At 70.9% G+C, this 56,922-nt stretch carries 50 protein-coding genes and 1 pseudogene (1 of these 51 running past the window's edge); 25 read left to right on the plus strand and 26 right to left on the minus strand.

From position 1 onward, the window contains the following. Positions 1-359, minus strand: a pseudogene (locus BGO91_RS04240) (hypothetical protein); the annotation flags it as partial. A 293-nt stretch (positions 360-652) separates the two neighbouring features. On the opposite strand from BGO91_RS04240, the gene BGO91_RS04245 reads away from it, so the two are divergent. From BGO91_RS04245 to BGO91_RS04280, 8 genes are all read left to right on the plus strand, one after another. Continuing rightward, positions 653-1,237, plus strand: coding sequence for an acyltransferase (locus BGO91_RS04245; protein WP_290471629.1), 585 nt, complete (start codon positions 653-655; stop codon positions 1,235-1,237). Further along, positions 1,234-2,328, plus strand: a complete 1,095-nt coding sequence (locus BGO91_RS04250; RefSeq protein WP_290471630.1) for a DegT/DnrJ/EryC1/StrS aminotransferase family protein — start codon at positions 1,234-1,236, stop codon at positions 2,326-2,328. The genes BGO91_RS04245 and BGO91_RS04250 overlap by 4 nt, the downstream gene beginning before the upstream one ends. Continuing rightward, on the plus strand, positions 2,328-3,344 hold the full coding sequence (locus BGO91_RS04255) for a Gfo/Idh/MocA family oxidoreductase (protein ID WP_290471631.1): 1,017 nt from the start codon (positions 2,328-2,330) through the stop codon (positions 3,342-3,344). Before BGO91_RS04250 ends, BGO91_RS04255 begins: the two co-directional genes overlap by 1 nt. Then, positions 3,341-4,918: a DUF2142 domain-containing protein gene (locus BGO91_RS04260; protein WP_290471632.1), complete on the plus strand. Its 1,578-nt coding sequence runs from the start codon at positions 3,341-3,343 to the stop codon at positions 4,916-4,918. The genes BGO91_RS04255 and BGO91_RS04260 overlap by 4 nt, the downstream gene beginning before the upstream one ends. Positions 4,919-4,997: 79 nt before the next feature. Further along, complete coding sequence (locus tag BGO91_RS04265) at positions 4,998-5,894, plus strand: glycosyltransferase (RefSeq protein WP_290471633.1); 897 nt, start codon at positions 4,998-5,000, stop codon at positions 5,892-5,894. Between the two features lie 37 nt (positions 5,895-5,931). Then, complete coding sequence (locus BGO91_RS04270) at positions 5,932-6,666, plus strand: glycosyltransferase family 2 protein (RefSeq protein WP_290471634.1); 735 nt, start codon at positions 5,932-5,934, stop codon at positions 6,664-6,666. Continuing rightward, positions 6,666-7,043: a DUF2304 family protein gene (locus BGO91_RS04275; protein WP_290471635.1), complete on the plus strand. Its 378-nt coding sequence runs from the start codon at positions 6,666-6,668 to the stop codon at positions 7,041-7,043. The genes BGO91_RS04270 and BGO91_RS04275 overlap by 1 nt, the downstream gene beginning before the upstream one ends. A 5-nt stretch (positions 7,044-7,048) precedes the next feature. Next, entirely contained in the window at positions 7,049-8,623 is a 1,575-nt protein-coding gene (locus BGO91_RS04280) for a DUF2142 domain-containing protein (RefSeq protein ID WP_290471688.1), read from the plus strand. Here BGO91_RS04280 and BGO91_RS04285 read toward each other — a convergent pair. From BGO91_RS04285 to BGO91_RS04300, 4 genes are all read right to left on the minus strand, one after another. Then, positions 8,595-9,578 (minus strand): glycosyltransferase, encoded by a 984-nt coding sequence (locus BGO91_RS04285; protein ID WP_290471636.1) that lies wholly within the window; start codon positions 9,576-9,578, stop codon positions 8,595-8,597. The two genes, BGO91_RS04280 and BGO91_RS04285, sit on opposite strands and share 29 nt — an antisense overlap. 1 nt (position 9,579) lies before the next feature. After that, positions 9,580-12,057, minus strand: a complete 2,478-nt coding sequence (locus tag BGO91_RS04290; RefSeq protein WP_290471637.1) for a glycosyltransferase — start codon at positions 12,055-12,057, stop codon at positions 9,580-9,582. A gap of 46 nt (positions 12,058-12,103) precedes the next feature. Next, the gene (locus BGO91_RS04295) at positions 12,104-13,594 is read right to left on the minus strand and encodes a DUF2142 domain-containing protein (RefSeq protein WP_290471638.1); all 1,491 of its coding nucleotides are present in this window, start codon (positions 13,592-13,594) and stop codon (positions 12,104-12,106) included. Positions 13,595-13,666: 72 nt separating this feature from the next. After that, complete coding sequence (locus BGO91_RS04300; protein WP_290471639.1) at positions 13,667-16,612, minus strand: glycosyltransferase; 2,946 nt, start codon at positions 16,610-16,612, stop codon at positions 13,667-13,669. 75 nt (positions 16,613-16,687) lie between these two features. Here BGO91_RS04300 and BGO91_RS04305 point away from each other — a divergent pair, with 75 nt between their 5' ends. The 6 genes from BGO91_RS04305 to BGO91_RS04330 all read left to right on the plus strand — a co-directional run bounded on the left by BGO91_RS04305 (position 16,688) and on the right by BGO91_RS04330 (position 23,129). After that, positions 16,688-17,752 carry a glycosyltransferase family 2 protein gene (locus BGO91_RS04305; protein ID WP_290471640.1) on the plus strand — a complete coding sequence of 355 codons (1,065 nt, stop codon included), beginning with the start codon at positions 16,688-16,690 and terminating at the stop codon, positions 17,750-17,752. A gap of 145 nt (positions 17,753-17,897) precedes the next feature. After that, positions 17,898-19,274: a glycosyltransferase gene (locus tag BGO91_RS04310; protein ID WP_290471641.1), complete on the plus strand. Its 1,377-nt coding sequence runs from the start codon at positions 17,898-17,900 to the stop codon at positions 19,272-19,274. A gap of 34 nt (positions 19,275-19,308) precedes the next feature. Then, positions 19,309-20,208 carry an ABC transporter permease gene (locus tag BGO91_RS04315; RefSeq protein ID WP_290471642.1) on the plus strand — a complete coding sequence of 300 codons (900 nt, stop codon included), beginning with the start codon at positions 19,309-19,311 and terminating at the stop codon, positions 20,206-20,208. Position 20,209: 1 nt separating this feature from the next. Continuing rightward, positions 20,210-21,469, plus strand: coding sequence for an ABC transporter ATP-binding protein (locus BGO91_RS04320; protein WP_290471643.1), 1,260 nt, complete (start codon positions 20,210-20,212; stop codon positions 21,467-21,469). A gap of 23 nt (positions 21,470-21,492) precedes the next feature. Continuing rightward, entirely contained in the window at positions 21,493-22,332 is an 840-nt protein-coding gene (locus tag BGO91_RS04325; protein WP_290471644.1) for a glycosyltransferase family 2 protein, read from the plus strand. After that, complete coding sequence (locus tag BGO91_RS04330; protein WP_290471645.1) at positions 22,329-23,129, plus strand: hypothetical protein; 801 nt, start codon at positions 22,329-22,331, stop codon at positions 23,127-23,129. Before BGO91_RS04325 ends, BGO91_RS04330 begins: the two co-directional genes overlap by 4 nt. A 19-nt stretch (positions 23,130-23,148) precedes the next feature. Here the strand turns inward: BGO91_RS04330 and BGO91_RS04335 are convergent, their stop codons facing one another. The 4 genes from BGO91_RS04335 to BGO91_RS04350 all read right to left on the minus strand — a co-directional run bounded on the left by BGO91_RS04335 (position 23,149) and on the right by BGO91_RS04350 (position 28,738). Further along, positions 23,149-25,236, minus strand: coding sequence for a cell wall-binding repeat-containing protein (locus tag BGO91_RS04335; RefSeq protein WP_290471646.1), 2,088 nt, complete (start codon positions 25,234-25,236; stop codon positions 23,149-23,151). Positions 25,237-25,386: 150 nt separating this feature from the next. Then, the gene (rfbA, locus tag BGO91_RS04340; RefSeq protein ID WP_290471647.1) at positions 25,387-26,253 is read right to left on the minus strand and encodes a glucose-1-phosphate thymidylyltransferase RfbA; all 867 of its coding nucleotides are present in this window, start codon (positions 26,251-26,253) and stop codon (positions 25,387-25,389) included. A 13-nt stretch (positions 26,254-26,266) separates the two neighbouring features. Further along, positions 26,267-26,875 carry a dTDP-4-dehydrorhamnose 3,5-epimerase gene (gene rfbC / locus BGO91_RS04345; RefSeq protein WP_290471648.1) on the minus strand — a complete coding sequence of 203 codons (609 nt, stop codon included), beginning with the start codon at positions 26,873-26,875 and terminating at the stop codon, positions 26,267-26,269. Between the two features lie 9 nt (positions 26,876-26,884). After that, positions 26,885-28,738: a cell wall-binding repeat-containing protein gene (locus BGO91_RS04350; RefSeq protein WP_290471649.1), complete on the minus strand. Its 1,854-nt coding sequence runs from the start codon at positions 28,736-28,738 to the stop codon at positions 26,885-26,887. Positions 28,739-28,874: 136 nt separating this feature from the next. Here BGO91_RS04350 and rfbB point away from each other — a divergent pair, with 136 nt between their 5' ends. Genes rfbB through BGO91_RS04365 form a run of 3 tightly spaced genes read left to right on the plus strand, consistent with a single transcriptional unit; the run spans position 28,875 to position 31,877 of the window. Next, positions 28,875-29,864, plus strand: a complete 990-nt coding sequence (gene rfbB, locus BGO91_RS04355; RefSeq protein WP_290471650.1) for a dTDP-glucose 4,6-dehydratase — start codon at positions 28,875-28,877, stop codon at positions 29,862-29,864. Positions 29,865-29,875: 11 nt separating this feature from the next. After that, positions 29,876-30,754, plus strand: a complete 879-nt coding sequence (gene rfbD / locus BGO91_RS04360) for a dTDP-4-dehydrorhamnose reductase (RefSeq protein ID WP_290471651.1) — start codon at positions 29,876-29,878, stop codon at positions 30,752-30,754. Next, a complete protein-coding gene (locus BGO91_RS04365; RefSeq protein ID WP_290471652.1) occupies positions 30,726-31,877 on the plus strand; it encodes a glycosyltransferase family 1 protein in 1,152 nt (383 codons plus the stop codon). Before rfbD ends, BGO91_RS04365 begins: the two co-directional genes overlap by 29 nt. Positions 31,878-31,890: 13 nt before the next feature. On the opposite strand, the gene BGO91_RS04370 is transcribed toward BGO91_RS04365, so the two are convergent. From BGO91_RS04370 to BGO91_RS04385, 4 genes are all read right to left on the minus strand, one after another. Then, the gene (locus BGO91_RS04370) at positions 31,891-33,126 is read right to left on the minus strand and encodes an acyltransferase (RefSeq protein ID WP_290471653.1); all 1,236 of its coding nucleotides are present in this window, start codon (positions 33,124-33,126) and stop codon (positions 31,891-31,893) included. A gap of 94 nt (positions 33,127-33,220) precedes the next feature. Then, positions 33,221-34,579 (minus strand): LCP family protein, encoded by a 1,359-nt coding sequence (locus BGO91_RS04375; RefSeq protein ID WP_290471654.1) that lies wholly within the window; start codon positions 34,577-34,579, stop codon positions 33,221-33,223. Next, positions 34,576-35,079, minus strand: coding sequence for a 5-(carboxyamino)imidazole ribonucleotide mutase (gene purE, locus BGO91_RS04380; protein ID WP_021762654.1), 504 nt, complete (start codon positions 35,077-35,079; stop codon positions 34,576-34,578). Before purE ends, BGO91_RS04375 begins: the two co-directional genes overlap by 4 nt. 68 nt (positions 35,080-35,147) lie before the next feature. Next, a complete protein-coding gene (locus BGO91_RS04385; RefSeq protein WP_290471655.1) occupies positions 35,148-36,317 on the minus strand; it encodes a 5-(carboxyamino)imidazole ribonucleotide synthase in 1,170 nt (389 codons plus the stop codon). Between the two features lie 87 nt (positions 36,318-36,404). Between BGO91_RS04385 and BGO91_RS04390 the strand changes: the two genes are divergently transcribed. Further along, complete coding sequence (locus tag BGO91_RS04390) at positions 36,405-36,962, plus strand: GtrA family protein (protein WP_290471656.1); 558 nt, start codon at positions 36,405-36,407, stop codon at positions 36,960-36,962. On the opposite strand, the gene BGO91_RS04395 is transcribed toward BGO91_RS04390, so the two are convergent. Both BGO91_RS04395 and BGO91_RS04400 read right to left on the minus strand, forming a co-directional pair. Continuing rightward, positions 36,924-37,472 (minus strand): PH domain-containing protein, encoded by a 549-nt coding sequence (locus BGO91_RS04395; RefSeq protein WP_290471657.1) that lies wholly within the window; start codon positions 37,470-37,472, stop codon positions 36,924-36,926. The genes BGO91_RS04390 and BGO91_RS04395 overlap by 39 nt on opposite strands. A gap of 8 nt (positions 37,473-37,480) precedes the next feature. After that, on the minus strand, positions 37,481-38,260 hold the full coding sequence (locus BGO91_RS04400; protein WP_290471658.1) for a biotin--[acetyl-CoA-carboxylase] ligase: 780 nt from the start codon (positions 38,258-38,260) through the stop codon (positions 37,481-37,483). 76 nt (positions 38,261-38,336) lie between these two features. Here BGO91_RS04400 and BGO91_RS04405 point away from each other — a divergent pair, with 76 nt between their 5' ends. Both BGO91_RS04405 and BGO91_RS04410 read left to right on the plus strand, forming a co-directional pair. Further along, positions 38,337-39,950, plus strand: coding sequence for an acyl-CoA carboxylase subunit beta (locus tag BGO91_RS04405; protein ID WP_290471659.1), 1,614 nt, complete (start codon positions 38,337-38,339; stop codon positions 39,948-39,950). Continuing rightward, complete coding sequence (locus tag BGO91_RS04410; protein ID WP_290471660.1) at positions 39,947-40,174, plus strand: acyl-CoA carboxylase subunit epsilon; 228 nt, start codon at positions 39,947-39,949, stop codon at positions 40,172-40,174. The genes BGO91_RS04405 and BGO91_RS04410 overlap by 4 nt, the downstream gene beginning before the upstream one ends. A 384-nt stretch (positions 40,175-40,558) precedes the next feature. Here BGO91_RS04410 and BGO91_RS04415 read toward each other — a convergent pair whose 3' ends face one another. Genes BGO91_RS04415 through BGO91_RS04430 form a run of 4 tightly spaced genes read right to left on the minus strand, consistent with a single transcriptional unit; the run spans position 40,559 to position 44,817 of the window. After that, positions 40,559-41,581, minus strand: a complete 1,023-nt coding sequence (locus tag BGO91_RS04415; protein ID WP_290471661.1) for a hypothetical protein — start codon at positions 41,579-41,581, stop codon at positions 40,559-40,561. Further along, complete coding sequence (locus tag BGO91_RS04420) at positions 41,578-42,840, minus strand: ATP-binding protein (protein WP_290471662.1); 1,263 nt, start codon at positions 42,838-42,840, stop codon at positions 41,578-41,580. Before BGO91_RS04420 ends, BGO91_RS04415 begins: the two co-directional genes overlap by 4 nt. Next, positions 42,827-43,486, minus strand: coding sequence for a response regulator transcription factor (locus tag BGO91_RS04425; RefSeq protein ID WP_039922616.1), 660 nt, complete (start codon positions 43,484-43,486; stop codon positions 42,827-42,829). Before BGO91_RS04425 ends, BGO91_RS04420 begins: the two co-directional genes overlap by 14 nt. Before the next feature lie 38 nt (positions 43,487-43,524). Then, positions 43,525-44,817, minus strand: a complete 1,293-nt coding sequence (locus tag BGO91_RS04430; protein WP_290471663.1) for a class I SAM-dependent RNA methyltransferase — start codon at positions 44,815-44,817, stop codon at positions 43,525-43,527. A 28-nt stretch (positions 44,818-44,845) separates the two neighbouring features. On the opposite strand from BGO91_RS04430, the gene BGO91_RS04435 reads away from it, so the two are divergent. After that, positions 44,846-45,481, plus strand: a complete 636-nt coding sequence (locus tag BGO91_RS04435) for a nucleoside triphosphate pyrophosphatase (protein ID WP_290471664.1) — start codon at positions 44,846-44,848, stop codon at positions 45,479-45,481. Between the two features lie 79 nt (positions 45,482-45,560). Next, positions 45,561-47,327, plus strand: a complete 1,767-nt coding sequence (locus BGO91_RS04440) for a biotin carboxylase N-terminal domain-containing protein (RefSeq protein WP_290471665.1) — start codon at positions 45,561-45,563, stop codon at positions 47,325-47,327. Positions 47,328-47,365: 38 nt separating this feature from the next. Here the strand turns inward: BGO91_RS04440 and BGO91_RS04445 are convergent, their stop codons facing one another. From BGO91_RS04445 to BGO91_RS04455, 3 genes are all read right to left on the minus strand, one after another. After that, positions 47,366-48,244, minus strand: coding sequence for a type IV toxin-antitoxin system AbiEi family antitoxin domain-containing protein (locus tag BGO91_RS04445; RefSeq protein ID WP_290471666.1), 879 nt, complete (start codon positions 48,242-48,244; stop codon positions 47,366-47,368). A 224-nt stretch (positions 48,245-48,468) separates the two neighbouring features. Then, entirely contained in the window at positions 48,469-50,136 is a 1,668-nt protein-coding gene (locus BGO91_RS04450; protein WP_290471667.1) for a cation:proton antiporter, read from the minus strand. 15 nt (positions 50,137-50,151) lie between these two features. Continuing rightward, positions 50,152-51,588, minus strand: a complete 1,437-nt coding sequence (locus tag BGO91_RS04455; protein WP_290471668.1) for an NAD(P)H-quinone dehydrogenase — start codon at positions 51,586-51,588, stop codon at positions 50,152-50,154. 84 nt (positions 51,589-51,672) lie between these two features. Between BGO91_RS04455 and BGO91_RS04460 the strand changes: the two genes are divergently transcribed. Together BGO91_RS04460 and BGO91_RS04465 are read left to right on the plus strand one after the other, a co-directional pair. Next, positions 51,673-52,506 (plus strand): purine-nucleoside phosphorylase, encoded by an 834-nt coding sequence (locus BGO91_RS04460; protein ID WP_290471669.1) that lies wholly within the window; start codon positions 51,673-51,675, stop codon positions 52,504-52,506. After that, positions 52,503-54,209, plus strand: a complete 1,707-nt coding sequence (locus BGO91_RS04465) for a phospho-sugar mutase (protein WP_290471670.1) — start codon at positions 52,503-52,505, stop codon at positions 54,207-54,209. Before BGO91_RS04460 ends, BGO91_RS04465 begins: the two co-directional genes overlap by 4 nt. On the opposite strand, the gene BGO91_RS04470 is transcribed toward BGO91_RS04465, so the two are convergent. Then, a complete protein-coding gene (locus tag BGO91_RS04470) occupies positions 54,199-55,398 on the minus strand; it encodes an MFS transporter (protein WP_290471671.1) in 1,200 nt (399 codons plus the stop codon). The genes BGO91_RS04465 and BGO91_RS04470 overlap by 11 nt on opposite strands. A gap of 51 nt (positions 55,399-55,449) precedes the next feature. Between BGO91_RS04470 and BGO91_RS04475 the strand changes: the two genes are divergently transcribed. Next, on the plus strand, positions 55,450-55,752 hold the full coding sequence (locus tag BGO91_RS04475) for a helix-turn-helix transcriptional regulator (RefSeq protein WP_290471672.1): 303 nt from the start codon (positions 55,450-55,452) through the stop codon (positions 55,750-55,752). 27 nt (positions 55,753-55,779) lie between these two features. Here BGO91_RS04475 and BGO91_RS04480 read toward each other — a convergent pair whose 3' ends face one another. The 3 genes in view from BGO91_RS04480 to BGO91_RS04490 are tightly spaced (at most 24 nt apart) and all read right to left on the minus strand, a layout consistent with a single transcriptional unit that may run on beyond the window. Beyond that, complete coding sequence (locus tag BGO91_RS04480) at positions 55,780-56,052, minus strand: PTS sugar transporter subunit IIB (protein ID WP_290471673.1); 273 nt, start codon at positions 56,050-56,052, stop codon at positions 55,780-55,782. Next, complete coding sequence (locus BGO91_RS04485) at positions 56,049-56,507, minus strand: PTS sugar transporter subunit IIA (RefSeq protein ID WP_290471674.1); 459 nt, start codon at positions 56,505-56,507, stop codon at positions 56,049-56,051. The genes BGO91_RS04480 and BGO91_RS04485 overlap by 4 nt, the downstream gene beginning before the upstream one ends. A gap of 24 nt (positions 56,508-56,531) precedes the next feature. After that, positions 56,532-56,922, minus strand: the 3' portion of a protein-coding gene (locus tag BGO91_RS04490; RefSeq protein ID WP_290471675.1) for an adenosine deaminase. 728 nt of this gene lie beyond the right edge of the window; the window shows 391 of its 1,119 coding nt (coding positions 729-1,119); its start codon lies beyond the right edge, outside the window; the stop codon is at positions 56,532-56,534.

The following is a 56,922-nucleotide window of genomic DNA, read 5'->3' on the forward strand; positions in this document are numbered from 1 at the left end:
CCGAGGCGCTTGGCGATGAACGCGCCGACGACGCTGGTCATCGTGTCGCCGTGGACGACGATGACGGTGTTGGCCGGCAGGGACGCCTTGAGCCGCTTCCGGTTGCGGCGCAGCCAGCCGGCGACGCTCATCCCCCAGGTCACGACGTCCTTGGTGCCGCGCAGCGGCCGGCCGCGGGCCCCGGTGGCGATGACGATGTCGGGCTCGCCGAGTCCGAGCTGGCCCATGACCTTCACCAGCGCGTCCGTGTGCTGCATGGTGACCCACTGCTGCGTGGCGATGCCGCGATCGCGGAGGCGACGGATCACGGGGGCGATCTTGATCGCTTCCGCCGTCGTTCCGTAGATGAAGACAATCATGTGTGCTGCTCTGGAGCCTTATCGGTCGATTCACGGGCGTGGCCGCCCCGGCGGGATCCGACCAGCCCGACCGGCAGCGGTGAGGACGGCCGGTTGCGGGTTGGCGACTGCGTCCGACGCAAGGCCGTGACCTATTCAACCATGAGCGGGCTGTGTGTTCCCCCGCACCCGCCGGTGAGGTTCGGAGTCATCGGGAATGATACCGTCGGTCGGGACTGTTCTCAGGGGGCCCGTGGTCCGTCCGTCTCGGCCGGCTCCGCCCCCGCCCTCATTCGCATCCGGGAGGAGTGGCCGTGTTCGTTGCGGACGACGCCGACGTATCGGCACAGGCCACCGTCGGCGACGGCACCAAAGTGTGGAACCTGGCGCAGGTCCGCGAGCACGCCACCGTCGGACGGGACTGCATCATCGGCCGCGGCGCCTACATCGGAGCCGGCGCGATCGTCGGCGACGGCTGCAAGATCCAGAACCACGCGCTCGTCTACGAGCCCGCGGTGCTGGAGGACGGTGTCTTCATCGGCCCCGCCGTGGTGCTGACCAACGACACCTACCCGCGCGCGATCAACCCGGACGGCAGCGTGAAGTCCGCCGCCGACTGGGAGCCCGTCGGCGTCACCGTCCGCACCGGTGCCTCCATCGGCGCCCGCGCCGTGTGCATCGCCCCCGTGACGGTCGGCCGCTGGGCGACCGTCGCCGCCGGAGCCGTCGTCACCCGCGACGTCCCGGACTTCGCCCTCGTCGCCGGAGTACCGGCCCGGCGCATCGCCTGGGTCGGCCGAGCGGGCGTCCCCCTGGTCCAAGAGGACGACGAATGGATCTGCCCTCAGACACGAGAAAGGTATCGGGAGGACGGCCAGTCCCTCGAGATCATCGCATGACCGACACTGAATTCATCCCCGCGGCCCGGCCGCTGATCGGCGACGAGGAGCGGGCGGCCGTCGACGCGGTGCTGCGCAGCGGCATGCTCGCCCAGGGCCCCGAAGTCGCCGCCTTCGAGTCCGAGTTCTCGGCGGCCCTCGCCGGGGGCCGCCGGACCGCCGCGGTCAACTCCGGCACCTCCGGTCTGCACCTCGGCCTGCTCGCCGCGGGCATCGGACCGGGCGACGAGGTCATCGTCCCCTCCTTCACCTTCGCCGCGACCGCCAACGCCGTCGCGCTGACCGGCGCGACCCCCGTCTTCGCCGACATCGAGCCGGACGCCTTCAACCTCGACGCCGCCGCCGTCGAGGCGGCGATCGGGCCGCGGACAGCCGGAATCATGCCGGTGCACCTGTACGGCCACCCGGCCGACATGGCCCGGCTGGGCGACGTGGCGGCCGCGCACTCGCTCGCGCTCTTCGAGGACGCCGCCCAGGCCCACGGCGCGACCATCGACGGCCGCCAGGTCGGCACCTTCGGCACGTTCGCGATGTTCAGCCTCTACCCGACGAAGAACATGACCTCCGGCGAGGGCGGCATGGTCGTCTCCGCCGACGAGGCCGTCGATCAGCGCGTGCGCCTGCTGCGCAACCAGGGCATGGCCAAGCAGTACGAGAACGAGATCGCCGGCTTCAACGCACGCATGACCGATCTGCACGCCGCGATCGGCCGGGTGCAGCTGGGCAAGCTGGCCGGCTGGACCGCTGACCGACGCCGCAACGCCGCCCGCTTCGACGCCGACCTCGCCGGCGTGGTCACGCCGCCGGTCGCCGCGGGCGTCGAGCACGTCTACCACCAGTACACGATCCGTATCGCGGAGGACCGCGACGGCTTCGCCCGCGCCCTGCGCGAGGAGCACGGGATCGGGACGGGCGTCTACTACCCGACGCCCGTGCACCGCCTCCCCTCCTTCGGCACCTCCGACGTCCTCCCCGAGACCGAGCGGGCCGCCGCGCAGGCGCTGTCCCTCCCGGTGCACCCGTCTCTCACCGAGCGCGACCTCGACCGCATCGTCGCGGCCGTGAACACCCTGGCGAAGGCGGGCAGCTGATGGCGGTATTGCGGTACGGGGTCATCGGCCTCGGAGTGATGGGACGCAACCACGCGCGCGTGATCCGCGAGATCGAGGGCGCGGAGCTCGTCGGCGTGGTGGACCCCTTCGCCGCCGAGGGCGAGACTCTCGACGTGCCCGTGCACGCCGAACTGGACGCGCTGCTCGAGTCCGGAGTCGACGCCGCGGTCGTCGCCGTGCCGACCACCATGCACGAGGAGGTCGCCCTCCGGCTCGCCGAGGCCGGCGTCCACGCGCTCGTCGAGAAGCCGATCGCCGCGGACGTCGCCGGTGCGCGCCGCATGGCGGACGCCTTCCGGTCGCGCTCGCTCGTCGGAGCGGTGGGCCACATCGAGCGCTTCAACCCCGCGCTGCAGAGCCTGCGGCACCGCCTGGAAGAGGGGGAGCTGGGAGCGGTCTACCAGATCGCCACCCGCCGGCAGGGGCCGTTCCCGGTGCGCATCGCCGACGTCGGCGTGATCAAGGACCTCGCCACGCACGACATCGACCTGACCTCCTGGCTCGCGCAGAGCCCGTATCGCGCGGTCTCGGCGAACACCTCGCGCCGCAGCGGACGCCCCCACGAGGACATGGTGGCGTTCAACGGCCGCCTCGGCGACGGCATCATCACCAATCACCTGGTGAACTGGCTCTCCCCGATGAAGGAGCGCGTCACGGTCGTGACGGGCGAGTTCGGCGCCTTCGTCGCCGACACCCTGAGCGGAGACCTCACTTTCTACGAGAACGGCACCGACGCGACCGAGTGGGACGCGGTCTCCGCGTTCCGCGGCGTCGCGGAGGGGTCCGTCATCCGCTACGCGCTCAAGAAGCGCGAGCCGCTGCGTATCGAGCACGAGGCGTTCCACGACGCGATCGTGGACGGACGCCCCGGCATCGTCACGATGGACGAAGGGCTCGCGACCCTCGCGGTGGCCGAAGCCGTCGTGCAGTCCGCCGCCGACGAGCGGGAGATCATGATCGAGCCGGTCGCCGGCGAAGCACAAGGAGCCCGATGACGGAATCGACGCCCGTCGCCGCACCCGAAACGGTCGCGACGACGCCCGCCCCTCCCGCCTCCGACCGCACCGGCTCCGCCGTGGTCCGGCCGCGCCGCTGGCGCATCGTCGTCGCGGCGCTCATCCCGGTCGCGCTCCTGTTCGCCCTCCTCGCCTGGGCGTTCGCCTCCCCCGTCGGCTCCAGCCCCGACGAGGACTACCACCTGGGCAGCATCTGGTGCGCCCAGGGCGACCGCGCCGGATTCTGCGAGTCCACGGACGACCCCGGGGTCAAGCTGGTCCCCAAGGCCGTGACGATGGCAGCGAAGTGCTACGCGTTCCACCCCGATCGGAGCGGGTCGTGCCCGATCGCCGATTCGCAGCAGCTCACCGAGACCAAGCGCGGGACGTTCAACGACAACGGCTACCCGCCCGTCTTCTACACGACGATGAGCGTGTTCGTCAGCCACGACGTCGCCAGCTCGGTGCTCGCCATGCGCGCGCTGAACGCGCTGCTGTTCGTCGGGCTGCTGACCGCGCTCTACCTGCTGCTCGACCGCGGGCGGCGCGGCATCGTGCTGTGGGGAGGGATGGTCGCGCTCGTCCCGTTCGGCATGTTCATCATCCCGAGCATCAACCCGTCCGGCTGGGCGTCCATCTCGGCCGTCACCCTCTGGCTCGCGCTCCTCGGGTTCTACGAGGCGAGGTCCCGCGGCAGGCTGATCGGTCTCGGCGCGATCGCGCTCGTCGCCACGCTCATGGGCGCGGGGGCGCGATCCGATGCGGCGACGTACTCGGTCCTCGCGATGGTCGTCGTCATGGTCCTCAAGGCCGAGCGGACGAAGCGCTTCTGGCTGCTCTCGCTCTTCACGCTCGCGCTGGCCGTGATCTGCGTCGCGTTCTACCTCTCCGGCAGCCAGGGCGGCGTGATCAACCCCGACACCGCGACACCCCTCTCCCGGCACGCCACCCTCGCCCTGACCGTGGAGAACTTCCTGCAGCTGCCCTCCCTGTGGACCGGCAACTTCGGGCTGTGGGGGCTCGGCTGGCTGGACACGGCGATGCCCGCCGTGGTGTGGATGCCGTCGCTGACGATCGTCGCCGGTGTCGCCTTCCTCGGCCTGCGCTACGGCTCGATGCGCAAGTCCATCGCCGTCGGCCTGGTCGGCCTCGCGCTCGTCGTCGTGCCGCTCTACGTGCTGGTGCACGACCGGGTGCTGGTCGGCACCGGCGTCCAGCCGCGCTACCTGTACCCGCTCGTGCTGCTCTTCGTCGGGGTGTGCCTGTGGGGGGTGAACAGGCTGGGGCTCGGGATGTCCGGCCTGCAGCTGATCGTCGTCGTGGGCGGCCTCTGGTTCGCGAACCACATCGCGCTCTCCACCAACCTCCGGCGCTACGTGACCGGCACGAACGCGCGCGGTCTCAACCTCGACGCGGGCGTCGACTGGTGGTGGCACCTCCCGTTCGGACCCATCTGGGTGTGGGTGATCGGGTCCATCGCCTTCTTCGTCGCTCTGGCCGCTGCGGCGGCGATCTCCTGGCCGCGGGGCACGTTCGGGTGGCGCGGACGACGCGCGGCCCTGGTGGCGAGCTGACCGGCCACCCGGGCCGCCGTGCGAAGATAGGTGCGACCGCGCCCGGCGGTCCGCCCCATCGACGAGAGCCATCCGCGACGTGACGATCGACATCATGATGCCGTTCTACGGCGACCCCGCCCAGCTGCGCGTGGCCGTCGGGAGCGTCCTCGCGCAGACGGACCCCGACTGGCGGCTGGTCGTCATCGACGACCAGTACCCCGACCCCGAGCCGGGCGAATGGGTGCGCAGCCTGGACGACCCGCGGGTGCACTACCTCCTCAACGAGCGCAACCTGGGCGTCAGCGGCAACTTCTCCCGCTCGCTCGAACTCGTGGAGAACGAGCACTTCGTGCTGATGGGCTGCGATGACGCGCTCGAGCCCGGCTACGTGGCGACCATGGTCGCCGCCATCGAGCGCTTCCCGGGAACCTCCTACTTCCAGCCGGAGGTCCGAGTCATCTCCGACCAGGGCGAGCCCGTCCTCCCGTTGACGGACCGGGTCAAGCGCTGGTCGCGGCCGTCGCGATCCCGGCCCGTCCTGCTGCGGGGCGAGAAGCTGGCGGTCAGCCTCCTCCGCGGCAACTGGACGTACTTCCCGTCGATCTGCTGGCGTACCGACGCCGTCCGCCGCGCGGGCGGATTCGACGCGCACTACGAGATCGTCCTCGACCTCGCCCTGCAGCTCACCATCATCCGCGAGGGGGGCTCGCTCGCACTGCTGCCGGACCTGGAGTTCCGCTACCGCCGTCACGAGGCGAGCGTCTCGTCGTCCGCCGCCCGCTACGGCGGCCGCTTCGACGAGGAGCGGGAGTTCTTCCACGACGTCGCCCGCCGGCTCGACGAGATGGGCTGGCACCGCGCGGCCCGGGCGGCGCGCCGCCACGTCACCAGCCGCCTCAACGCCCTGACCAAGCTCCCCGGTGCCGTGCGCAGCGGGGACGGCGACGGCCGCAGCACACTTCTCCGCCATGTCTTCACGAACCGCACGCGCTGACGTGTCCCGATCCGAGTCGTCTAGTATCCTGAACGCCATGTCGCCCACCCTCGAACGCACGCTCATCGTCATGCCCGCGTTCAACGAGGAGGCCTCTGTGGCCGCGGTCGTGGCCGAGGTGCGCGGCAAGCTGCCCGGTGTCTCCTGCCTCGTCGTGGACGACGGCTCGACCGACCGGACCTCCGCGGAGGCGACCGCCGCGGGCGCGCGCGTCGCCCGCCTGCCCTTCAACATGGGCGTCGGCGGCGCCATGCGTCTCGGCTTCCAGTACGCGATGGACAACGACTTCGACGTCGTCGTGCAGCTCGACGCGGACGGCCAGCACGACCCGGCGAGCGTCCCCGCGCTGGTGGCGGCCCTCGCCGAGGCCGACATCGCCATCGGAGCCCGCTTCTCCGGCGAGGGCGAGTACTCCGTCCGCGGACCCCGGCGCTGGGCGATGAAGCTGCTCTCGTCCGTGCTCAGCCGCATCGTCGGCACGAAGCTCCGGGACACGACGAGCGGCTTCAAGGCGAACGGCCCCCGCGCCGTCGAGCTCTTCGCCCACGCCTTCCCCGCCGAGTACCTGGGCGACACCGTCGAGGCACTCGTGATCGCCGCACGCGCGAACCTCCGCGTCGCCCAGGTCCCGGTGTCGATGCGGCCCCGTTCGGCCGGCACCCCCAGCCACAACCCGATCAAGTCGGCGGTCTACCTCGCGCGCGCGTTCCTCGCGCTGGTGGTCGCCGTGATCCGCCCCCGCGCGGCCGTCAAGGAGACCTCGACCGCCTGATGTCCGTCACCTCTTACATCTTCGGCATCCTCGCCGCCCTCCTCACGCTGGCCGTGGTCGTGGAGATGCTCCGCCGCGGCCGCATGCGCGAACGGCACGCGATCTGGTGGCTCATCGCCGGCCTCCTGGCGCTCGTCGTCGGGATCTTCCCCGGCATCCTCGACTGGGCGGCGGCGCTCGTCGGCGTGGGCCTCCCCGTCAACCTCGTGTTCTTCGTGAGCATCGCGGTCCTCTTCCTCGTCTGCATCCAGCACAGCTCGGAGCTGACCACCCTCGAGAGCAAGACGCGGACGCTCGCGGAGCGCAGCACGCTCCAGCAGATGCAGATCGACGAGCTCCGGGCCGAGATCGCCGCCCTCACCGAGAAACGGGAGTGACCCCGATGGACGCTGCCGCCACGAGCCCGACGACGCGCCCGCGGCCGTTCTGGCGAGCCGTCCTCGTCGTCTGGGCGCTCCTCTCCGCCCTGTCCGCCGTCTGGGCGCTGGCGACCCCGATCTCCGCCTCCCCCGACGAGCCGGCGCACATCGTCCGAGCGGCGAGCGTGGCGCGCGGCCAGTTCGTCGGACACCCCTCCCCCGACGGGCACGTCGTGACGGTGCCGGAGTACGTCGCGCAGACCCAGCGGACGACGTGCTTCGCCTTCCACCCGAAGGTCACCGCGAACTGCCCGATCTCCCCGCCGGCCGACCCGGGCGCGCTCACCACGTCGACCACCACAGCCGGCCTCTACAACCCGCTGTACTACGTGGCAGTCGGCTGGCCCACCCTCCTCTTCCACGACGACGCGGGCATCTACGCCATGCGGATCGTCAGCGCCATCCTGGCGTCCCTGTTCGCGGCGCTCGCGTTCGGGATGCTCTGGCAGCTGCCGCGCCGCCGCCTCCCCGTCCTCGGATTCGCGGTCGCGGTCACGCCGATGGCCCTGTTCCTCAACGCGTCCGTGAATCCCAACGGCGTGGAGGCGACGGCCACCCTCGCGGTGTTCGCCGGGGTGCTCGCGGTCGTCATGGACCGGAACCCGTCGCTCCTCTGGAGACGCGGCGTGATCGTGGGCGTGTCCGGTGCCGTCGCGGTCAACGCCCGCGGCCTCTCGCCGGTCTGGGTGCTCCTGGCCGCGCTGCTGCCGTTCGCGCTGCTGGGGGCGAAGGAATTCGGCGCCCTGCTCCGCCGCCCCGCCGTCCTGACCGCCATCGGGGTGATCCTCCTGGGCACGGTCGCGGCCCTCGGCTGGACGCTCGGCAGCAACTCGCTGCTGAACGCCGTCGACAACCCGGATCAGACGCCGCAGCACTTCGACGGCGTCGGCACCAATCCCGCCAGCGGCTTCTTCATCACGATCGCCCGCACCGTGGAGTTCTCGCACGGCCTGATCGGGCTCTTCGGCTGGCTCGACACCCCCGCACCGCCCGAGGTCTTCTTCGTCTGGACGGCCGTCATCGGCGTCCTGCTGTTCGCGGCGTTCACGCTCCTCCGGTCGCGCGCCCTCCTGCTCGCCGTGCTCCTGCTCGCGGCGTTCCTGCTGATGCCGCCCCTCATCCAGGGTCTCTACATCACCGGCGGCGGGATGATCTGGCAGGGCCGCTACAACCTGCCGCTCTTCCTGTGCCTGATCGTCGGGCTGGCCGCCCTGATCGGCGATCGGGTCGCCGTGCCCGTCGCGTCGACGGCGTGGCGTCGGTTCAGCTGGATCGCCGTGATCTCCCTGGCGGCGGCGCAGTTCTACGCCTTCGAGAACACCCTCCGCCGCTACACGGTCGGCGACGGCGGCTCGCTCAAGCAGTTCCTCGTAGGCGACTCGCCGTGGGCCCCGCCGGGCGGCTCGCTGACGCTGCTGGTGCTCTTCGCGGCTCTGTGCGCCGCGGGGGCCTGGCTCACGCTGCGCGTGGCGTCAGCGCGGCCGGAGCGCAGCAGTGAACCGCTGCCGGTCACGCAGGCTGCAGCAGGTCTCGGATGATGTCGAGCCGGCCCCGGCTGGCGTAACGCCCGTAGCCGCCGCCCGCGATCAGCCGGAGCGTCGGGACGAACCGGCGCACGCGCGACGACGGGAGGTCGGCCCTGGTCTGCTCGAACGCCGCCTTCGCGCGCGCAGCCTCGACGTAGCCCTCGCGGACGTCATCCGCGGCGGCCAGGCGGTCGGCCAGCAGGCGCGAGCGGACGGCGAGCGTCCGGTTGCGGTCGCCTCGGCGACCGAGGACGCGCGCGAGCTTGTGACGCAGGGTCGGGTCGCCCGCACCGATCTGGTTCGCGTCATGGCGGCGGTAGCGCGTCAGCGGGCGCTCGGTGAGGTCGAGCCGCTCCCGCGCCGCGGCCTGGACGGCGAGCCACTCGTCGTGCACCCACTCCGCGGGGAAGGGACGCGCGATGTCGAACAGGTCGCGGCGGAGCGCGGCGGTCGCCCCCGTCGCCAGATTGCGGCGGAGGAAGACCGGGAAGGCGGCGCCGGAGTGCACCTGCGCCCGCTCCTCGTCCGAGACCTCCAGAGCGCCGAACAGCGTGCCGCCGGCCGGCGCGCCCGTATCGTCGATCAGGACGGCGTCGGAGTGGAGGAACAGCAGTCCGGGCCGCGCGGCGAAGCCGGCGGCCAGCCGCTCGAGCTTGTCCGTCTCCCACTCGTCGTCCTGATCGCTCAGCACGATCAGGTCCTCCGTGCACGCGGCGAGGGCCGACTCGAAGTTCGCCGTCACGCCCAGCGGCTCGGCGTTGCGCAGCACCACGACCTCCGGAACGGGAGCGCCGGCCCGCCGTGCGGCGTCCAGCTCCTCCTCGATCGCGGCCACAGTGCCGTCGGCCGACGCGTCGTCCGAGACGACCAGCTGGTCCGCGCCGAGCGTCTGCGACAGGATGCTCGCGAGCTGACGGCGCACGTAGCGCTCACCGTTGTGGGTGCACAGCGCGACCGAGATGCCCATGTCAGCGCCGCCCGAGGCGGCTCCTCACCTTCTTGACGACCACGGTGGGGCCGCCGTTGCGCAGGTAATGGAAGAACAGGCCCACGTCGTGACGGACGCCGTGCTTCTTGCGGCGCGTGGTCGTGCGCTTCACCGTGGTCCCCGTGCCGACGACCCCACGGGCGACGAGGTCGGCGGCGTGACGCGGCTCGGCCACGAACCCGGTGAGCGGCTCCAGCACGGCGCTCCAGAAGTATCGCTGGCGCACCTTCTGCACGTTGCGCCGCGCGGCTTTGGCGAACGCGTCGTCGTAGAGCACGGACTCGAGTCCCGCGACGAGGGCGTCGACGTCGCCCGAGGGCACGACGACGCCGAGCTTCTCCTCGGCGACGAGCTGGGCGAAGTGGTCGCCCTCCGTCACCACCATCGGCAGTCCGGCCCACAGGTAGTCCAGGATGCGCGTGCGGAACGAGAAGGTCGTCTCGACGTGGGCGAAGTGCGTGCTCACGCCGGCGTCGGCCTCCGTCAGATAGTTCTGGCGGTCGGCGTAGTCCACCCACGAGTCGTTGAAGAACACCGAGCGGTCGAGCACACCCAGCTCCCGCGCCAGGGCGCGCGACTCGGCGACGATCGCCATCTCGGGCACGCCTGGGTGGGGGTGCTTCGTCCCCTGGAAGAACAGGCGCACGTCGTCGTGGGTCTCCGAGAGCTTCGCGACGGCACGGATGAGCGAACGGGGGTCGAACCAGTTGTAGAGGCCGCCGCTCCACAGCAGCACCTTGTCGTCCGCGCCGATCCCGGGCAGGACGCCCTTCAGGACGTCGCGCTCGTGCACCGGCGGCTCCTCGGACAGCCCGAAGGGGACGACGGTGATGAGCCGGTCGAGGTCGGGGTCGTCGGCGTAGTTGGCCGGGTTGATGCGGCCGAGGGCGGCGAGCTGGCCGAGGTAGAAGTGACGCTGGCGCTCGGAGGCGCAGAGGAAGAAGTCGCCGCGCTCGAGCTGCTCGTTGAGCACCTCCGTCGCGTCGAGGACCTGCTTGTCCCACTGGGCGGCGCCGAGCTCCTTGCCCTGCTCGAGCTGCTCGAGGTGCATGGGGTCGTAGATGTCGGCGACGATGATCTTGTCCGAGGTGCGGAGGCTGTCGAACAGCGCCATCGCGAGGCCCTGGAAGATGATCACGTCGGTCGACTGCTCGAGCTTGCGCATGGCCCGGTCGTCGCCCGGTCGCACGTGGGCCAGCTCGAACGGGGCCGAAAGCGGCTCGATGCCCGCGAGCGAGACGAGCGTCACGAGGTTGTCCTTCGACAGCGCCTCCGCCATGCTCCACGCGCGGATCGCCGGGCCCGCCATCTTGGCGCCGATCGGGTCGCCGGTCACGATCAGCACGCGCGTGACGTCGGGCGACTCGGTGACGGGGAAGGCGGTGGCGAGCTTGTCGTAGCCCTCGAGGTAGTGCTCGTCGGTGTAGGACGGCGCGTCCGTCTCGCCGAAGAGCGACCAGATCCGGCTGTCGGACACGACGCGGGACGACTGGACGGCGTCGCGCGCGGCGACGAGGCCGGGCAGGTTCTCGACGAACTGGTCGATCGCGTAGACGGCGGCCACCGTCTCCTTCGAGACCTCCATCGTCGGGTCGTTGGAAGCGCCCTTGCGCAGATCGAACTCGGTGGAGTCGAGCCCGCCCTTCGCGACGCCGCGCCGGACGGTCAACGCCAGCGTGGCGGGCAGGGCGTTGGCGAGCGCCTCGTCCCCGAGGTTCTTGTACTGGGTGAAGAGCGCGTTGCGCTCCAGCAGATAGGTCTCCTTGAAGGCGCCGAACGACGACATCGAGGCGTGGTGCTTGTGGAACGCGAGCGAGTCGGGCTCGTAGACGAAGCGGTGGCCCAGGAGGTTGAGGCGCCAGCCGAGGTCGACGTCCTCGAAGAACATGAAGTAGCGCTCGTCGAACCCGCCGAGCTGGTCGTACACGCTGCGACGGACGAACATCGCCGACCCGGTGCCGAAGAGCACGTCCTTGACGCGATCGGGCGTCGACGGCACGGGCTGCGCGGTGAGCGGCTTGTACCCCTGACCGAACCAGGTCATGGCCGAGCCGATGTAGTCGACCTTCTCGCCGTCCCAGTCGAGCACGCGGCTCGCGACGGCGCCGACCCTGGCGCTCGACTCGAACTGCTTCACGGCCGCACGGACCCAGCCGGCGTCCGGCTTGGCGTCGTTGTTGAGGAAGGCGACGTACTCACCGCTCGACGCGGCGACGCCGAGGTTGCATCCCCCGGCGAAGCCGAGGTTCTCGGACGACTCGACCAGCCGCACGTGCGGCGCCTCCCGGCGGATCCGCTCGGCGCTGTCGTCACCGGAGGCGTTCTCGACGATGACGATCTCCAGCCGCTCGGCCGGCCAGTCGATGCGGCCGAGCTGCTCGACGGCGGTCAGCGTGTCGTCGGTTCCGCGGAAGTTGACGAGGACGACGGAGACGACTCCGGGGCGCGGTGCGGGCATGGGGTCCTTTCGCTTGCTGCGGCCGTCAGCCTACCAAGGTGAGCCGTCAGAGCGCCGGGAGCCGGCTCTCCGGCGCGAGCAGACGCGGGAGCGCCCGCCAGATCCCGACGACGGCGAGCACGCACACCGCCACGAACAGCACCAGGAGCGCGATGGTGCCGCCCGGCGGCTGCCAGCCGGGGTCGTTGAGAAGGGCCACGTAGCTGCCGGAGCCGGTCGCGTACCGCAGCAGCGTGTAGAAGAACGAGAGGAACTGGGCGATGGCCACCAGGACGATCGAGACCCGCAGCACGGAGACCACGTTGCGGGTGAGCCCCAGCGGGAAGCGGCGGTCGAGCGCGAGCCCCAGGAAGATGGTGGTCATCAGGAGCACGGCGAGCATGTACCGCCCCTGCCACACCCAGCCCACCTGGCGGAACAGGATGAGCTGCGTCACGACGGGCACGACGAAGAGCGCGAGCCCGAAGCCCATCGCCACGTACCGCTCCCGCCCCCGACCGAGCACGAAGCCGCCGACGACGAGCGCGCCGAGACCGGTGACGATGATCGAGAACACCGCCTCCGGCGCGACGACGTCGAGCCACCCGAAACTGCCGATCATCTCGCGCCAGTAGCCGAACGTCCGCTCCACCATGGTCTGGAAGACCGTCCACCGGCTCCCCGGCACCGGGTGCTCCAGCGCGTGGACCTGCGTCCCCGGCTGGGTGAACCAGAAGAGGGCGAAGGCCCCGACGACCGCGGTGAGCCCGACGACGACCCAGGTCGAGACCCGGCGCAGGATGGCCCGCCAGTCTTCGCGCCCCATCATCACGACGGTCACGACGGCCGCGAACACCAGCCAGAGCAGTCCGAGGCTCCGGCCGCCCGTCACGAGCGCGGCGGAGGCGACGGTGAGGGCTCCCGCCGTCCAGAGCACCCATCCCGTCGGCCGCTGCTTCGCGAGGGTGAGGAGACCGACGACGAGAGCACCCGCGGAGGTCATCTCCACGACGTTGGGGTTGACCCCGCCGCCGAGGAACAGGGCGGTCGGGGTGATGGCCAGGACGGGCGCGAGCAGCGCCCAGCGCGAGCCCGGCCAGGTGCGCAGGAGCGCTGCGGTGAGGGCGAGCAGGGCGGCGGCGATGGCGCCCGAGAGGATGCGCATGGAATAGAGGGCGACGTCGCCCGACGACACGAGGGTCGGCAGACCGACGATGAGGTAATACACCGGGCTGTTCGACCCGGCACTGGACGGCAGCGTCGTCAGCGCGTCCGGGTCCGCGACGTCGGGAGCCTTCTCGCACGCGGCCGTCACCGTCGGCTTGCCGACGAAGCAGGTGAAGCCGCCGGGGCGCGTGATGTAGTCGGGGACGTCGTAGCCCTCCGGGCCCTCGACGATCTGTCCCCGCACCGCTGCGGCCGCACGCACGATGTGGGACCCCTCGTCCGGGATGGAGTACAGCGGCGAGGCGAGCGACCACAGAGTGGTCAGCGCCACGACTGCGCCGAACACCGCCCCGAAGAATCCGAGCGGAAATCTCGGTGTCGTCCGTGCCATGGTGCAGAGCCCTCCCGGTGGAACGAAAACAGCTTCCAGCCTAACAAGCCGCCCGGCGCGCGTACGGACGGCTCACGGCGCGATCCAGGTCGGCGCCTCCGTGGGGATCGCGTTTGTCTCGGGGTCGCAGAGGAAGTCGTAGATCCCGTCGAGCGCGGCATCCCAGTCCGAGTGGGCGCGGTCGATGGTCTCGACGCCCGCCGTGGCGATCCGGCGACGCAGCTGCTCGTCCCGGATCAGCTCGTCGATGCCGGCCACGACCTCCTCGACGGTCATCATGGTGGTCCTGGCGTTCTCCCCGCCCGCGAACAGCCAGCGGAACCAGGGCGAGTCCGGGACGACCATCGCGACACCGCTCGCCATGAGCTCGACCGGGAGGTACGAGGGATGCCGCGAGATCTGCATCGTCACCCCGATGTCGGTCCCGCGGTAGAGGCGCCCGGTCGCCCGGTAGTCCAGCAGCCCCAGGTCGATGAAGTCGGCGCTCGGCGGGAGGTACTTCGCGCCGGCCGCGACGATGCGCACGCCGTCGCCGTGGCGGCGCTTGATCTCGCTGAGCGCCGCGAACACCAGCTCCCAGCAGTTGCGGAAGTGGTCGCGCGCGTACGCGAAGATCGTCACCGGATCGCCGGGAGCCCGTTCTTCGCGGCCCTCCGGATGGAAGATGCCGCGGTCGGCTGCTGGCGTGAAGTACGTCGCCGTCCCCTCGTAGCCGCCCGCGTAGATGTCGTGCATGCTCCGGGTGTTGCAGATCCCGTAGAGGCCGAGCCGGTAGGTCTGCTCCGTCATCGCGAACATGGTGCTGGCCGGGTAGAACGAGGGCTCGTAGTCCTGGACGAGATAGAACTTGCGCGTGTCCCCGGGAAGCTTGGCGACATCCCGCGCCGTGAGCCAGAAGGTGGCGATGGCGGCGTCGGCGGGCGGGATGGCGGCGAGGCCCTCGTCGGTGCCGTAGTAGTTGTGCACCTCGGAGTCCGCGAGGGAGGGGAAGGCCGCCGCGATCGCGGACGCGTAGAACTCGTCGTTCGGGTGCCCGTTGACGAAGAACCGGTTGGCGACGCCGTGCTCGCGGTGGAGCTTGTCCGCGATGCGCAGCGCCGTGTTGACGCCGCCGAAGAACGGCAGATCGAATCCGGGCAGCAGCCAGTTGACGGTCCGCACCTCCCGCCGGCCCGCGATGGAGGCGTGCGTCTCGCGGACGGTCGCCACCTCCGCGGCCGAGATCGAGGCGATCGGCAGCAGCGCGGTCGCGTCCTCGGAGATCGTGGAGCGCTGCGCGTCGGAGACGAACGGCCGGCCGAGCCCGGCGAGCGCCAGCTCCAGCGGGCTCGGGTCGTCGGCGGCGGCGAACCGGGGCACGGCGGAGAGCCGCGAGACGTTCGGGGAGATGTACGGGTCTCCCCCGACGATCCACGGGTGGTAGCGCCAGTAGCTGGCGAAGGAGTCGGCCCGCGGGGCGTGGGCACCGCGCGTGAGCGACTCGAAGTGCCGCACCGCGTCGAAGGGGATGACCGCGTTGCGCCGGCCGCGGATGACCTGGTCGAGGCCGAGCACCACGTCGCTGCCGGTGAGCTGGAACCGCTCGTCGAAGCCGCCGACCTCCTCGAAATGCGTGCGCCGGATCGCGACGCAGGCCGCGGTGACGGCGAGGCTGTCGCGATACCAGGCCACCGGACCCATCAGGGAGTCCTCGTCCGGGCGCATGCCGGCGAAGAGGTTCGCCGCGAAGCCGCCCGGCCCGATCATGACGCCGCCGTGCTGCACCCGCCCGTCGGCGGTGCGGTGCTGGTAGCCGACGGTGCCGATCCCGTCGCGCGAGAGCAGGCCGACCATCTCGCGCAGCCAGCCCGGGTCGACGATCTCGGTGTCGTCGTTGAGGAAGACGAGGACGTCGCCCTGCGTCGACCGCGCGGTCACGGTGTTCACGCGCGAGTAGTTGAACGGGTCCTCCGTCCACCACACGTGGCGGAACGGCAGCCCGCTGCCGATCGCGGCGTACCAGTCGTCGTTCTCGGCCGACTCGCCTCCGTTGTCGACGACCGTCACATCGAAGGCCGGGTAGTCGGTCGTCGCCAGGCTCGGGAGCAGGCGCTCGAGGTTCGCCCGCGAGTGGCGGGTCGGGATCACGATCGACACGCTCGGCCACTCGGCCGGCTGGAAGCGCACGCGCACCACGCCGTCCACGACCTCGGCCTCGGCCCGCTCGCCCCGGGCGCTCAGCACAGCGGCGACCATCGCCGCGTCGGCCGCCCGCACCGGCGGGGTCGAGCCCTCGGGCTCCGAGAGCAGCACGTGCGGGATGAGATCGACCGTCTCGTCCCCGAACTCGCCCGCCAGCAGCAGCCTCCACACGCCGTGATCGTCGACGGCGGCCGACGGCACGTCCCTCGCCAGGTCGACCCGGATCGCGAAAGCACGGCCGAGGTAGTTGGCGCCCAGCATCATCTCCGGCGACCACTCCGGGCGGAAGCGCGGGGCGGTCCTGCCGCCCTCCGCGTCGAGCGTGTCGGAGTCGAAGGCCACGACCCGCAGCACGGGGTCCACCCGGTACTGCTTGGCGATCTGCTCCAGCGCGAGCGGCCGGAGCACCGATCCGGCGCGCAGGAACAGCACGAAGTCCTCGGCCGCGCCCGCCAGCACGTCGCGCATCGGCGTACCCGACGGAACGGTCAGCACGCGCGCCGAAGCACCGCCCTGATCCTCGACGCTGGCGATGGTGACGCGCTCGCGCTCGCGGGCGGCGTCGTCGGGGTCTCCGGCCGTCTCGATCACGACGACGAACGCGGCGTCCACGCTCGTGGGGAGCGGCTCGAGCGGCGGCTGCTCGGCCAGCCACTCGGCGTAGTCGGCGAGGCCGGGCCCCTCGCGCACGGGTTCCGGTTCGGGGGTCCGCGGCCAGACGCCGTCGCGGAAGGTGCGGGCGGCGTCTTTGCCGGCTCGCAGAGTCTTTCCGGCCGCCGTCTCGGGAGCGAGGACCTTGCGCACTGCGCGCTGGGCGTCGTCCATCCAGGAAGTCATCCGGATCAGTGTAGCCGCGGGCGCCTCCGCGCCGCCCGTAGACTGGACCTTCTGGAGGCGCGTGTGAGATTGGCGATGACCCTGATGGTCCGGGACGAGGCCGACATCGTGGGGGCGATGCTCGACCACCATCTCGGGCAGGGTGTGGACACGATCATCGTGACCGACAACGGCTCGGTGGACGGTACCGCGGAGCTGCTGGCGGACTACGAACGGCGCGGGCTCATCGAGCTCCGGCACGATCCCGAGCACCGCAAGCAGCAGAGCCCCACGGTCACGCGGATGGCGCGCGACGCGGCCACGGTCCACGGCGCCGACTGGGTGATCAATGCGGACGCTGACGAGTTCTGGCTCCCGCAGACGCCGGGCCTCACCCTCAAGGAGGCGTTCGAGCGCATCCCCACGGACATCCAGGCGTTCCCGGTCCCCGTCCACGACATGATCGGGCCGGCCGCACTCGCGGGAACCGGCCTGCAGCGGCTCGCCTACCGCGACCTGCGCACGGTCGAGCAGCTGCGGCGCGTCGGGCTGCGCGCCCACGCCACCGACGACGTCGCCCACGTCGGAAGCGCCGATGTCGAGGTCGTGCAGGGCAACCACTACGTGAACCTCGAGAACCGCGGCCCCGTGCCGGCCGGCGCCGGGATCGAGGTGCTCCACTTCCCCTGGCGCTCCTGGGCCCAGTACAGCCGCAAGGTGCGCAACGCGGGCAGCGCCTACGAGAACTCCGAGCTCACGCCGAGCCCCAACCATCACGGGATGCGCGACTACCGCCGGCTGCTCGACGGCGTGCTGCTCCCCCTCTACCTGTGCCGCCATCCCGACGAGGACGAGCTGGCGGCCGGCCTCGCGGACGGGACCTACGTGCCCGACCGCCGGATCGCCGACACCGTGGCCTCCCCGGTCGCCGACGAACCGCTCACCGCGTCCGCCGGCGACCAGCGCCGGATCGGTCTCGCGCTCGCCGACCTCGACCGCCGGGTCGCGGAGGCGGAGGAGCGCGCATCCCGAGCCGAGAGCGCCGCCGCCGAGGCCCACGACGACGCGCACCGGGCGCACGAGGAGCTCGGCCGGCTGTCCTCGCGCAAGATCGTCCGCCTCACCGACCGCGCCGCGCGCCTGCTGCGACGCCGGGGCTGACAGGCGGCTCCCGACTTCCTCACCGACTGCAGTGGTAACCTGCCGAGCGGCTTGCTCGTCCGGGACTCTCCGGGAGTGGGCGGGGGCCCCACAGAACAGGCGCAGCGGGAAAACACGTGCGCTTCACGAACAGGAGAGCGTCACCATGTCTGACACCGATGCGAAGCCGGACGAACGCACCCGCATCCTGGTCGTGACGCCGGACACCCTCGGCCAGCTGATGGCCGGACCGGCGATCCGTTCCTGGGAGATCTCGAAGGCTCTCTCGCAGTTCGCGGACGTGCGCCTCGTGTCGACCACGGCCTCCACCATCACGGCCACCGACTTCCACGTCGCCTTCGCCGACGACGACGCCCTCCGCGGCCACGTCGCCTGGGCCGAGGTGCTGGTGTTCCAGGGCCACATCCTGCGCAGCCACCCGTGGATCAAGCAGACCGACACCATCATCGTGGCCGACATCTACGACCCGATGCACCTCGAGCAGCTCGAGCAGGCCAAGGACTTCGGCCCGGAGGAGCGCCTCGCGCTGTCGATCGACACCGTCGAGGTGCTGAACGACCAGCTGGAGCGCGCGGACTACCTCGTGTGCGCCTCCGAGAAGCAGCGCGACTTCTGGCTCGGCCAGCTGGCCGGCCTCGCCCGCATCAACCCCGCGACCTACGACCGCGACCCGAGCCTGCGCTCCCTGCTGGGCATCGCGCCGTTCGGCGTTCAGAACGAGCCGCCCGTGCAGAAGCGCCACGGCATCAAGGGCGCGGTGGACGGCATCGGCCCCGACGACAAGGTGATCATCTGGGGCGGCGGGATCTACAACTGGTTCGATCCTCTGACGCTCATCGACGCGGTCGACCGCGCGCGCCGGTCGCACCCCGATCTGCGCCTCTACTTCCTGGGCGCCGCCCATCCCAACCCCAACATCCCGACGATGCGGATGGCGGTGGCGGCGCGCCAGCGCGCGGAGGACCTGGGCCTCCTCGGCACGACGGTCTTCTTCAACGAGTCCTGGGTCCCCTACGCCGACCGCGCCGACTACCTGCTCGACGCGGACCTCGGCGTCAGCACCCACTTCGACCACCTCGAGACCGCCTTCAGCTTCCGCACCCGCATCCTCGACTACCTCTGGGCCTCCCTGCCGATCGTCAGCACCGACGGCGACACGTTCGCCTCCCTGGTGCGCGAGAACGACCTCGGCCGCATCGTCCCGCCGGAGGATGTGGAGGCGCTCGCCACCGCGATCGAGGAGCTCCTCTACGACGACGACGCACGCGAGCGGATCAGCGCCAACGTCCGCGAGTTCGCCAAGGACCTCACCTGGGAGCACTCGCTGGCGGCCCTCGTCGAGTTCTGCAAGAACCCCTCCCCGGCGCCCGACCGGGTGGCGGGCATCGTCTCCGAGCGGGCCCGCATCGACAGGGACCTCCGCATCCGCATCGCCGGCCTGGAGTCGAGCACGTCGTGGCGTCTGACGCGCCCCCTGCGCGCCCTCACCGGGCGCCTGTCGGCGCGACGCCGCGGGCTATAATCCATCGAATCCCCGAAAGAGAATCGACGACTACATGACAGCACAGGATCGATACCGCGCGCTCGCGACCGAGCGCATGGTGGCGGTCAGCGGCGACGACAGCTCGAGCGGTTCGTGGGCCTCCCTGCGTGACATCCTCCGTCACCGCGAGCTCCTCTCCCTGCTGGTCCGCCGCGATCTCAAGTCGCGGTACAAGGACAGCGTCCTCGGCTTCGTCTGGACCCTCGTCCGGCCGCTCACCCAGCTGCTCATCTACGCGATCGTCATCGGCAAGATCCTGAACGCGGAGCGCGGCATCCCCGACTTCGCGATCTACGTCTTCACCGGTCTGACCGTGTACGGACTGTTCAGCGAGATCATCAGCGGGACGACGGCCTCCATCGTCGGCAACGCCGGGCTGATCAAGAAGATCTACCTGCCGCGCGAGATCTTCCCGCTCGCCAGCGTCGGCTCCGCGATCTTCAACTTCCTCATCCAGTTCGCGATCCTGCTCATCGCGACCATCGTGATCGGCAAGCCTCCGCTCCACGCGGAGACGTGGTACCTCATCCCCTCAGTCCTCCTGCTGCTGGTCTTCGGCACGGCCTTCGGCCTCCTGCTGTCCGCGGTCAACGTGTACCTGCGCGACGTGCAGTACCTCGTGGAGGTCGTCCTCCTGCTGCTGCTGTGGGCGTCGCCGATCGTCTACTCGTGGACCATGGTCCGGGACGCCCTCGGCCACTCGCTGGCGCTCGACATCTACACGGACAACCCGGTGACGCTCGCCGTCCTCGGGTTCCAGAAGGCGATGTGGGTCGGCGGCCAGGGCGTCGCCGAGTACCCCGACCAGCTGCTGCTCCGCATGGGCATCGCCTTCGTGATCGGCGTCGTCCTCCTCTTCGGCTTCCAGCGGGTCTTCTCCCGGCTGCAGGGCAACTTCGCGCAGGTGGTGTGAGATGACGACCGACACGACTCTGACCGGCACGACGCCCGACGAGGCGGATACGCCCGAGATCGTCCGGGTGACCGACGTCTCGAAGCGGTTCGTGATCCGCAAGGACAACTCACTGAAGGAGCGGCTCGTCTCGTTCGGCCGCGGCAAGGAGCACCGCGAGGAGTTCTGGGCGCTCGACGACGTCAGCCTCACCATCCGCGCCGGCCACACCGTGGCCCTGATCGGCCACAACGGCTCGGGCAAGAGCACCCTGCTCAAGGTCATCGGCGGCATCATCGACCCGACGTCCGGCAGCGTCGCGCGCCGCGGACGCATCGCGGCCCTCCTCGAGCTGGGCGCCGGATTCCACCCCGACCTCACCGGCCGCGAGAACGTCTACCTCAACGCCTCCATACTCGGCCTCACCCGCGAGGACACGGAGGAGCGGTTCGACGAGATCCTGAGCTTCTCGGGCATCGGCGACTTCATCGACACCCAGGTCAAGTTCTACTCGTCCGGCATGTACGTGCGGCTCGCGTTCGCCGTCGCCGTCCACACGGACCCGGATCTGCTGCTGGTGGACGAGGTGCTCGCCGTCGGCGACGAGGCGTTCCAGCGCAAGTGCCTGGACAAGATCCGCTCCTTCCAGGAGGAGGGCCGGACGATCATCCTGGTCACCCACAACCTCAGCCAGGTCACCGAGCTCGCCGACCGCGCCATCCTGCTCAACCGCGGCGCGGTCGTCTACGACGGCGAGCCGGGCGAGGCCGTGACGGAGTTCCGCAACATCCTCGAGGGCCGCCGGGTCGTCGAGGCCGAAGCCGAGGCGGCCGTCCAGGCGGCCAAGCACGGCGAGCCGACGGTCACCGAGCACGGCCGCGTCCTCGAGGCCCGCGCCTGGGCCGAAGGCCGCGACCCGGGCGACCCGGTGCAGCCGGGCGACGACCTGCGCATCGAGGTCACCCTCGAGCACGACACCGGCATCTCCGACTGGATGTGCGCGATCCAGATCGACAACACGCTCGGTCAGCCCGTCTACGGCACCACGACGCTGCGGATCGGGGCCGAGTTCCCCACCCTGCGCGAACGGCGCACGGTCGGCTTCGTGCTCCGCGACGCGCGGTTCGGCGCCGGCAAGTACTTCGTCAACGCCTCCCTGATGGACAGCGCGGGCCGCCACCTCTCGGACGTCCCGCAGGCATGCTCCTTCGATGTGCCGTACTACCCGCTCGCCGTCGGCATGGTCCACGCGGTCCCCGAGGTGCTCGACCTCTCCTCCTGACCCGCGAAGCCCCGAAGGGACCCATGACTGCCTCCGTCCTCGTCGTCACGGTGACGTACAACTCGCTCGGAACGATCGACGACTTCCTGCGCTCCCTGCCGTCGGCCGGGTCGGTCGCCGAGGTCGTCGTCGCCGACAACGCCTCCGCGGAGGCGGCGGAGACCGGCGAGCGCGTCACGGCGGCGGGGTACCGGTTCGTCGCCCTGACCACCAACGAGGGCTACGGCGGCGGGGTGCGGGCCGCCGTCGACGCCGCCCGCACGGAGCCGGACTACATCCTCATCGTGAACCCGGACGTGGTCTTCACCCCCGGGTCGATCGACGCCCTCGTCTCGGCGGCCGACGAGCTCCCGGCGGGTGGCGCATTCGGTCCGACGATCCTCGATCCCGACGGCACCGTCTATCCGTCGGCGCGTCGTCTCCCGTCGCTGCGCACCGGTGTGGCGCACGCGCTGTTCGGCCGCATCTGGCCGAAGAACCCGTGGACCGTGCGCTATCGCGCCGAGAACGAGACCGACGCCCGCCGGGCGGCCGGCTGGCTCTCGGGTGCGTGCCTGCTCGTCCGCGCGACGGCGTATCGCGAGGTCGGCGGCTTCGACCCGGGATACTTCATGTACTTCGAGGACGTCGACCTGGGCGACCGCCTCGGCAAGGCGGGCTGGCGCAACATGTACATCCCGGAGTCGCGCGTCCTGCACTCGGGAGCGCACTCCACCACCGGCGTGCGCAAGCCGATGGAGAAGGCGCACCACGACAGCGCCTACCGGTACCTCTCGCGCAAGTACGCGGCCTGGTACTTCGCGCCGCTGCGCGCCGCCGTGCGGCTCGGTCTCTGGGGCCGCCTGTGGTGGGTCTCGCGGTGAGTCGCCTCTCCCCGCAGCGCATCGCGTCCGCGGTGCGCTGGCGCATCGCCCAGCGCCGGTACCGGTCGGGCGGCTTCCGCCTCGAGACCCTCGCCGGCCGCGCGGGCGACGGCGACCTCGCTCTCATCATGTGCCTCTGGAACCGGCGCGAGCGCATCGACACCGTGCTCGCGCAGCTCGACGCGCAGCGCATCGACGGCCGCCGCGTGCGCCTGCTGCTCTGGAACAACAACCCGGCCGACGACGCCTACTACCGCGAGCGGATCGGGCGGTTCACCCCGGCCGGTGCGCTCTCCGAGGTGGCCCTGTTCACGAGCCGGACGAACGTGGGCGGGCTCGGCCGCTTCTTCATCGCGCGGTCGCTGCGGGAGTCCGGCTACCGGGGGCCGTTCCTCATGCTCGACGACGACCAGGACGTGTCCGACCACTTCGTCGCCGATCTGCTCGCCGCCTCCGGCACGCACACCATCGCGGGGTACTGGGCCTGGACGATGTCCGGCGACTATTGGGCGCGGGTGCCCGCCGAGCCCGGCGACCGCGTGAGCTACGTCGGGACGGGCGGCTGCGTGTGCGACATCGACATCGTCGCCGACGACGCCTTCTTCACCGAGCTGCCTCGCTACTTCGCCTTCCTCGAGGACATCTGGATGTGCGGGTACGCCCGTCGGCGAGGCTGGACGCTGCGCAAGGTGGACACCCCGCTGGAGTTCGTCCTCGACGAGACGAACCAGCACCACAGCCTCGCCGAGCGCAAGGCGGAGTTCTACCGCTACCTGCGCCTCGGCGAGCTGGACTGATCGCCCCGCACCCCGCCGATCAGCAGGGGCGGAACGAGTCCAGGTCCGCGGACAGCGCCGCGGTCCCGCCGATCAGCACGACCTTCGTCGCGCGCATCGTCACGATGTCGTTGCCGATCTGGCGCGGCAGGCAGCCTCCCGGTGAGACGAACAGCGGGGCTTTCGCGGCCCCGGCGAGCGTCGAGCCGGACAGCGCGTCGGGGAAGTCGATGCCGGAGGCGATGTAGACCGTCCCCGACGTCGGGAACGCCTTCACGTTGACCAGGTGGCTGGTCTCCCAGCGGTCCGCTCCCCCGATGCGGGTGACGGCGACGCCCGCTTGCTGCAGCGACGTGTCGAAGGCCGAGGCCACGGCGTTCGATCCTCCCACCACCGTCGCGGACGTGATCTTGGCGGCCGCGACGTAGGCCGCCGTGCCCGCGTCCGCCGCGCCGTAGCCGGTGACGAGGATCATCGGCCGCCCGGCGGTGCCGGCGGCGGAGGCGGCCGACAGCGCGTCGGGGAAGTTCAGCCCCGAGGCGAAGTAGGCGCCGGTGGCGGTGGGGAACGCGTAGGCGGCGAGGGCCTGCGCGGTTGCGAAGCGGTCTCCGCCGGATATCCGCACGGTGTTCGGTTGCACGCCCGCGAGCGTGGCGATCACGGGATCGGCGATCACCGCGGTCCCGCCCACCACGACGATCTTCTGCGGCTTGAGGCGCTTCACCTCGTCGAGGACGGGTCCGGGCAGGGCGCCTCCGGCGGTCAGCAGCAGCGGTCCCTTCTGGGCCGCTGCGGCGGCGCTGGCGGCGATCGCGTCGGGGAAGCTCACGCCGGACGCGATGTAGACGACCGGGACACCGGGCGTCGGGTACGCCGCCTTGGAGACCGCGGCGGATGTCGTCCATCGGTCCGCTCCCTGCACGCGGGAGGTGGCCGGTGTCCCCGACCCTCCGACCGCCGAGGAGTAGAAGGCCGACTTGCAGCCGAGGTCCGCCGTCGCGGCGGGATTGCCGCCCACCGGGAGGGCGGTGACACAGGCGAGGTACTGGCCCTCGCCGGTGCGCGGCACGCTGGCCGTGAACCCGTGGTTGGGGCCGGCGAGCGGGTAGGCGCCGCCGACGTCCGGGCGGCTCCCGTTCGCGGTGACCGTCTGCGTCGTGACCCCGGATGGCGTGTTCCAGGTGATGCGGACGGACACCGCCGACTGCATCGCGGCGCGGTCGATGGCCCAGCCGGCGATGCCGAAGGTCGACGCGTTCAGCGCCGCGGACTCGAAGTTGCCGATCGGCGGGACGACGCCGACCGTCGGACCGAACCAGTCGGTGTACAGCCGCCAGAAGTTGCGGTTGCCGTAGGCGGAGCAGGCGTCGCCCGTGCCGTAGAGGTTGGCGAGCGCCGCGGCGTTCGGCTGGTACGGCGTGTAGTAGTAGAGGGCCGCGGTCGCCGCGTTCTGGATCAGGACGTTCGACGAGCCGCAGGAGGCCGTCGGGCTGTAGCGCACCGGCACGGTGCCTCCGACCGGGTACCAGGTGAAGTACTGGCTGGTGCCGGGCGGGTTGCCGTACCTCTTGAACTGCCAGGCGGCCATGTAGACCTGGTTGTAGAACCCGAAGTACTGGGCGTCGCAGGCGGCGGTGTCCGGGCAGGCGAAGCCGGTCGCGATCTTGTACTGGCCCGCTGTCGGCCAGGTGTCGGAGACGAGGCTCTGCTCCTTCTCCAGGAGCACGAGGAGCGTCTTCTGGCTGATCCCGCAGGCGGCGCCGACGCGGTAGATGATCGTCGCGGCGGACTCGTTCGCGGCGCCCGTGTACGCACCGCACATCGCGTCCGCGGCACGGGTGGTGGTGGACTGCCGGTAGTCCTTGAGACAGGTGTAGCCGGCGCGGCAGGCATCCACCTTGCTGTTGAGGAAGGACTGCACGCCGTCGGCCGAGAGGGCGCCGCCGTTGTAGAAGTTCTCGTCGCTGATGATGTAGCCGGGCTTGAACTCCGAGCCCACCGCGGTGCGCACCGGCCCGGCGGCGGAGGCCGTCGGAGCCGTCGCCGGAACGACGGAGAAGGTCAACGCGATCGCCAGAGCGACAGCGAGGATCATGGCGGCGCGCGCCCGAACGTGGCCGATCAACATATCGCCGAGCTTAGCCAACCCTGTGCAAACATTTCACGCTCAAACGCAAGAAACCTGCGCGGATCAGCTCTCCACATCCCGCGTTCTGCGCCGCGGGCGCGGGGATGCGCGATTTCTCGTCACCCCCGGATTGGGGTCACCCCGACGGGCTCACTGCGCGTCGAGCAGCTCGTTCAGGTAGGTGCCGTAGCCGCTCTTCACCAGCGGCTGGGCCAGCGCCCGCAGCTGCGCGTCGTCGATCCAGCCGGCGCGCCAGGCGATCTCCTCGATGCACCCGACCTTGAAGCCCTGGCGGTCCTCGATCACGCGCACGTACTCGGACGCCTGCATCATGGACTCGAACGTCCCGGTGTCGAGCCACGCGGTGCCGCGGTCGAGCACCTGGACCTGGAGCGTGCCCGCCTCGAGGTAGCGCTCGTTGACGGTCGAGATCTCCAGCTCGCCGCGCGCGCTCGGGGTGATCGTCTTCGCGATCTCCACCACGCTGTTGTCGTAGAAGTAGAGGCCGGGCACCGCGTAGTTGCTCTTCGGCGCGGTGGGCTTCTCCTCGATGGAGAGGGCCGTGAAGTCCTCGTCGAACTCGACGACGCCGTACGACGTCGGGTTGCTCACGTGGTACGCGAAGATCAGGGCGCCGTCGATGTCGTTGTGGTTGCGCAGCGAGGTCCCGAGGCCGGCCCCGTGGAAGATGTTGTCGCCCAGCACCAGCGCCACCGACTCGTCGCCGATGAACTCCTCGCCGATGACGAACGCCTGGGCGAGGCCGTCCGGCGACGGCTGCACGGCGTACTCGAGCCGGATCCCGAGGTCGGAGCCGTCGCCCAGGAGCGCCTTGAACTGCTCGTTGTACTCGGGCGTGGTGATGATGAGGATCTCGCTGATCCCCGCCATCATGAGCGTCGACAGCGGGTAGTAGATCATCGGCTTGTCGTAGATCGGCATCAGCTGCTTCGAGATGCCCTTGGTGATGGGCCACAGCCGGGTGCCGGAGCCGCCGGCCAGGATGATTCCGCGCATGTTCCGGTGTCTCCTACTTCTTGTCGTTCAGCGTTGCGTAGAAGGCTCGCGCCGCCTCCCAGGTGGGCAGCAGACCCGAGGCGGCGGCCTCCGAGAGGCCGGGGGCCTCGGTGTCCTTCGGCGAGAGCAGCAGCTCCTCGGCCGGGACAGGGAACTCCAGTCCGATCTCGGCGTCGAGCGGATTGATCCCGTGCTCGCGGGTGGGGTTGTAGACGTCGTTGACGAGGTAGCTGACCGTCGCGTCGTCCGTCAGGGCCACGAAGCAGTGCCCGATGCCCTCGGAGACGTAGATGGCCTTGCGGTCGACGTCGTCGAGGAGGACCGAGTCCCAGCTCCCGAAGGTCGGCGAGCCGACCCGGATGTCGATGGCGAAGTCGAGCACGGCACCGCGCGGGCACATCACGTACTTGGCCTGGCTCGGCGGGATGTCGGCGAAGTGGATGCCACGGACCGAGCCACGACGCGAGACGGACGTGTTGCCCTGCTTGAGGTCGAGCGAGTGCCCCACCGCCTCCTCGAGGCGGTCGAACCGGTAGAACTCGAAGAAGAGTCCGCGGTCGTCCTGGTGCTGCTGCGGGGTGATCTCGTACGCGTCTGGGATGGAGAGTTCTCGGATCTGCACCCGTGGAGTCTACTGGCAGACGCTGAGCATACCCACCTGATCGGCGAGGGCGTTCGGCCCTCCGATCAGGTCGATCGTGCTGGAACGCAACGCGATCTCGGCACCCGGCGCCGCGATGCAGCCCGCGCGGCTCACGAGCAGGGGCGAGCCGATCTTCCCGGCGTACGCCGCGCCCGACAGTGCGTCGGGGAACAGCGTTCCAGAGGCGATGAAGGTGGCGGGCGTGGTGCCCGGGAAGGCGTCGGCGCTGACGGCGAAGCTCGTCGCGAACCGATCGCCGCCGCTCAGCCGCGTGACGGTGAAGCCCTGCGACTGGATGCTCGAGGCGTACTGCGCCGAGATGGAGTTGGCGCCGCCGACGATCTTGACGTTGGTGACGCCCAGCGCCTTGAGCTGCGCGACCGTGGCCGAATCGGCGTCCGTCAGGCCGCCGTTCACGAGGATGACGGGCGACCCCTTCGCACCGGCCGCGGCACCGGCGGAGAGCGCATCCGGGAAGTCGAGGCCTGAAGCGAGGTAGGCCGTGGCGACCGGAGCGGAGAAGGCGTTCGCGGCGATCATCCTCGACGTCTCGAAGCGGTCCCCGCCGCCGATCCGCTCGATCGGCGCGACGGTCTGAAGCTGCGCCGCGGCGTCCGGGCCGACGGAGTTGACCCCGCCGGCGATATAGATCTTCTGAGGCTTCAAGCGCTGGAGCTCGGTCATGATCGACGCGGGGACGCCGTACTGGAGCACGAGCAGCATCGGGCCGCCCAGCTTGACGGCGGCCGGCGCCGCGCCCAGCGCATCGGGGAAGGAGAGGCCGTTGGCGACGTAGACCGCCTTCACCCCGGCCCCCGGGTTCGGGTAGGCGGCAGCCGAGATGGCCGCGGAGGTCGCGAAGCGGTCGCCGCCGGAGATGCGCGCCGTGGCGGGCACGCTGCCCGCCGTCGAGTCGCCGTACCAGGCGTTGAACAGCATCCAGAAGTTGCGGATGCCGTAGGCCGAGCAGTCGTCGCCCTCGCCCGGGTAGGAGGCGAGCGACGCGGCGTCAGGGGTGTACGGCGTGTAGTAGTAGAGAGCGGCGGTCGCCTTGTCCTGGATGGCGACCTGCTTCGACCCGCAGGTCGCGTCGAGGTTGTAGCGCACCGGGGACACCTTGCCGACGGGGAACCAGTTGAAGGAGGGGTCGATGCCGTACTGCTTGAACTGCCAGGCCGCGCCGTAGACCTGGTTGAAGAAGCCGGTGGCGTCCGGCGTGGAGTTGCACCCGGCATCCGTGTCGGGGCACAGCCAGCCGGTGGCGTGGTCGTACATCCACTGCGTCGGAGCCGACGTGGTGACGAGGCCCTGCTCCTTCTGGACGAGCGAGACGAGGACGACGGGGTTGATGCCGCAGGCGAGGCCCACCTCGGCGAAGATCTGCGCGGCCGTCGCACCGACGCGTCCCGCGTAGGCGGAGCACGCGGCGTCGGCCGCCTTGGCCGGCGTCGTCATCGTGAACGACTTGAGGCACGTCGCCCCGGTGCAGCTCGCACCTTTCGTAGTGAGGAAGGTCTGCAGCTGGGTCGCCGTCCACGCGTCGCCCTTGAAGAACACGGCGTCGCTGACGAGGTTGCCGTCCACGAACCGCGACGGGTCGTCCGCCGAGGCGTAGGCCCTGGCCTCGCCTGCGAGCCCCGCCTCGACGTTCGCCTGCAGCTGCGCGTCCGTCGGCGTGGTGCCCGCCGCACGCTCTGCCAGCGCCGCGTAGTACTGATCCGCCTGCCCCTGCGGGTCGTCGGCCGCGGCAGCGGCCGGCGCGACGAGAGCGGCGCCGGCGATGGCGACGACGACGGACACGACGATGGCTCGGGCGCGAGCCCGGTTCCCCCCAAAACTCATGATCGCAGACTACCCCGGCGCCCCGGCCTCACCGCAAGAGCGCCGGCGCATCGGCCGCTGCGGAGCCTCTCAGACAGCGAACCGGTAGACTCGGCGCGGACATTTCTCGCTCTTTCTCTAGGCAGGCCAATCCCTCATGAAGATTCTCGTCACCGGTGGCGCCGGCTTCATCGGCTCCAACTTCGTCCGTCGCACGCTTCAGGACGCCTACCCGGGCCTCGAGGGCGCCGAGGTCGTCGTGCTCGACGCGCTGACGTACTCCGGCAACCTCGCGAACCTCGCCCCCGTCGCGGACTCCCCGCGCTACACGTTCGTCAAGGGCGACATCCGCGACGGCGCGCTGCTGGACCAGCTCTTCCCGACGGTGGACGCCGTCGTCCACTTCGCGGCCGAGTCGCACGTCGACCGCTCGGTGCGCGACGCGTCGATCTTCGTCGAGACGAACGTGCTCGGCACGCAGCAGCTGCTCGACGCAGCCCTGCGCAACGACCTCAAGCGCTTCGTGCACGTCTCGACCGACGAGGTCTACGGCTCGATCGCCGAGGGCTCCTGGGCCGAGGACCGCCCGCTCGAGCCGAACTCGCCGTACTCCGCGTCGAAGGCCGGCAGCGACCTCCTCGCCCGCAGCTACTTCCGCACCCACGGCCTGAACCTGTCGATCACGCGCTGCTCGAACAACTACGGCCCGTACCACTTCCCCGAGAAGGTCATCCCGCTGTTCGTCACCAACCTCATCGACGACAAGCACGTCCCGCTCTACGGCGAGGGCAACAACATCCGCGACTGGCTGCACGTCGACGACCACACCCGCGGCATCGCGATGGTGCTCGTGGGCGGCCGCGCCGGCGAGATCTACAACATCGGCGGCGGCACCGAGCTCACCAACAAGGAGCTCACCCAGCTGCTGCTCGACGCGACCGGGAAGGACTGGTCGTACGTCGACCGCGTCGCCGACCGCCTCGGCCACGACCTCCGCTACTCGGTGGACATCTCGAAGATCCGCGACGAGCTCGGCTACGAGCCGCAGGTCCCGTTCCAGCAGGGCCTCGCGGACGTGGTGCAGTGGTACCGCGACAACCGCGCCTGGTGGGAGCCGCTCAAGGCCCGCGCCGCGCTGGACGCCTGAGCGCCGACGCCATGACGCGCTATCTCATCGCCGGGGCCCGCGGCATGCTCGGCCAGGACCTGCAGCGCGCGCTGGAGGGCCGCGATGTGACGGCCCTCGGGCGCGCCGACCTCGACGTGACCGACCGAGACGCCGTGCTGGCGGCTGTGGCCGGGCACGACGTCGTGATCAACGCCTCCGCCTACACGAAGGTCGACGACGCGGAGACGCACGAGGACGAGGCCTACGCGATCAACGCGACCGGCACCGAGAACCTCGCCGTCGCCGCCGAGCACCACGGGGCGAGGTTCGTCACCGTGTCGACCGACTACGTCTTCGACGGGCAGGCGACCGAGCCGTACGCGGAGGACACCCCGCGCGATCCGCTCAACGCCTACGGCCGCACCAAGGCCGCCGGCGAGGAGCTCGCGCTGGCCGCCCACCCGGACGGCACCTACATCGTGCGCACGGCCTGGCTGTACGGCGCAGGCGGCCCGAACTTCGCCAAGACCATGGTGAAGCTCGCCGCCGTCCACGAGACCGTCAGCGTCGTGGCCGACCAGATCGGCCAGCCGACGTGGACGGGCGACCTCGCCGCGCAGATCGTCGCCCTCCTGGATGCGGACGCTCCCGCCGGCATCTACCACGGCACGAACTCCGGTCGCGCGTCGTGGTTCGACTTCGCGAAAGCGGTCTTCAGCAGCGCCGGATTGAACCCTGATAGGGTCACACCGACCGACAGCTCGACCTTCGTGCGGCCCGCAGCACGACCTGCTTTCTCGGTGCTCGGTCACGAGGCCTGGCGTGCAGCCGGCCTCGAGCCCATGCGGGCGTGGGAGGCAGCATTGGCCGACGCAGCGCGTCACGGAGTCCTGGAGCAGAATGACAACCCTCAGGGTGGTGATCGATGAGCTGATCGGCGACGCTCCGGGCGGCGCACGCCGCTACACCGAGGAGCTCACCCGACAGCTGATCACGACCGCTCCCGCGGGTTGCGACGTCGTGGGCATCGTCTCCGCCGTCTCCGACGAGCAGCTCGACGACCTGCGGCTCCTCCTCCCGGGCCTGGCCGACATCACGCGGCTCCCGCTCGCCCACCGCGAGCTGACCGTCGCGTGGCAGTCCGGGGTGCGCCTCGGCGGCATCCACGGCATGGTCCACGCACCGACCCTCCTCGCCCCGCTCCGCCGTCGGCGCGCGGCCCACGAGGGCGACCAGGTCGCCGTCACCATCCACGACACCCTCGCGTGGACACACCCCGAGTCCCTCGGCGCCGGTGCGGCCCTGTGGACGAAGGCGATGGCCAAGCGGGCGCGCAAGCACGCCGACGCCGTGGTGGTGCCGACGCACGCCGTGGCCGCCCGTCTCTCCGACGAACTCGACTTCGGCGACCGGATCCGGGTCATCGGCGGCGCACCCGCCACCGCGCTGCGCCTCCCGCCCGACGCGGACGAGCGCGCCGCCCGGTTGGCGCTGCCGGAGCGCTACGCGCTCACCCTCGGCTCGATCATGCCGCGGAAGGGTGTCGCTCCCCTCATCCGCGCTGTCGCCCGCCCCGAAGCCCACGGCATCCCCCTCCTCATCGCGGGCCCCGATCGCTTCGGCGACGGCTCCGCCACGGGGATCGCCGCTGCCGCCGGGCTGCCGGAGGATCGCGTCCGTGCCCTCGGGCAGCTGGAGGACGCCGACCTCGCCGTGGTGCTCGACCGAGCGACGCTGTTCGTCTACCCGAGCCTCGCGGAGGGGTTCGGCCTGCCGATCGTCGAGGCGTTCAAGTTCGGCCTCCCGGTCATCCACTCCGACGACCCGGCGCTCGTGGAGGTCGCGGGAGGCGCGAGCCTCGTCGTGGAGCGCCCCTCCCCCACCGACGCGGACGAGAGCGACTACTCCGAGCGCCTCGCCGGTGCGATCGGTCGCGTGCTCGACGACGCCGCGCTCCGCGAGCGGCTGGGCGTGCTGGCATCGGACCGCGCCCGCGCCTTCAGCTGGCGCGACTCCGCGGAGCGGGTCTGGCAGCTGCACGCCGACCTCTAGACCGCCACCGCGTCTACCCGCGCTTCGCGGACTCCAACTCGCGCGTGGCGGGGGCCGGAGCCGCCTCGGCCGGGGCATCCTCGCGGCCGAACCAGGCGCGGTAGCGCTCCGAGGCCCAGGTTCCGACCGCCTTCGACCACAGGTGGCTGCGCTTCTCGATGAGCCAGGTGAACGCGACCGAGACCAGCACCGCCAGCGGGATGCCGAAGAGCAGGGCCACGTACCAGGGCTCGGACGCGAAGAGGTAGGTGCTGAAGATCAGGATCGGCACGTGCACGAGGTACAGGCTGAACGAGATCGTTCCTGCGAACTGGAACGGCCGCGACTCGAACACCGCGCGCAGCGGCTTCCAGCCGAGGACCGCCACGACCAGCCCGGCCGCCGCGAGCGGCACGAGCCCCTTGAGCGCGTGCTCCAGCTCCGGGAGCTGCGTGATGCCCGGGCCGACCAGCCAGGGGGCGATCATCAACAGCCCGCTGCCGACAGTCAGTGCCGCCCACAGCGGATGGCGGAACCAGCGCGCGTTGATGCGGTCGGCGACGTTGCGCACGGCGTCGAGACGCACGGCGATCACGGCACCGACGAAGAAGGCGGGGAGGTACTCGAGCTCCGCGGAGCCGGCGCGCGCGCCGAGCCACGTCAGCGCGCAGGCCAGCGCGAGGCCGCCGATCCACCACTTGCGGACGGCGATGGCGGCCACGGCGAACACGGGCAGCGCGAGCGAGAACAGCAGCTCCCAACGCAGCGACCAGAGCGGGTTGTTGATCTGCCCGTCGCCGCCGAGCAGATCGATCGCCTTGACGATGTACTCCCAGCTGAAGTTCGGCGTCGAGGAGTTGCTCAGCCACGTCCCCTTCGGCTGGGTCGAGACCTGCGGGATCGCGGCGACCCAGGCGGCCGCGAGCAGGACGGACGCCGTGACCGGCACCATCAGGCGCACCACACGGCGCGGGAAGTACGCGACCCAGTCGAAGCCGCGGTGGCGGACCACGGGCAGGGTGACGACGAGTCCCGAGAGTACGAAGAAGACGATGACCGACTCCACGCCGGCGGTCGCGAACTTGAGGGGCGTGTAGCTGATCCACCACATCGCCGAGCCCGCCGGAGCGTTGCCGCCGCCCGGTGCTCCGGGGAAATCGGGGTTGGTGTAGAGGGCGTGGTGGAACACGACGATGACCGCGGCGAGGCCCCGGAGTCCGTCCAGGGCCGTCAGCCGGGTGCTCGCCGGTCGGGTCGTTTTCTCTGCCACGCTTCCACCTGTACCCGTCATAGGCGGGCGACGCTACGGGGTTGCGCTGAGCGGTCCCTGTGACCTATTGAGGGGTCGGCTGGACGCGTTCCGCCTACTTCGCGGTCGGTTTCGGCGACGCCGGGGCGACCGCCTGCTGCACGAGCTGGTGGATCTGCGCGTAGTCCGGATTCGTCGGGTCGATCGTGGGCGGCACGAGTTCGAGCTGGTCGACGGGGAGCTTGCGCGTCTTCATCCCGAGGTCGACGAAGTACCCGAGCATCGACTGCGGGATGTCCGTCTTCATCACCTGGGAGCCCGCCTTGGCGATCCCCTCGAACTTGCTGACCACGTTCACCGGGTTGACCTGCTTGAGGATGGCGTCCTGCAGCTGACGCTGCCGCGCCATCCGGTCGTAGTCGCTCGACCCGTGGCGTGCTCGGGCGTACCACTGGGCGTGGTAGCCGTCGAGATGGCGCTGACCGGGCTCGATCCATTCGACGACGCCGTTGAGATCCTCGTCGCCGCCGATCGGGATGCGGTCCGTCACGGTGATGTCCACGCCGCCCAGCGCGTCGACGAGATCGGCGAAGCCCTGCATGTCGATCAGCACGTAGTACTGGATGGTCAGACCGGTCGCGCCCTCGAGCGCATCCCGCATCGCCTCGATCCCGGGCTCGCTCTTGTTCTTCGTCGCGTTCGGGTAGAGGTCCTTCTTGTAGGTCTCGACCTCGGTGTAGATGGAGTTCAGCTGGCAGACGTCGACGTCGCAGCGGTCCTCGTAGCCGTAGCCGTCGGGGTAGAGCGCGTGGAGCGGCGAGTGCTGCGTGAACGGCACCGGGTTGAGATCGCGCGGGAGGCCGATGGTGACCGCCTTGCCGGTCGAGGCGTCGATGCTGACGACGGACATGCTGTCGGGGCGCAGGCCGTCGCGATCGGGTCCGGCGTCGCCGCCCAGCAGCATGATGTTGTACCGGCCGTCGACCGGCGGCTCCGACGGACCGGCCGAGAAGATGTCGCCCAGCGCGCCGCGGGCCGAGCCGGCCACGACGGAGGCGTACCCGGCCGTTCCGGTCAGCCCGACGAGCACGACGACGGCGAAGGCGGCGATCAGCCCGCGCGCCCTCGAGGTCGTCTTGACCAGACGCACCAGCCGCAGCGTGTCGAGCGTGAGCACGACCCACAGCACCGCATAGAGGACGAGGACGATCTGCAGCACGGTCAGGCTGCCCGCCTGGGTGGCGACGGTGTAGATCGTCGCGGGCGCGACCAGGTACACGACGAGGGCGACGATCGCGAGCAGCCACAGCAGCCCGGTCGCGATGAGGCCGATCCGGCCGAGCCGCCGGTTGCCGGCGACGACCTGAGCCGATCCGGGCAGCAGGACGTTCATCAGGACGAGCCACCAGCCGCGCCTGGTCATGACGGGCGCGGACGAGGCGTCCGGATGACGCAGCGGGCTGGTCGGGTTCATAGCTTGGCTTGCAGGGCTGCGTTCTTCTGCTCGACGCTGGCCTCCAGGTCGGCGGCGAAGCGCTCGAGCGCGGCCGTCAGCTCCGGGTCGGACGTGGCGAGGATCTTGACCGCGAGGAGGCCAGCGTTGCGCGCGCCGCCGATGGAGACGGTCGCGACGGGGACCCCGGCCGGCATCTGCACGATGGAGAGCAGGGAGTCGAGCCCGTCGAGGCGGGCGAGCGGGACGGGCACCCCGATGACCGGGAGGGTGGTCACGGCGGCCAGCATCCCCGGCAGATGTGCGGCGCCGCCCGCTCCCGCGATGATCACGCGGACACCACGGCCGGCGGCCGCCGTCCCGAAGTCGATCATCTTGACGGGGGTGCGGTGCGCGGAGACGACCTCGACCTCGTGGGCGACTCCGAACTCGGTGAGCAGGCGGGAGGCCTCCTGCATCACGGACCAGTCCGAGTCGGAACCCATCACGACGGACACCAGGGGTTGGGGGTTCTCGGGCATGGCAATAATCGTACGGGCGGGTACCCCCGCGTCCGGGTTACGGCACGCGCGAGTCGGACCGGGCGGGATCAGCCCTCGAAGTACGCCGCCGCGGCGCGGGCCCGGTACACGACGTCGTCGAGATCGTCGCCGCCGACCGTCACGTGACCGACCTTGCGGCCGGGCCGCGGCTCCTTGCCGTAGCCGTGGAACTTGGCCTCGGGATGCGCGGCGAGCGCAGCCGGGTACCGGTCCTGGAGGGTGCCCTCGGCCGGCCCGCCGAGGATGTTGACCATCACGGACCACTCGTCGCGCGGCCGCGTCTCACCGAGGGGCAGGTCGAGCACGGCGCGCAGGTGCTGCTCGAACTGGCTCGTCACGGCGCCCTCGATCGACCAGTGGCCGCTGTTGTGCGGGCGCATGGCGAGCTCGTTGACGAGGATGCGGCCGTCGGTGGTCTCGAAGAGCTCGACCGCGAGCACGCCCGTGACGCCGAGCCCGTCGGCGATGCGGGTCGCGATGTCGGCGGCGGCCTCCGCCGTGCGTCCCGCCGCTCCCGGCGCCGGGGCGATCACCTCGGCGCAAACGCCGTCGCGCTGGACCGTCTCGACCACGGGCCAGACCGCGGAGTCGCCGGAGGGGCGCCGCGCGATCAGCTGGGCGAGCTCGCGACGGAAGGAGACCAGCTCCTCCACCAGCAGGGCGCCGCCACGGCCGTCCTCGGCCAGCGCGAGGAACCAGTCGTCGGCCTCGCTCGCCTCGGAGACGACGCGGACGCCCTTGCCGTCGTAGCCGCCGCGGGCGGTCTTCACGACGGCCCGGCCGCCGTGGTCGGCGAGGAACGCCGCGAGCTCGTCGGCCGACTCCACCGCGGCCCACTCGGGCACCGGCAGCCCCAGCTCACTGAGCTTGGCCCGCATCTGGATCTTGTCCTGGGCGTAGAGCAGCGCGTCGGGTCCGGGATGGACGGGGATCCCGCGCGACACCAGCTCGCGCAGGATCGCCGGCGGGACGTGCTCATGGTCGAAGGTGATGACGTCGACGGTCTCGGCGAACGCGAGGACCGTGTCCAGGTCGCGGTAGTCGCCGACACCGGTCGCGGCGATCTCCGCGCTCATCCCCTCGGCCTCTTCGAGCACGCGGATGTCGATGCCGAGCTCCACCGCCGGAGGGACCATCATCCGTGCCAACTGGCCGCCGCCGATCACTCCGACTGTGTTCCTGACCATCGAACGCTCTCTCCTCGACTCTTCATGCACCCCGTGGCAACTCTCAGCATCGGGCTACCCGGCTCGCGTAGTGTGGCGAGCGCACTACCTATCTTCCCGCATGACGACGGCCGGAGCATGACGAACGAGAATCCTCCAACGGCGCGCAAAGCACGCCTCCTCCCCCAGCTGATCAAGTTCGGCGCGGTGGGAGCGGTCGGTTTCGTCGTGAACCTCGCGGTCTTCAACGGCCTCATGCTGACCGTGCTCGCCGGCGTGCCCCACAAGACCCTGATCGCGACCGCGATCGCCACCCTCGTCGCCATCGGCACGAACTGGGTCGGCAACCGCTACTGGGCCTTCTCGCAGAACCGCCAGTCGAACACCGCTCGCGAGGGCGCCGAGTTCTTCATCGTCAGCCTCGCCGGCATGGCCATCCCGCTGCTGTGCGTGTGGGTGTCGCACTACCTGCTGGGCTTCACCTCGCTGCTGGCCGACAACATCGCGAACAACGTCGTCGGCCTCGCGCTCGGGATGGTGTTCCGCTTCGGCTTCTACCGCTGGTGGGTGTTCTCGCCGGACCGCGCGGAACGACGCGAGAAGCGCCGTGCTCCTGTCGGAGCGACCGCGGAGCCGCCCGTGCTCACCGGCTCGACGCTAGCGGGATCCCCAGACGGTCGTCTCATCGGAGACTGACTCCGACTGCTGGCGCCGCATCGCCACGACGGTCTGCGCGTGTTCCATCAGCTCGCTCAGCGCGCGCTGCACCTGATCGGCCTTCGGCACGTCCTTGAGCACGACGGGATGATCGAGCCCGGCGTTGATCCGCACGTCGCCGGAGCGGAAGGCGCTCTGCAGCCAGTTGCGCTTCACGCTCACGTCGTAGCCGCGGCTGTGGAGGAGCTCCTGGCGCACGCGCACGAAGAAGCCGTGCCGGATGACGATCCGCCGCGTGGTGATCGTGTAGCGCCGGCTCAGCCAGGCCGCCAGCGGCAGGAGGAAGAGCAGCAGCAGGACGGCGGCGGCCGACGACCACAGCAGCACGATCTCCCACACCTCGTCGAGCCGGCCGGCGAAGAAGCCGACCGCTCCGCTCGCGGCGATCAGAGCGAGGCTCGGCCAGAACAGCACGCGGGCGTTCCGGCGCAGACGCGCCACGACCCGCTCCGGGGGCTGGCCGGGCACCCCGTCCGTCGTGTTGCTCATGCTTCCCATTAATACCGCAGGTGCGTCACGTCGCCCGCCGCGACAGCCGTGCGCCCCGTATCCGACTCCACGATCAGTCGCCCGTCGTCGTCGATGCCCACCGCCGTGCCCAGCAGATCCTCGCCGCTCGGGAGCTCGACGCGGACCGCGCGACCGATGGTGTGGCACGCCTCGGCGACCTCGTCGCGCAGCGCGCTGCGCACCGGATCGCCTCCGGCCGTCAGGTATTCGCGGTAGAGCGTGATCAGGTGGGCGAGGTAGGAGGCGAGCACGACGTCCGCGTCCGGAGCGTCGGCACCGGCGACGACGAGGGAGGTGGAGGTCGCCGTGGGCAGCTCGTCGCTCTCCTGGAACAGGTTCACGCCGACGCCGACGACGAGACCGGAGAGGTCGGGCAGCAGCTCGGAGAGCGTCCCGCTCACCTTCTGCCCGTCGATCAGGACGTCGTTCGGCCATTTGACCGACACGGTGCCCGGTACGAGCGGGGCGATCGCCCGGCTCATCGCGAGCCCGGCCAGCAGCGGGAACCAGCCGAAGGCGTCCGGGGCGAGCCCCTCCGGCTTCAGGAGCACCGAGATCGCCAGCGTGCGTCCGGGAGGGGCGACCCACACCCGGCCCAGCCGGCCCCGGCCTCCGGTCTGATTCGCGGTCACGACGACCGAGAGGTCGGGAAGGCCCGCGGCGCGCGCGCTCAGGACGTCGTTCGTGGACCCGGCCTCGGACAGCACCTCCAGCCCGGGGACGACGGCTCGGCTCCGGCGGAAGTCCACGTGATCGCTCTGCTGCATTGGCCCAGTCTGCCAGTCCGGAGCCCAGGATTTGTAGGATCCCGTCAACGGCACGGCCTCTGCACTGGCAGGTAGAGTGAACGGCGTGACCGACACCGAAGCACGCCAGACCGCCGATCTCTCCACCACCGCAGGCAAGCTCGCGGACCTCAAGGAGCGGTTCCACGAGGCCGTGACCGCCAGTGGGGAGGCCGCGATCGAGAAGCAGCACGCCAAGGGCAAGCTCACCGCTCGCGAGCGCATCGACCTGCTGCTCGACCAGGGCTCGTTCGTGGAGTTCGACGAGTTCGTTCGCCACCGCACCCACGCCTTCGGGATGGAGGCCAAGCGGCCCTACGGCGATGCGGTCGTCACGGGCGTCGGCACCATCCACGGTCGCAACGTCGCGGTGTTCAGCCAGGACTTCACCATCTTCGGCGGATCGCTCGGCGAGGTGGCCGGCGAGAAGATCATCAAGGTGATGGACCACGCCCTGAAGACCGGCGTGCCGATGATCGGCATCCTCGACTCGGGCGGCGCGCGCATCCAGGAGGGTGTCGTCGCGCTCGGCAAGTACGGCGAGATCTTCCGCCGCAACACGGCCGCCTCCGGTGTCATCCCGCAGATCTCCATCGTCATGGGCCCGGCGGCCGGCGGTGCCGTGTACTCCCCCGCCCTCACCGACTTCGTCATCATGGTCGACAAGTCGAGCCACATGTTCGTCACCGGCCCGGACGTGATCAAGACCGTCACCGGCGAGGACGTCGGCTTCGAGGAGCTGGGCGGCGCGCTGACCCACAACAAGATCTCGGGCGTCTCCCACTACCTCGCGAGCGACGAGGAGGACGCGCTCGACTACGCGCGCAGCCTGCTCGGCTACCTCCCGCAGAACAACCTCGCGGAGCTGCCGCAGTACGAGTCCGAGCCGGAGCTCGAGACGACGGACGCCGACCTGCGCCTCAACACGGTCATCCCGGACTCCCCGAACCAGCCGTACGACGTCAAGACGATCATCGAGGGCATCGTCGACGACGGCGAGTTCCTCGAGGTGCAGCCGCTCTTCGCGCCGAACATCGTGATCGGCTTCGCGCGCGTCGAGGGCCGCTCGGTCGGCATCGTGGCGAACCAGCCGAGCGCGATGGCCGGAACCCTCAACATCGACGCCGGCGAGAAAGCGTCCCGGTTCGTGCGCTTCTGCGACGCGTTCGGCATCCCGATCCTCACCCTGGTCGACGTCCCCGGCTACCTGCCCGGAACCGACCAGGAGTGGACGGGCGTCATCCGCCGCGGAGCCAAGCTGCTCTACGCGTACGCGGAGGCCACCGTCCCCCTCGTCACCATCATCACCCGCAAGGCATACGGCGGCGCCTACATCGTCATGGGCTCCAAGCAGCTCGGCGCCGACATCAACCTGGCGTGGCCGACCGCCGAGATCGCGGTCATGGGCGGCCAGGGCGCGGTCAACATCCTGTACCGCGGCGAGATCAAGCGCGCGGAGGAGGCCGGCGAGGACGTCGCGGCCGTGCGCACCAAGCTCGCCAACGAGTACACCTACAACGTGGCCAGCCCGTTCCTCGCGGCGGAGCGCGGCGAGCTCGACGGCGTGATCGAGCCGTCGGCCACGCGCGTCTCGGTGATCAAGGCGCTGCGGGCGCTGCGCACGAAGCGCGCGACCATGCCGCCCAAGAAGCACGGGAACATCCCGCTGTGACCGGCGAGCTCGACCCGTCTCAGATCCGGTTCGTCACCCGCGGGGTGACGCCGGAGGAGATCGCCGCGGTCACGGCCGTGCTCACCGCGGCCGCCGCGGAGCAGGCCGCGGCCGCGAACGACGCGCGCCCCGCGGCGGTTCCCGACGCGTGGGCCCGCAGCCAGCGTCAGCTCCGCACGCCCCTGGCACCGGGTCCCGGCGCCTGGCGGTCCTTCTCGGGCTGAGCCGCTCAGGCGGCGGATCCGTCCCCCGCTGTACCCCGAACCCGGAGTACCCCACATGTGGGACAGCCTGGTTTCCAGGTCCCGTGTGGATGCGAGTCCCCGGGATGTCCCCCGGTGTCCTCCAAAATGACGACTATGTAATCTCTGGGATTGACGTCAATATAGTTATTGCTAGGTGTCTCTCCTCGTGAGTCACACCGCCGAATCACTCGTCGACTAGGGTAAGCAGGCGAGTGCTTTGGGGGCGAGTCAGGGCGATATTCGGGTTGTCGCCCTGACTCGGGGTTTGAAAAGGGGCCGACAATTCGGGTGTCGGCCCCTTTCTCCTTTTAACCCCTAGCGCGTCCCGGACCGCTCAGCGCGTCTCGAACCGCTCAGCGCGTCTCAGGCCACCGGGCGCGGGATCTCCAGCCACAGATCGACCTCGTCGTCGTCCGAGTCCGCGCCGAGCGCGTTGGCGGCGCCGTCGTCGGACATGCGCAGCCCCACCACGGTCACCGCGGTCTGCGAGGACCGCGGCACGGTGCGCACGATCAGCTTGTCCGTCGTCGTGCCGCGGATCGCCTCGGCCAGGCGGCGCAGCACGGTCTCGAGTCCGTGCTGGTCGAGGTCGTCGATCCCGCCCTCGTCCAGGAGGCTGACCACGACCCCGCGCCGGCGGGCGTCCATGACCTCCCGCCGCACATCGTCGTTGAGGAGGCGGCGGCCGCGGATCTCGTCGCGGATCGCGCCCTCGAGGTAGCGGCACTCGCGGCGTTCGGCCTCCGTCAGGTCGCCACCGCGCCGCACGATCTCGGCCAGCATCGGCGCCGCGACGCGGTAGGTCTGCCGCAGCCGGAGCTGACGCTCCATGACGTGCGCCTCCTGCGCGGCCTGCCACTCCGTGGCCTCGCGCTCGGCGCGGGCGAACTGCAGCGCATCCCGCCCGGCCTTCGCCAGCGAGCCGGCGATCACCACGGCGACGCCGACCCACACGACCGATCCGATCACGCCGATGCCGGCCAGTGCGCCCGGGCCCGCCCAGAAGACCGTCTGCACGGCGAGGAAGCCGACCCCGAGCCACGCGAACAGCGACTGGCGCCGCACCGCGCAGATGGTGATCAGCGTCCCGACGGCGGCGACGTACCAGGTCCCGTAGCCGTTGTCCTTCGCGGGGTCCAGCTGGCTCGTCACGAGGATGGGGATGACGACGCAGACCGCGAGGTCGAAGGCCGCCAACCAGAGCGGCATCTTCGTCGGGCTCGTCGGCCACAGGCTCATCACGGTCGCGACGGCGTACAGCGCCATCGCGACGATGGGCGGACCGGGGTTCGCCGGGATGGAGAGGGACGAGAGCGCGAGGAACAGGTGGTACGCCGAGAACAGGGCGCCGAGACCGAGGAAGAGGACGCGGTTGAGCGTGATCACTCGACGACCTCCTGCTCCCGGTCGGAGGAGGGCCAGAGGATCACGACGGTGGTCCCGTTGCCGGGCTCCGACTCGATGCGGGCGCGGCCGCCGACCTTCGCGAGCCGGTCGCGGATGCTGACGCGCAGTCCCAGGCGCTCCGCCGGCACCTCGTCGGCCGAGAAACCGCGCCCCTCGTCGCGCACGACGATGTGCACGGTCGCGGCCGGGCTGCCGCCGCGGATGCTGATGCTGCGGGGCACCTCCGGTCCGCCGGCGTGCTGCATGCTGTTCACCATCGCCTGGACGCTGGCGGAGTAGACGGCCTCCGCCACGTTGACCGGGAGGCTGTGCACCTCCACATCCTGGACCTCGATGACGAACGGGGAGGAGAACGCGTTGGCCGCCGTCACGAGTCGCTCGGTGAGCCGGTCGAGCCCGACCAGGGACTGGTCCTCCGGCGTCGAGGCCTCGGCGGCGTGGAGGTGGCCGATCGCGTCCGCGGCCATGGTGGCCGCGAGCTCCTTCTGCTCGGGGCTGCGCGCACTGGCCGCCGAGAGCAGCGTCGTCAGGACGCTGTCATGCACGATCGCGTCGACCTGCACCCGCTCGACCTCGGTCGCGTGCTGGCGGACGGCGGTGGCATACCGCGCGAGCGCCTGGCTCTGCGCGACATCGACGCCCGACGACGCCTGGCGCATCATCGCGATGATGGCGAGGATCGCGCCACCGAGGATGATCGCGTACACGGCGTCGAGCCCCGCCAGCTCGGCGCCGACGCCGCCGCCCGCCGGGAGTGCGCGGATCACGCCGTACGCGATCGGGGCGATGAGCGTGTAGACCACGGCGAGCCAGAGCGGGTACGCCACGGCGGCGAACGCGGTGAACACGTTGCAGAGGAACCAGATCCAGGGCTTGTCGGCCGTGAAGGCGGCGGGATCCGAGACGACGAGCGGCCAGGAGACGATCGCCACCAGGTACAGCACGGCGAGGACGGCCATCGCGCCCTTGACCCAGCGCTGCAGGATCGCCAGCAGGACGGTCACGACGATCCCGCCGAAGATGACGGCCGTCATCACCAGACCCCACGGCTGCACCAGCACGTGCTGCTGGGCGATGGCGGTGGGGATGGTCTGGAGGCCGAAGACGACCCCGAAGGCGGCGACCGTGCGGTCGGCGATGCGCTCGATGCGCGCCCGGCTCAGCGGGTTGCGAGGCTTCGACGACTCGCGCGGAGCTCCCGGGACGGACCCGGGACGCACCAGGTCAGACGCGCTCATTGCCCGTGTCGGGATCGAGACCCGGCAGGATGCCGTCTTCCACCGCGCGCCGGAGCAGATCGACCTTCGTGGGGGCCGGGCGGCCGACCTCCACGTACTTGACCCGGATGCGGTCGAGGTATTCGCGGGCGGTCGAGTTCGCGATCCCGAGCTGGGCTGCGACCGCCTTGAGCGGGAGGCCCGACGCGTAGAGGTGCAGGACGTCGCGCTCGCGCCGGCCGAGCTGGGCCTTCGCGAAGTCGCTGTCCGCGTCGATCGCCGTCGCCCACTCCAGGTTGTTGAGCACATCGCCGCGCGCCACCGTGGCGATGGCGTTCATGACCGTGGTGGTCGGCGACGACTTCGGGATGACACCGGCCGCGCCCGCGGCGAGCGCCTCCCGGACGCTGGCCACCCGGTCGGCGATGCTGTGCACCAGCACCGCCGCTCCGGTCGCCTGAGCGCGCTTGACGTTGTCGGTCACCTTCGACCCGTCGCCCAGCGAGAGATCGAGCACGACGACGTCGCACTCCTGGCCGCCCAGCTCGGCGACGAATTCGTCGACCGTCGCGGCGGTGATGACGACCTCGTAACCGGCGTCCTGGCAGGCCGCTTTCAGCCCCAGACGCACCGATTCGTGATCGTCGACGATAGAAACCCGCACCATGTGGTTCATCGTAGTGGTGCGGAGGCCTGTGTCCCCCGTCAGGGCGTCAGCGTGGCGACCGCTTCGACGTGGTGGGTGTTCGGGAACAGGTCGAATGCGCGCAGCGAGCGCAGCGGATACCCGCGCTCGGCGAAGAACGCCAGGTCGCGGGCGAGCGCGACGGGATCGCAGGCGACGTAGACGATCTGGGCCGGACGGAGGGACGCGATGGACTCGACCACGGCACGTCCCGCACCCGAGCGGGGCGGGTCGAGCACGACGGTCGCGGCCCGGAGGCGGGCGCGGTCGGTCGCGCTCGCGTTGGCGGCGAGGTCGGCGGCGAAGTGCTCGACGCGCGCCGTCACCGCGGAGGCGCCGACCCAGTCCGCGAGGTTCTCCGCGGCGTCGTCCGTCGCCGCTTCGTCGCTCTCGACCGAGGTGATCCGCAGCGTGGAGCCGAACTTGTCGCCGAGCGCGGCGGCGAGCAGGCCGACGCCGCCGTAGAGGTCGAGGTTCGCCGCGCGGGGGTCGAAGAGCGCTTCGTCGACCGCGCTCTGCACGGCGGCCGTGAGCGTGGAGGCCGCACCGCGGTGCACCTGCCAGAAGCCGCGCGCGTCGAGCCGGAACTCGCGGTCGCCCACGCGCTCCCGGATCGGGACCGGGCGGCGGCGCGGGCGCGCCAGGCGCTTGCCGGTGCGGATCGGGGCGTCGTTGACGAGCACGTGGGCCGCACCACCGGAGGTGGCGACGACGTCGATCGACTCCGCCCCGGGGAACGTCTGACCGAACGGCGCCGCCTCCTGGACGGCGTCGGTGGCGAGCGGGAGGCTGCGCACCGGGATGATGGTGTGCGTCCGTGCCGCGTACGGGCCGACGCGCCCGTCGTCGCCCACCTGGAGGCGCACGCGCGTGCGCCATCCCGTTCCGTCGGGCGATTCGCCCTCGATCGGCTCGACCTCGACCCGTCCGCCGGTCGGGCTCACCCGCGCGATCGTGTCCGCGTCGAGGCGGCCCGTGCGCTGGAGCGCGTCCTCGATCACCCGCCGTTTGAGCTCGCGCTGGTGCTCGAGCCGGATGTGGCCGAACTCGGCGCCGCCGGCCCGCTGCCCCGGTTCGCGATCGATCGAGGCGGCGTCCCACACGTGCTCCTGGCGCTCGGGGGCGGCGTCGATCACCTCCACGGCCTCGCCCCGCCAGAAGCGGTCGTGGGTGCGGTCGGAGATGCGCGCACGGATCCGCTCGCCCGGCAGGGTGTCGGGCACGAAGACGACCCGCCCTTCGTGGCGTGCGACGAACACGCCGCCGTGGGCGACGTTGGTAATGTCGAGGTCGACCTCATCGTTCTGGGGCATCCTTCGAGCATCCCACACACAGGTGACCATGCGCCTCTATCTCGCGTCCACATCCCCCGCCCGCCTCGCCCTGCTGCGCGCAGCGGGGATCGAGCCCGTGGTCGTGCCCTCGCACGTCGACGAGCCCGCCGCCGTCGCCGCCGCCGAGGCGGAGCACGGCCCCCTGGGGCCGTCGGCGATGGTCCAGCTCCTGGCGCGGCTGAAGGCCGAAGCGGTGCGCGGCACGCTCGACGGGGAGCCGATCGACGGCCTGATCCTGGGCGGCGACTCCGCCTTCGCGATCGACGGGCTCATCCACGGCAAGCCGCATCGTCCCGAGGTCGCCCGCCAGCGGTGGCTCGCCCAGCGCGGACGCACCGGCGTGCTGCACTCGGGGCACTGGCTGATCGACCACCGCGACGGCCGCGAGAACCGGTCCGTCGGAGCGACCGCGGTCGCCTCCGTGACCTTCGCCGACGTCACCGACGCCGAGATCGACGCGTATGTCGCCAGCGGCGAGCCGCTCGAGGTGGCGGGCGCGTTCACGATCGACAGTCTGGGCGGCCCGTTCATCACGAGCGTCGAGGGCGACCCGAGCACGGTGGTGGGGCTCTCGCTGTCGACGCTGCGCACGCTGGTGCGCGAGCTCGACGTCGAGTGGACCTCGCTCTGGAACCGTTTGTAGACCCTCCAATCATCCGAACACCCATTTTTGTGAGGATCGGCCAAAACGAGGGGTGCCCGGCGGCATAGGCTAGAGAACTGTGCCAGCCATCAGCAAGGTCCTCATCGCAAACCGGGGCGAGATCGCCGTCCGCGTCATCCGCGCCGCTCAGGACAGCGGGATCGGCTCCGTCGCCGTCTACGCCGACCAGGACCGCGACGCCCTCCACGTGAAGCTCGCCGACGAGGCATACGCCCTCGAAGGCACGACCAGTGCAGAGACGTACCTGGTCATCGACAAGCTGCTCTCGATCGCCCGCCGGTCCGGCGCCGACGCCGTGCACCCCGGCTACGGCTTCCTCGCCGAGAACGCCGACTTCGCCCGCGCGGTCATCGCCGCCGGCCTCACCTGGATCGGCCCGTCCCCCGAGGCGATCGAGCGCCTGGGCGACAAGGTCTCCGCGCGCCACGTCGCCGAGAAGGTCGGCGCCCCGCTCGCGCCCGGCACGCTGAACCCGGTGGCCGACGCCGCCGAGGTGCTCGAGTTCGTCGACCAGTACGGCCTCCCCGTCGCCATCAAGGCCGCGTTCGGCGGCGGCGGACGCGGCCTCAAGGTCGCCCGCGAGCGCGACGAGGTCGCCGAGCTCTTCGAGTCCGCCACCCGTGAGGCCATCGCCGCCTTCGGCCGCGGCGAGTGCTTCGTCGAGAAGTACCTCGACCAGCCGCGCCACGTCGAGACCCAGTGCCTCGCCGACGCGTACGGCAACGTGGTCGTCGTCTCGACCCGCGACTGCTCGCTGCAGCGCCGCCACCAGAAGCTCGTCGAGGAGGCCCCCGCGCCCTTCCTCACCACCGAGCAGACCGAGCAGCTCTACAGCGCCTCCAAGGCCATCCTCAAAGAGGTCGGCTACCAGGGGGCCGGCACCTGCGAGTTCCTGATCGGCAAGGACGGCACGGTCTCGTTCCTCGAGGTGAACACCCGCCTCCAGGTCGAGCACCCCGTCTCCGAGGAGGTCACCGGCATCGACCTCGTGCGCGAGCAGTTCCGCCTCGCCGAGGGCGGCACGCTCGACTACGACGACCCCGCGCCGCGCGGCCACTCGTTCGAGTTCCGCATCAACGGCGAGGACGCCGGCCGCGGCTTCATCCCCTCCCCCGGCCCCGTGCACGTCTTCAAGCCCGCCGGCGGTCCCGGCGTGCGCGTCGACAGCGGCATCCAGGCCGGCGACGAGATCAGCGGCTCGTTCGACTCCATGCTCGCCAAGCTCATCGTCACCGGCGCGAACCGCGAGGAGGCGCTCGAGCGCTCCCGCCGCGCCCTCGACGAGTTCGAGGTCGCCGGGCTGCCGACCGTCATCCCGTTCCACCGCGCGATCGTGCGCGACCCCGCCTTCGCCCCGCAGGACGGTGAGCCGTTCTCGATCTACACGCGCTGGATCGAGACCGAGTGGAACAACGAGATCGCGCCGTGGTCGGGCGAGCTGGGCGACCAGACCCCGGCCGAGCGCCGCAGCAGCGTCGTCGTCGAGGTCGAGGGCAAGCGCATCGAGGTCTCGCTCCCCGCGAAGCTCCTGACCGGCGGCGGCTCCGCCTCGGCCTCCTCCGCTCCGGCCCCGCGCCGCCGCGGCGGGTCCGGTGCGGTCGACACCGCCACCGGTGACTCCCTCACCGCCCCGATGCAGGCGACGATCGTCAAGGTCGCCGTCGCGGACGGCGACGAGGTCGTCAAGGGCGACCTCGTGCTCGTCCTCGAAGCCATGAAGATGGAGCAGCCGCTGACCGCCCACAAGGACGGCACCATCGCCGGCATCAACGCCGCCGTCGGCGAGACCGTCTCCTCCGGCCACCTCCTCCTCAACATCGTCTAGCCCCCCGCGCGTCCCTGGAACTCCGGAGATCTCGCGCTTCATGAGGCGAGGCTCCGGAGTTCCGGCATTCTCAGCGGCGCGTCACGCACGTTCTCCGGAACAGCGAGCGCGGCCTCGATCGCGGACTCGACCTGCCGCCACTCCTGGAGCACCTGACGCGCGGAGAACCTGAGGACGCGGTGGCCACGGCGCACCAGCTCCGCATCACGATGGCGATCCCGCTCGAACGCGTCGCGGTCGGAGTGGAACGCATACCCGTCGAGTTCGACGAGCAACCTTCCGTCGATACGCATGTCCACTCGTCCGGCGCCGCGAACGTGCAGTTGCTGTTCGACATGGTGTCCCCGTCGCTCCAATCGCTGCCGTGCGAGGGACTCCACACCGGACTCGGCACCGGGCCGCGCGAGCCGCACGATCGCGCGCGTCCAATTCGGCTCCGTGTCGAAGAGGACCGGCAGGTCGGCGAGACTCACCAGCCGGGATGAGAGAGCGGTGTCGAGGACGGCGACGGCGTCCTCGGTGGGCGCACAGCGGACGACCGAACGCAGGCAGTCCGCGACGGACACTCTCCACACCTCTCGGCTCTCTCCGCGCGTGACCCAGTGCCGAACACTTCGGTCATCGAGGGCGGCGAGCCGCGTGGCCTTGGCCGGGACCGTGACATGCAGGCGGGCCTCCTGCCCGGCCCACAACCCGTAGGTCCCCGCGGCAGGGAGGCAGGAGAGTCTGCCACCCGCACGCACCGCGGCGACCGCCGAGCCAGGAGCCGTGGGGAGCGCGTAGACGCCGCGCCGCGGCCGGAAGAGGCGCCCGTCGCGGACGCGCCGTCCGAGCTCCTCCGCCGTCGCGCCGGCGCCGAGAAGTTGTCCGAGTGAGGCGATGCCGCCTCGCTCCCCCAGGGTCGTCGTCCAGTCCATGCGTACAGCCTGAAGTGTCCGGCCGCCATCGAGTGGTTCGACGGCGATACCCGTGGATAAGCGGTGTCGCGCCCGAGCTGTGCTGTGAACCGTAACTCCGGCGACTCAGGTCGGCGCGCCGCTCAGCTCACCGTTCGAACGGCAAAACGTCTCGGATCGGGCAGAATCGCCGGAATTGCTGGGGAGGTGAGGGCGACTGGGGAGGTGAGACGACGCCCGGCAGCTCAGTCTTCGGGGGGTGAGCCTTTCAGGGAGATGCTGATCTCGTCGGCGTCGAGGTTGGTGAGGGCGGAGGCGAGCACGTCGGCGTCGAAGGTGCCGTCGTCGCGGGCGTCGAGCAGGGCGGTGCGCTGGGCGTGGAGGCGGTCGAGCGCGAACTTCTTCATGACCTCCATGTTCTCCGGGGTGCGCTCGCGCGACTCGGGCAGCGGGATGTGCTTCGCCGCGTCGTGGAGCATCGACATCACCCGCTGGCGCTCCTCGTTCTGCGCCGCTCGGTCCACCTGGGCCGGCTTCACCAGCTTGAGCAGCCAGCCGATGGTGCCGCCCTGGATGAGCAGCGAGCCGGCCGCCACGAGGAACGCGATGAGGATGAGGACGGGACGGGACGGGGTGCCCTCGACGGGGAGCGTCTGGGCGGCCGCGACGGTGACCGCCCCGCGCATCCCGGCCCAGACCACGATGGTGCCCTCGCGCCAACCGAGGGGCGCGCCGGCGAAGTAGTCGATGTCGGCGAGCGTGCGGCGCAGGCGGGTCGTGAAGCGCCCGACGTCCTTCTCGGAGGGCACGCGCCCGCTGCCGGGGCCGCCGGTGCGCACGAGCGCCTTCGGGTCGTTGTCGGCGTCCGCGATCCGTTGCTGCATGGTCTCGATGCGCGGCCGGAGCTTCTCGCTGCGCCGCGCCCGGCTGCCGAGCGAGCGCAGGAGCGGCGCGACGTACGCGGCGCGCACGAGGATGGTCAGCAGCAGCGCTCCGGCGGCCACGAGCGCGGCGGGGAGGACGCCCTCGTGCACCTTCTCGACCTTCTGCACGATGCCGAACAGCTGCAGGCCCATCGTGAGGAAGACCATGCCCTCCAGGACGAGCTCCACGGTGCGCCAGTTCTGGGCGTCCGAGAGGCGGTGCTGGGGCGAGAGCACGCGGGGCGCGCGGCTCCCGGTGACGAGCCCGGCGACCACGGCGGCGACGAGACCGGAGGCGCCGAGCGCCTCGGCGGGCAGGGAGGCGATGAAGGGCACGGTGAACGAGATGACCGTGTTGACGGTCGCGTCGGTCACCCGCGCCCGCACGATCAGGTTGACCCGGCCGACCACCCAGCCGAAGACCACCGCGATCACGACCGAGTAGGTGAAGGTCCAGATGACCGTCCCGATGGCGAAGGAGGCGGCGGCCGCAGCGATCGCGGCCCGCAGCAGCACGAGCGCGGTCGCGTCGTTCAGGAGGCTCTCGCCCTCCAGGATCGCGACCACGCGCGGGGAGACGCCGCTCTTCTTGACGATGGAGGTCGCGACCGCGTCCGTCGGGCTGACGATGGCGCCGAGCGCGATGCCCCAGGCGAGGTCGAGGCCCGGGATCGCCCAGGAGAAGAAGAACCCGAGAATCACCGAGCTGAGCACGACGAGCAGCACCGAGAGGCCGCCGATCGCCGTGAACTCGCGGCGGAAGTTCATCGACGGCATGGACACCGACGCGGAGTACAGGAGGGGCGGCAGGATGCCGGCGAGGATCCACTGCGGCTCGATGTCGACGGCCGGCACGAACGGCAGGAGGCTGACGAGGATCCCGGCGATGACCAGGATCAGCGGCGATGCGACACCGAACTTCGGGCCGATGGTGGTCGCGGCCGCGATGGCCAGGACGGCGAGGACGCCGACGACGAGTCCGATCTCCATGCCCCGGACCCTACCTCAGAGGACGATGTGCATGGCGCGCGCGGCGTCCGAGATCGAGCCGGAGAGCGAGGGGTAGACGGTGAAGGCGCGGGCGACCTGGTCGACCGTCAGACGGTGCTCCACGGCGAGCGCGAGCGGGAAGATCAGCTCGGACGCGCGGGGGGCGACGATGACACCGCCGATGACGGTGCCGGAGCCCGTGCGGGCGAACAGCTTCACGAAGCCGTCCCGCAGGCCGAGCATCTTCGCGCGCGGGTTGGACTTGAGCGGCAGTTTGTAGATGTCGCCCTGGGCGATGCCGTCCTCGATCTGCTTCTGGTTCCAGCCGACCGTGGCGATCTCGGGCTGGGTGAAGATGTTCGAGGTCACGTTGCGCAGCTCGATCGGGTTGACCGCGTCGCCCATCGCGTGGAACACCGCCGTGCGCCCCTGCATCGAGGCGACGGAGGCGAGCGGCAGCAGGTCGGAGCAGTCGCCCGCCGCGTAGATGTTGGGGATGGAGGTGCGCGCGACGCGGTTGACGCGGATGTGGCCGGACGGCGTCTGCTGGATGCCGGCCTCCTCCAGCCCGATGCCCGCGGTGTTCGGGATGGAGCCGACGGCCATGAGGCAGTGGCTGCCCTCGACGGTGCGGCCGTCCGCCAGGGTCGCGACGACGCCGTTCTCGGTGCGCACCACGGATTCGGCGCGGGACTTCGAGAGCACCTGCATGCCGTTGCGCTTGAAGACGTTCTCGATGACGCGGGCCGCGTCGGCATCCTCCCCCGGGAGCACCTGGTCCCGGGACGAGATGAGCGTGACCTTCGAGCCGAGCGCGGTGTAGGCGGAGGCGAACTCGGCGCCGGTCACTCCCGACCCGACCACGATGAGGTGCTCCGGCACCGAGTCGAGATCGTAGAGCTGCGTCCAGGTGAGGATGCGCTCCCCGTCCGGGACGGCGGTGGGGAGCACGCGCGGGCGCGCGCCGACCGCGATGACGATCGTGTCGGCCTCCACCCGGTCGAAGTCGGTGCCTGAGCCGCCGCGGGCGGTCGAGACGATGATCGCGCCGTCGCCGTCGAGCCGGCCCTCGCCGTTCACGATGTGCACGCCGGCGCGGACGAGCTCGGCGCGCATGTCCTCCGACTGCTGGCGGGCGAGGCCCATCAGCCGTTTGTTGACCGCGGCGAGGTTGACCGCGATGTCGGGGCGCACCGGCTTGCCGTGGGCGCCGCGCGAGAAGAACTGCACACCCAGGTCCGCGGCCTCGCCGATGGCGTTGGTGGCCTCGGCCGTCGCGATGAGGCTCTTCGAGGGGACGACGTCGGTGATGACGGCGGAGCCGCCGACGCCCGACCGCTCGACCAGGGTCACGTCGGCTCCGAGCTGAGCGCCCGCGATCGCCGCCTCGTATCCGCCCGGTCCGCCGCCGAGCACGGCGATGCGCTGCTTGCGCTCGAATTCAAAGGCCATGCACACCATTCTTCCGCATGCGCACGCGCCGATGCGCATCCCGCCGCTCCTGGACGGCCCGGGCGTGCTCAGTAGAGTTGGCTCATGCTCGAAACGAACACGAATCCCCTCGACGACCCCCAGGCCGACCCGTTCGCGGTCGCCCGCCAGGCGGCGGAGCAGCTGGCCGAGAAGACCGGCGTCGAGAAGCACGACATCGCACTCACACTCGGCTCCGGCTGGGGCAAGGCGGCGGACCTCATCGGCGAGACCACCGCGACGATCCCCGCGACCGAGATCGTGGGCTTCGGCAAGCCCGCGCTCGCCGGCCACGTCGGCACGCTCCGCTCGGTGCTGCTGCCGAGCGGCAAGCGCGCCCTGGTCATCGGCGCCCGCACCCACTACTACGAGGGCCACGGCGTGCGCCGGGTCGTGCACAGCGTGCGCACCGCGGCCGCGACCGGCGCGACCACGATGATCCTCACCAACGGCGCGGGAGGCATCAAGGAGCACTGGAAGCCCGGGACGCCCGTGCTGATCAGCGACCACATCAACCTCACCGCGGACTCCCCGCTGGAGGGGGCGACCTTCATCGACCTGACCGACCTGTACTCGAGCAGCCTCCGCGAGCTCGCGAAGTCGATCGACGGCTCGCTCGACGAGGGCGTGTACACGCAGTTCCGCGGCCCGCACTACGAGACGCCGGCCGAGGTGCAGATGGCGAAGACGATCGGCGGCCACATCGTCGGCATGTCGACCGCCCTGGAGGCCATCGCCGCCCGTCAGGCCGGGATGGAGATCCTGGGCATGTCGCTCATCACCAACCTGGCCGCCGGCATCCAGAAGACCCCGCTGAGCCACGCCGAGGTCATCGAGGCGGGCCAGGAGGCCGAGCCGGTGATCAGCGCGCTCCTCGCCCGGATCGTGGCGGCACTGTGAGCGCCGCGCTCGACACCGACGCGCTGCTCGCCGCGGCGCGCGCCTGGCAGGAGCAGGACCCGGACCCGGAGACCCGCGCCGAACTGGAGGCGCTGGTCGCCGCGGCCGCCGAGGGCGACGCGGACGCCGTGGCCGACCTCCATTCGCGCTTCGACACCCGCCTCGCCTTCGGCACCGCCGGGCTGCGCGGCGAGATCGCGGCCGGCCCCAACCGGATGAACCGCGTGCTGGTCTCGCAGGCCGCCGCCGGGTTCGCGCGGTGGCTGCTGGAGCACACGCCCGTCGGCACGCCGTCCGTCGTCATCGGCTACGACGGCCGCAAGAACTCCGACGTCTTCGCGCGCGACACGGCGGAGCTGATGGCGGGCGCCGGCGTGCGCGCCGTGCTGCTCCCCCGCCTGCTGCCGACCCCCGTCCTCGCGTTCGCGGTGCGCCACCTCGACGTGAGCGCGGGCGTGATGGTCACCGCCAGCCACAACCCGCCCAACGACAACGGGTACAAGGTCTATCTCGGCGGTGTGGACCACGGGTCGCAGATCGTCTCGCCGACGGACGCCGAGATCGCCGCGCAGATCCTCGATGTTGCCTCGGGGAGCGTGCTCGACCTCCCGCGCTCGGAGCAGTACGAGATCGCGTCCGACGACGTCGAGCGCGCGTACATCGAGGCCACCGCGACGGTCGCGACGACCGATGCGCCGCGCGATGCCGTCTCGTACGCCTACACCGCCATGCACGGCGTGGGCTGGCGCACGGCCCGCGAGGTGTTCGCGGCCGCCGGGTTCGCCGAGCCGGAGGTCGTGGCCGCGCAGATCGATCCCGACCCGGCTTTCCCCACGGTCTCGTTCCCGAACCCGGAGGAGCCGGGCGCGATGGATCTCGCGTTCGAGACGGCCAGGGCCGCCGGCGTCGACCTCGTGATCGCCAATGATCCCGACGCGGACCGCCTCGCGGTCGCCATCCCGGACGCCGCGTCGGAGCAGGGATACCGCCGGCTCAGCGGCAACGAGGTGGGGGGCCTGCTCGGCTGGCGTGCCGCCGAGCTCGCCGAGGCGTCCGCCGGGGACGGTGCGCCCGACGGCGTCCTCGCCTGCTCGATCGTCTCCTCCCCCGCTCTGGCCGCGGTCGCGACCGCGTACCACCTCGACTTCGCCGACACCCTCACCGGGTTCAAGTGGGTCTCGCGCGCGCCCGGGCTGATCTTCGGGTTCGAGGAGGCTCTGGGCTACCTCGTGAACCCGGGGACCGTGCGCGACAAGGACGGCATCTCCGCCGCGACGGCCCTGCTCGACCTGGCGGCGACGCTCGCCGCCCAGGGGCAGACGATCGCCGACCGGCTGGACGCGTTCGCCGAGAAGTTCGGCTATTTCGCCAGCGAACAGATCTCGATCCGGGTGACCGTCCTCTCCCGTATCGGCGAGATCATGGCCGCCCTGCGCGCGACGCCGCCGAGCCGGCTCGGCGACGTGCGCGTGGAGCAGATCGACGACCTGCGTGACGGCTTCGAGGGGCTCCCCCCGAGCGATGTGCTGCGCATCCTGCTCGCCGACGGTTCGCGCGTGATGGTCCGCCCCAGCGGGACCGAGCCCAAGCTGAAGATCTACATCGACGCGTCGAGCGACGAGGGCACGGTCGACGAGCGCCGCAGCACGGCGACCGCGCGCGTCGCAGCGCTCGGTGAGGCGATGCGCGCTCTCACGGCGTAGGGACGGAACGCGACCGGACGGTGGCGCGGGCGGCGTAGCTGAGCAGGAACGCCGCCAGCGCCACCACGGTCACCACGGCGCCCGCGAACGGCACCGCCACCGCGCCTCCCGCGCCCAGCGCGAGGGATCCGAGCGGAGGCGCGATCGCGATCCCGACGTACATCGCGGTCGAGTACCAGGAGAGCGCGAGCGCCGAGGTCTCGGGATCCACGTGCACGAGCCGGTGCTGGACCGGGATGGCGATCGCGAAGGCGGCGATGCCCCAGAGCGCGAAGACGACCAGGGAGGCGGCGAACGACGCCTCGACGAACGGCAGGATCGTGAGCGCGACCACCTGGCCGACGAGGGCGATGGCGGCGACCGTGCGGCTCCCGAAGCGATCGGTCAGCGGGCCCGCGACGATGTTGCCGATCACGCCCGCCGCGCCGTAGGCCAGCAGCAGCACGGCCAGCAGCGGTCCGGAGCCGCCGGTGGAGGGGCGCGTCACCGCCGCCGAGAAGATGTAGACGATGTTGAACCCGGCGATCATGAACACCGTGGTCGCGAGCAGTGCGAGCACGCGCAGATCGGCCAGGGTCACGAGCCGCCGCCGCAGCGTCGCCGGCGGAGCCAGCGGCACCCGCCGCACGAGCAGCGGGATGAGAGCGGCCAGCACGGCGCCGAGCGCCACCACGCACCAGAGGGCGAACCGCCAGCCCGCGACGCCGCCGAGCGCGGTACCGAGCGGCGAGCCGACCGCGGTCGCGAGCGTGAAGCCCGCTCCGACCAGGGCGAGGGCGCGCCCGCGCTTCTCCGGGGAGGACAGGGCTGCCGCGGCCGCGGTGGCCGTCGGGACGAGGGCGGCGCCGCCGATGCCCGAGAACGTACGGCCGGCGATGAACCAGCCGAGGTCGGGTGCGAGGGCGGCGACCGCCGTGCCGACGGCGAACAGGGCCAGACCGACGCCCATCAGCGTCGAGCGCGGGACGCGTGGGAGCAGGATGGAGACGGCCGGTGCCGCGACCGCGACGACGAGCGAGTAGGTCGTGATCGAGACGCTGACGGCCGAGGGCGTGGTGCCGAGCGTGCTCGCGATCTGCGGCAGCAGGCCCGCGATGACGAACGCGTTCGTCCCCACGACGAAGAGCCCGAGCGCGAGGACCACGAGAGCCGGGGTGGTCCTGCGGTACGATTGTTCGATGGTCGTCATACGGTCAGCGTAGGGCGATAGTTCGATGATTGTCAAACAATTGGACGCCGCATGACCGAATACCCCTCTCCGCCGATGGCCGAGGTCGAGCTGGTGGACCTGCTCCGCGCCGTCGCCGACCCGGTCCGGCTGCAGATGGTGCGCGTCCTCGCCGACGGCGAACCCCATCCCAAGGCCCTCACCGAGTGGGGATGCGACGTGCAGAAGTCGACGATGGCGCACCACTTCAAGACCCTGCGCGAGGCGGGCCTCACGAACACGATCGTGAGCGGTCGCACGCACGACATCCAGCTGCGCCGCGCGGAACTCGACGCCCGGTTCCCTGGCCTGATCGAGGCGCTGCTGACGGACTAGCCGGCAGCGCGCCGGGCCGACCGCCTGCTAGCCGAGCGCCTCGTCGAGCTTGCGCTCCAGCTCGTCGAGGTCGAAGTAGTTCTCGACGACGATGACGTCGGCGTTCGTGCGGCCGATGCGCTCGACGAGCTCCGGAGACGACAGGATGACCTGGGCGTCCGCCGCGGCGGCCGACAGGCTGCCGACGTCGGTCGCGGTCACGTCGGCGTCGATGCCCAGCCGGTCCAGCACCCGTTCCGCGTTGACCTTGAGGATGCCGGAGGTGCCGAGCCCGACGCCGCAGATCGCGACGATCTTCATCGGGCGTTCTCCTCCGAGGTCGCCAGCACGCGCTGCACGTCCGCGACGTCGTGCGCCGCCGCCAGCGCCGGGATCGACTCGGGGTCGTTGAAGACGTTCGCCAGCTCCGCGACGCTCGTCACGTGCGCCTCCGGAGTCGACACGGCCAGACCGAGCACCACGGAGACCGGGTCGTTGTGCGGGTGGCCGAACACGACCGGCTCGTCGAGGGTGACCACGGCGAGCCCGTCGTGGTTCACGTCCGGGCCCGGGCGCGCGTGCGCGAGGGCCAGACCGGGAGCGATCACGATGTACGCGCCGAACTCCTCGATCACCTGGATCATGCGGTCGCCGTAGCCCTGCTCGGTCGCTCCCGAACGGGTCAGCGCCTCGCCCGCGAGCCGCACCGCATCACGCCAGTCGGTGGCGTGCGCCCCGACGGTGACGGCGGATTCGGGCAACGGTGGCAGCGGCATGGTCCCAGCGTAGCCGTCGCCGTGTCAGGAACCCTCGAAACCTGCTGTGATGATGTCCGCGAGCTCCTCACGTTCCTCCAGCGGGAGGAACGCGCCGGCGGCCGCGTTGAGCTGGAAGATCTCCAGGTCGGTGCGGTCGTACGCGAAGGCGTCCGCCAGGATGCTGAGCTCGCGCGTCAGCGTCGTGCCGCTCATCAGGCGGTTGTCGGTGTTCACCGTGACGCGGAAGCCGAGCTGGTACAGCAGGTCGAACGGGTGGTCGAGGATGTCGGTGCCCCACGCGGCGATCGCGCCGGTCTGCAGGTTCGAGGTCGGGCTGGTCTCCAGCGCGATCTCGCGGTCCTTGACCCACTGCGACAGCGTGCCGAGCGTCACGTACGTGTTCTCGTCGTCCTGGCGCTCGATGGAGATGTCC

The sequence above is a fragment of the Leifsonia sp. 71-9 genome (assembly GCF_001898805.1).
In the GTDB taxonomy this organism is placed as follows: domain Bacteria; phylum Actinomycetota; class Actinomycetes; order Actinomycetales; family Microbacteriaceae; genus Leifsonia.

Excerpts from the sequence above, each read along its gene's own strand:
- BGO91_RS04250 (WP_290471630.1), top strand. The coding sequence starts at position 1,234 with ATGACCGACACTGAATTCATCCCCGCGGCCCGGCCGCTGATCGGCGAC.
- BGO91_RS04255 (WP_290471631.1), top strand. The coding sequence starts at position 2,328 with ATGGCGGTATTGCGGTACGGGGTCATCGGCCTCGGAGTGATGGGACGC.
- BGO91_RS04260 (WP_290471632.1), top strand. The coding sequence starts at position 3,341 with ATGACGGAATCGACGCCCGTCGCCGCACCCGAAACGGTCGCGACGACG.
- BGO91_RS04270 (WP_290471634.1), top strand. The coding sequence starts at position 5,932 with ATGTCGCCCACCCTCGAACGCACGCTCATCGTCATGCCCGCGTTCAAC.
- BGO91_RS04275 (WP_290471635.1), top strand. The coding sequence starts at position 6,666 with ATGTCCGTCACCTCTTACATCTTCGGCATCCTCGCCGCCCTCCTCACG.
- BGO91_RS04280 (WP_290471688.1), top strand. The coding sequence starts at position 7,049 with ATGGACGCTGCCGCCACGAGCCCGACGACGCGCCCGCGGCCGTTCTGG.
- BGO91_RS04285 (WP_290471636.1), bottom strand. The coding sequence starts at position 9,578 with ATGGGCATCTCGGTCGCGCTGTGCACCCACAACGGTGAGCGCTACGTG.
- BGO91_RS04290 (WP_290471637.1), bottom strand. The coding sequence starts at position 12,057 with ATGCCCGCACCGCGCCCCGGAGTCGTCTCCGTCGTCCTCGTCAACTTC.
- BGO91_RS04295 (WP_290471638.1), bottom strand. The coding sequence starts at position 13,594 with ATGGCACGGACGACACCGAGATTTCCGCTCGGATTCTTCGGGGCGGTG.
- BGO91_RS04300 (WP_290471639.1), bottom strand. The coding sequence starts at position 16,612 with ATGACTTCCTGGATGGACGACGCCCAGCGCGCAGTGCGCAAGGTCCTC.
- BGO91_RS04305 (WP_290471640.1), top strand. The coding sequence starts at position 16,688 with ATGACCCTGATGGTCCGGGACGAGGCCGACATCGTGGGGGCGATGCTC.
- BGO91_RS04310 (WP_290471641.1), top strand. The coding sequence starts at position 17,898 with ATGTCTGACACCGATGCGAAGCCGGACGAACGCACCCGCATCCTGGTC.
- BGO91_RS04315 (WP_290471642.1), top strand. The coding sequence starts at position 19,309 with ATGACAGCACAGGATCGATACCGCGCGCTCGCGACCGAGCGCATGGTG.
- BGO91_RS04320 (WP_290471643.1), top strand. The coding sequence starts at position 20,210 with ATGACGACCGACACGACTCTGACCGGCACGACGCCCGACGAGGCGGAT.
- BGO91_RS04325 (WP_290471644.1), top strand. The coding sequence starts at position 21,493 with ATGACTGCCTCCGTCCTCGTCGTCACGGTGACGTACAACTCGCTCGGA.
- BGO91_RS04335 (WP_290471646.1), bottom strand. The coding sequence starts at position 25,236 with ATGTTGATCGGCCACGTTCGGGCGCGCGCCGCCATGATCCTCGCTGTC.
- rfbA (WP_290471647.1), bottom strand. The coding sequence starts at position 26,253 with ATGCGCGGAATCATCCTGGCCGGCGGCTCCGGCACCCGGCTGTGGCCC.
- BGO91_RS04350 (WP_290471649.1), bottom strand. The coding sequence starts at position 28,738 with ATGAGTTTTGGGGGGAACCGGGCTCGCGCCCGAGCCATCGTCGTGTCC.
- rfbB (WP_290471650.1), top strand. The coding sequence starts at position 28,875 with ATGAAGATTCTCGTCACCGGTGGCGCCGGCTTCATCGGCTCCAACTTC.
- rfbD (WP_290471651.1), top strand. The coding sequence starts at position 29,876 with ATGACGCGCTATCTCATCGCCGGGGCCCGCGGCATGCTCGGCCAGGAC.
- BGO91_RS04365 (WP_290471652.1), top strand. The coding sequence starts at position 30,726 with ATGACAACCCTCAGGGTGGTGATCGATGAGCTGATCGGCGACGCTCCG.
- BGO91_RS04375 (WP_290471654.1), bottom strand. The coding sequence starts at position 34,579 with ATGAACCCGACCAGCCCGCTGCGTCATCCGGACGCCTCGTCCGCGCCC.
- purE (WP_021762654.1), bottom strand. The coding sequence starts at position 35,079 with ATGCCCGAGAACCCCCAACCCCTGGTGTCCGTCGTGATGGGTTCCGAC.
- BGO91_RS04390 (WP_290471656.1), top strand. The coding sequence starts at position 36,405 with ATGACGAACGAGAATCCTCCAACGGCGCGCAAAGCACGCCTCCTCCCC.
- BGO91_RS04395 (WP_290471657.1), bottom strand. The coding sequence starts at position 37,472 with ATGAGCAACACGACGGACGGGGTGCCCGGCCAGCCCCCGGAGCGGGTC.
- BGO91_RS04400 (WP_290471658.1), bottom strand. The coding sequence starts at position 38,260 with ATGCAGCAGAGCGATCACGTGGACTTCCGCCGGAGCCGAGCCGTCGTC.
- BGO91_RS04420 (WP_290471662.1), bottom strand. The coding sequence starts at position 42,840 with ATGAGCGCGTCTGACCTGGTGCGTCCCGGGTCCGTCCCGGGAGCTCCG.
- BGO91_RS04425 (WP_039922616.1), bottom strand. The coding sequence starts at position 43,486 with ATGGTGCGGGTTTCTATCGTCGACGATCACGAATCGGTGCGTCTGGGG.
- BGO91_RS04430 (WP_290471663.1), bottom strand. The coding sequence starts at position 44,817 with ATGCCCCAGAACGATGAGGTCGACCTCGACATTACCAACGTCGCCCAC.
- BGO91_RS04435 (WP_290471664.1), top strand. The coding sequence starts at position 44,846 with ATGCGCCTCTATCTCGCGTCCACATCCCCCGCCCGCCTCGCCCTGCTG.
- BGO91_RS04445 (WP_290471666.1), bottom strand. The coding sequence starts at position 48,244 with ATGGACTGGACGACGACCCTGGGGGAGCGAGGCGGCATCGCCTCACTC.
- BGO91_RS04450 (WP_290471667.1), bottom strand. The coding sequence starts at position 50,136 with ATGGAGATCGGACTCGTCGTCGGCGTCCTCGCCGTCCTGGCCATCGCG.
- BGO91_RS04455 (WP_290471668.1), bottom strand. The coding sequence starts at position 51,588 with ATGGCCTTTGAATTCGAGCGCAAGCAGCGCATCGCCGTGCTCGGCGGC.
- BGO91_RS04460 (WP_290471669.1), top strand. The coding sequence starts at position 51,673 with ATGCTCGAAACGAACACGAATCCCCTCGACGACCCCCAGGCCGACCCG.
- BGO91_RS04470 (WP_290471671.1), bottom strand. The coding sequence starts at position 55,398 with ATGACGACCATCGAACAATCGTACCGCAGGACCACCCCGGCTCTCGTG.
- BGO91_RS04475 (WP_290471672.1), top strand. The coding sequence starts at position 55,450 with ATGACCGAATACCCCTCTCCGCCGATGGCCGAGGTCGAGCTGGTGGAC.
- BGO91_RS04480 (WP_290471673.1), bottom strand. The coding sequence starts at position 56,052 with ATGAAGATCGTCGCGATCTGCGGCGTCGGGCTCGGCACCTCCGGCATC.
- BGO91_RS04485 (WP_290471674.1), bottom strand. The coding sequence starts at position 56,507 with ATGCCGCTGCCACCGTTGCCCGAATCCGCCGTCACCGTCGGGGCGCAC.